The 46514-nt window shown below is 62.4% G+C and carries 49 protein-coding genes and 2 pseudogenes (1 of these 51 only partly in view); 25 read left to right on the top strand and 26 right to left on the bottom strand.

What is annotated here, in order from left to right:
- Window positions 1-245: 245 nt before the first annotated feature.
- Complete coding sequence (locus IFR23_RS17890) at window positions 246-1055, bottom strand: SirB1 family protein (protein WP_192977025.1); 810 nt, start codon at window positions 1053-1055, stop codon at window positions 246-248.
- A gap of 158 nt (window positions 1056-1213) precedes the next feature.
- Window positions 1214-1414, bottom strand: coding sequence for a DUF3606 domain-containing protein (locus IFR23_RS17885; protein ID WP_192239236.1), 201 nt, complete (start codon window positions 1412-1414; stop codon window positions 1214-1216).
- 477 nt (window positions 1415-1891) lie between these two features.
- On the opposite strand from IFR23_RS17885, the pseudogene IFR23_RS17880 reads away from it, so the two are divergent.
- The 4 genes and pseudogenes from IFR23_RS17880 to IFR23_RS17865 all read left to right on the top strand — a co-directional run bounded on the left by IFR23_RS17880 (window position 1892) and on the right by IFR23_RS17865 (window position 4064).
- Window positions 1892-2524, top strand: a pseudogene (locus tag IFR23_RS17880) (SOS response-associated peptidase family protein).
- A 93-nt stretch (window positions 2525-2617) separates the two neighbouring features.
- Window positions 2618-3109, top strand: a complete 492-nt coding sequence (locus tag IFR23_RS17875) for a nucleoside deaminase (protein WP_132742080.1) — start codon at window positions 2618-2620, stop codon at window positions 3107-3109.
- Window positions 3110-3216: 107 nt separating this feature from the next.
- Complete coding sequence (locus tag IFR23_RS17870) at window positions 3217-3732, top strand: YciE/YciF ferroxidase family protein (RefSeq protein ID WP_132742078.1); 516 nt, start codon at window positions 3217-3219, stop codon at window positions 3730-3732.
- Window positions 3733-3797: 65 nt separating this feature from the next.
- A complete protein-coding gene (locus IFR23_RS17865) occupies window positions 3798-4064 on the top strand; it encodes a hypothetical protein (protein ID WP_192239239.1) in 267 nt (88 codons plus the stop codon).
- 16 nt (window positions 4065-4080) lie between these two features.
- Here the strand turns inward: IFR23_RS17865 and IFR23_RS17860 are convergent, their stop codons facing one another.
- Complete coding sequence (locus IFR23_RS17860) at window positions 4081-4557, bottom strand: hypothetical protein (protein ID WP_244655773.1); 477 nt, start codon at window positions 4555-4557, stop codon at window positions 4081-4083.
- A gap of 359 nt (window positions 4558-4916) precedes the next feature.
- Between IFR23_RS17860 and IFR23_RS20350 the strand changes: the two are divergent.
- Window positions 4917-5236, top strand: a pseudogene (locus IFR23_RS20350) (integrase); the annotation flags it as partial.
- 22 nt (window positions 5237-5258) lie between these two features.
- On the opposite strand, the gene IFR23_RS17855 reads toward IFR23_RS20350, so the two are convergent.
- The 5 genes from IFR23_RS17855 to IFR23_RS17835 all read right to left on the bottom strand — a co-directional run bounded on the left by IFR23_RS17855 (window position 5259) and on the right by IFR23_RS17835 (window position 9533).
- Window positions 5259-5660 carry a hypothetical protein gene (locus tag IFR23_RS17855; protein WP_192977024.1) on the bottom strand — a complete coding sequence of 134 codons (402 nt, stop codon included), beginning with the start codon at window positions 5658-5660 and terminating at the stop codon, window positions 5259-5261.
- A gap of 264 nt (window positions 5661-5924) precedes the next feature.
- Window positions 5925-6242, bottom strand: coding sequence for a hypothetical protein (locus tag IFR23_RS17850; protein ID WP_192977023.1), 318 nt, complete (start codon window positions 6240-6242; stop codon window positions 5925-5927).
- Window positions 6243-6829: 587 nt separating this feature from the next.
- Window positions 6830-7852 carry a patatin-like phospholipase family protein gene (locus tag IFR23_RS20585; protein WP_192977022.1) on the bottom strand — a complete coding sequence of 341 codons (1023 nt, stop codon included), beginning with the start codon at window positions 7850-7852 and terminating at the stop codon, window positions 6830-6832.
- Window positions 7849-8862, bottom strand: a complete 1014-nt coding sequence (locus tag IFR23_RS17840) for an SDR family oxidoreductase (protein ID WP_192977021.1) — start codon at window positions 8860-8862, stop codon at window positions 7849-7851. Before IFR23_RS17840 ends, IFR23_RS20585 begins: the two co-directional genes overlap by 4 nt.
- 5 nt (window positions 8863-8867) lie before the next feature.
- Window positions 8868-9533, bottom strand: a complete 666-nt coding sequence (locus tag IFR23_RS17835) for an HAD family hydrolase (protein ID WP_192239245.1) — start codon at window positions 9531-9533, stop codon at window positions 8868-8870.
- A gap of 551 nt (window positions 9534-10084) precedes the next feature.
- Between IFR23_RS17835 and IFR23_RS17830 the strand changes: the two genes are divergently transcribed.
- The 5 genes from IFR23_RS17830 (at window position 10085) to IFR23_RS17810 (ending at window position 14656) form a co-directional block, all read left to right on the top strand.
- Entirely contained in the window at window positions 10085-10549 is a 465-nt protein-coding gene (locus IFR23_RS17830; RefSeq protein WP_192977020.1) for a hypothetical protein, read from the top strand.
- A gap of 93 nt (window positions 10550-10642) precedes the next feature.
- Window positions 10643-11929: a cation:proton antiporter gene (locus IFR23_RS17825; protein WP_244655772.1), complete on the top strand. Its 1287-nt coding sequence runs from the start codon at window positions 10643-10645 to the stop codon at window positions 11927-11929.
- A gap of 201 nt (window positions 11930-12130) precedes the next feature.
- Window positions 12131-12538 (top strand): hypothetical protein, encoded by a 408-nt coding sequence (locus IFR23_RS17820; RefSeq protein ID WP_192977019.1) that lies wholly within the window; start codon window positions 12131-12133, stop codon window positions 12536-12538.
- A 413-nt stretch (window positions 12539-12951) separates the two neighbouring features.
- Window positions 12952-13929: an SDR family oxidoreductase gene (locus IFR23_RS17815; RefSeq protein ID WP_192977018.1), complete on the top strand. Its 978-nt coding sequence runs from the start codon at window positions 12952-12954 to the stop codon at window positions 13927-13929.
- Between the two features lie 100 nt (window positions 13930-14029).
- Window positions 14030-14656, top strand: a complete 627-nt coding sequence (locus tag IFR23_RS17810; RefSeq protein WP_192239249.1) for a class I SAM-dependent methyltransferase — start codon at window positions 14030-14032, stop codon at window positions 14654-14656.
- 98 nt (window positions 14657-14754) lie between these two features.
- Here the strand turns inward: IFR23_RS17810 and IFR23_RS17805 are convergent, their stop codons facing one another.
- Window positions 14755-15120 carry a DUF4440 domain-containing protein gene (locus IFR23_RS17805; RefSeq protein WP_192239250.1) on the bottom strand — a complete coding sequence of 122 codons (366 nt, stop codon included), beginning with the start codon at window positions 15118-15120 and terminating at the stop codon, window positions 14755-14757.
- Between the two features lie 236 nt (window positions 15121-15356).
- Between IFR23_RS17805 and IFR23_RS17800 the strand changes: the two genes are divergently transcribed.
- Complete coding sequence (locus tag IFR23_RS17800; protein WP_192239251.1) at window positions 15357-15881, top strand: DUF937 domain-containing protein; 525 nt, start codon at window positions 15357-15359, stop codon at window positions 15879-15881.
- Between the two features lie 409 nt (window positions 15882-16290).
- Here the strand turns inward: IFR23_RS17800 and IFR23_RS17795 are convergent, their stop codons facing one another.
- A complete protein-coding gene (locus tag IFR23_RS17795) occupies window positions 16291-16701 on the bottom strand; it encodes a DUF3597 family protein (protein ID WP_192977017.1) in 411 nt (136 codons plus the stop codon).
- Window positions 16702-16854: 153 nt separating this feature from the next.
- Here IFR23_RS17795 and IFR23_RS17790 point away from each other — a divergent pair, with 153 nt between their 5' ends.
- On the top strand, window positions 16855-17445 hold the full coding sequence (locus IFR23_RS17790) for a DUF4142 domain-containing protein (RefSeq protein WP_192977016.1): 591 nt from the start codon (window positions 16855-16857) through the stop codon (window positions 17443-17445).
- Between the two features lie 286 nt (window positions 17446-17731).
- Here the strand turns inward: IFR23_RS17790 and IFR23_RS17785 are convergent, their stop codons facing one another.
- The 3 genes from IFR23_RS17785 to IFR23_RS17775 form a co-directional block, all read right to left on the bottom strand.
- The gene (locus IFR23_RS17785; protein WP_244655771.1) at window positions 17732-19222 is read right to left on the bottom strand and encodes a methyl-accepting chemotaxis protein; all 1491 of its coding nucleotides are present in this window, start codon (window positions 19220-19222) and stop codon (window positions 17732-17734) included.
- 140 nt (window positions 19223-19362) lie between these two features.
- The gene (locus IFR23_RS17780; protein WP_244655770.1) at window positions 19363-19677 is read right to left on the bottom strand and encodes a hypothetical protein; all 315 of its coding nucleotides are present in this window, start codon (window positions 19675-19677) and stop codon (window positions 19363-19365) included.
- 534 nt (window positions 19678-20211) lie between these two features.
- Window positions 20212-20670 carry a hypothetical protein gene (locus IFR23_RS17775; RefSeq protein WP_192977014.1) on the bottom strand — a complete coding sequence of 153 codons (459 nt, stop codon included), beginning with the start codon at window positions 20668-20670 and terminating at the stop codon, window positions 20212-20214.
- A gap of 44 nt (window positions 20671-20714) precedes the next feature.
- Between IFR23_RS17775 and IFR23_RS17770 the strand changes: the two genes are divergently transcribed.
- Together IFR23_RS17770 and IFR23_RS17765 are read left to right on the top strand one after the other, a co-directional pair.
- Window positions 20715-21761, top strand: a complete 1047-nt coding sequence (locus tag IFR23_RS17770; protein ID WP_244655769.1) for a type IV toxin-antitoxin system AbiEi family antitoxin — start codon at window positions 20715-20717, stop codon at window positions 21759-21761.
- Window positions 21761-22666, top strand: a complete 906-nt coding sequence (locus tag IFR23_RS17765; protein ID WP_192977012.1) for a nucleotidyl transferase AbiEii/AbiGii toxin family protein — start codon at window positions 21761-21763, stop codon at window positions 22664-22666. The genes IFR23_RS17770 and IFR23_RS17765 overlap by 1 nt, the downstream gene beginning before the upstream one ends.
- A gap of 705 nt (window positions 22667-23371) precedes the next feature.
- Here IFR23_RS17765 and IFR23_RS17760 read toward each other — a convergent pair.
- Together IFR23_RS17760 and IFR23_RS17755 are read right to left on the bottom strand one after the other, a co-directional pair.
- A complete protein-coding gene (locus IFR23_RS17760; RefSeq protein WP_197978529.1) occupies window positions 23372-23671 on the bottom strand; it encodes an I78 family peptidase inhibitor in 300 nt (99 codons plus the stop codon).
- Between the two features lie 249 nt (window positions 23672-23920).
- Complete coding sequence (locus IFR23_RS17755) at window positions 23921-24310, bottom strand: ribonuclease inhibitor (protein WP_192977011.1); 390 nt, start codon at window positions 24308-24310, stop codon at window positions 23921-23923.
- A gap of 232 nt (window positions 24311-24542) precedes the next feature.
- On the opposite strand from IFR23_RS17755, the gene IFR23_RS17750 reads away from it, so the two are divergent.
- The gene (locus IFR23_RS17750) at window positions 24543-25283 is read left to right on the top strand and encodes a hypothetical protein (RefSeq protein ID WP_244655768.1); all 741 of its coding nucleotides are present in this window, start codon (window positions 24543-24545) and stop codon (window positions 25281-25283) included.
- 18 nt (window positions 25284-25301) lie between these two features.
- Here the strand turns inward: IFR23_RS17750 and IFR23_RS17745 are convergent, their stop codons facing one another.
- The 3 genes from IFR23_RS17745 to IFR23_RS17735 form a co-directional block, all read right to left on the bottom strand.
- A complete protein-coding gene (locus IFR23_RS17745) occupies window positions 25302-26189 on the bottom strand; it encodes an amidohydrolase family protein (RefSeq protein ID WP_192977010.1) in 888 nt (295 codons plus the stop codon).
- Window positions 26189-27211, bottom strand: coding sequence for an amidohydrolase family protein (locus tag IFR23_RS17740; protein ID WP_192239260.1), 1023 nt, complete (start codon window positions 27209-27211; stop codon window positions 26189-26191). The genes IFR23_RS17745 and IFR23_RS17740 overlap by 1 nt, the downstream gene beginning before the upstream one ends.
- 80 nt (window positions 27212-27291) lie before the next feature.
- Window positions 27292-28542 (bottom strand): LysR family transcriptional regulator, encoded by a 1251-nt coding sequence (locus IFR23_RS17735; RefSeq protein WP_192977009.1) that lies wholly within the window; start codon window positions 28540-28542, stop codon window positions 27292-27294.
- Window positions 28543-28647: 105 nt separating this feature from the next.
- On the opposite strand from IFR23_RS17735, the gene IFR23_RS17730 reads away from it, so the two are divergent.
- The 4 genes from IFR23_RS17730 to IFR23_RS17715 all read left to right on the top strand — a co-directional run bounded on the left by IFR23_RS17730 (window position 28648) and on the right by IFR23_RS17715 (window position 33294).
- A complete protein-coding gene (locus IFR23_RS17730) occupies window positions 28648-29319 on the top strand; it encodes a 4-carboxy-4-hydroxy-2-oxoadipate aldolase/oxaloacetate decarboxylase (RefSeq protein ID WP_192239262.1) in 672 nt (223 codons plus the stop codon).
- A complete protein-coding gene (locus tag IFR23_RS17725; protein WP_192977008.1) occupies window positions 29312-30376 on the top strand; it encodes a 4-oxalomesaconate tautomerase in 1065 nt (354 codons plus the stop codon). Before IFR23_RS17730 ends, IFR23_RS17725 begins: the two co-directional genes overlap by 8 nt.
- 33 nt (window positions 30377-30409) lie before the next feature.
- On the top strand, window positions 30410-31726 hold the full coding sequence (dctA, locus tag IFR23_RS17720; RefSeq protein ID WP_192239264.1) for a C4-dicarboxylate transporter DctA: 1317 nt from the start codon (window positions 30410-30412) through the stop codon (window positions 31724-31726).
- 95 nt (window positions 31727-31821) lie between these two features.
- A complete protein-coding gene (locus tag IFR23_RS17715; RefSeq protein ID WP_192977007.1) occupies window positions 31822-33294 on the top strand; it encodes a carbohydrate porin in 1473 nt (490 codons plus the stop codon).
- A gap of 348 nt (window positions 33295-33642) precedes the next feature.
- On the opposite strand, the gene IFR23_RS17710 is transcribed toward IFR23_RS17715, so the two are convergent.
- Genes IFR23_RS17710 through IFR23_RS17690 form a run of 5 tightly spaced genes read right to left on the bottom strand, consistent with a single transcriptional unit; the run spans window position 33643 to window position 38246 of the window.
- Window positions 33643-34254, bottom strand: a complete 612-nt coding sequence (locus IFR23_RS17710; protein ID WP_192239266.1) for a VTT domain-containing protein — start codon at window positions 34252-34254, stop codon at window positions 33643-33645.
- The gene (locus IFR23_RS17705; RefSeq protein WP_192977006.1) at window positions 34251-34628 is read right to left on the bottom strand and encodes a hypothetical protein; all 378 of its coding nucleotides are present in this window, start codon (window positions 34626-34628) and stop codon (window positions 34251-34253) included. The genes IFR23_RS17710 and IFR23_RS17705 overlap by 4 nt, the downstream gene beginning before the upstream one ends.
- Window positions 34625-35875 (bottom strand): SLC13 family permease, encoded by a 1251-nt coding sequence (locus tag IFR23_RS17700; RefSeq protein WP_192239268.1) that lies wholly within the window; start codon window positions 35873-35875, stop codon window positions 34625-34627. Before IFR23_RS17700 ends, IFR23_RS17705 begins: the two co-directional genes overlap by 4 nt.
- Window positions 35872-36999: a metallophosphoesterase family protein gene (locus IFR23_RS17695; RefSeq protein ID WP_342345000.1), complete on the bottom strand. Its 1128-nt coding sequence runs from the start codon at window positions 36997-36999 to the stop codon at window positions 35872-35874. The genes IFR23_RS17700 and IFR23_RS17695 overlap by 4 nt, the downstream gene beginning before the upstream one ends.
- A complete protein-coding gene (locus IFR23_RS17690; protein ID WP_192977005.1) occupies window positions 36996-38246 on the bottom strand; it encodes an MFS transporter in 1251 nt (416 codons plus the stop codon). The genes IFR23_RS17695 and IFR23_RS17690 overlap by 4 nt, the downstream gene beginning before the upstream one ends.
- A 694-nt stretch (window positions 38247-38940) precedes the next feature.
- On the opposite strand from IFR23_RS17690, the gene IFR23_RS17685 reads away from it, so the two are divergent.
- Window positions 38941-39477, top strand: coding sequence for a J domain-containing protein (locus IFR23_RS17685; RefSeq protein ID WP_192239270.1), 537 nt, complete (start codon window positions 38941-38943; stop codon window positions 39475-39477).
- A gap of 187 nt (window positions 39478-39664) precedes the next feature.
- Here IFR23_RS17685 and IFR23_RS17680 read toward each other — a convergent pair whose 3' ends face one another.
- Complete coding sequence (locus IFR23_RS17680) at window positions 39665-40570, bottom strand: LysR family transcriptional regulator (RefSeq protein WP_192977004.1); 906 nt, start codon at window positions 40568-40570, stop codon at window positions 39665-39667.
- Window positions 40571-40687: 117 nt separating this feature from the next.
- On the opposite strand from IFR23_RS17680, the gene paoA reads away from it, so the two are divergent.
- From paoA to paoC, 3 genes are read left to right on the top strand one after another with little or no spacing between them, the layout of a single operon-like run.
- The gene (gene paoA, locus IFR23_RS17675) at window positions 40688-41320 is read left to right on the top strand and encodes an aldehyde dehydrogenase iron-sulfur subunit PaoA (protein ID WP_192977003.1); all 633 of its coding nucleotides are present in this window, start codon (window positions 40688-40690) and stop codon (window positions 41318-41320) included.
- A complete protein-coding gene (locus IFR23_RS17670; protein ID WP_192239273.1) occupies window positions 41317-42267 on the top strand; it encodes an FAD binding domain-containing protein in 951 nt (316 codons plus the stop codon). The genes paoA and IFR23_RS17670 overlap by 4 nt, the downstream gene beginning before the upstream one ends.
- Window positions 42264-44474, top strand: a complete 2211-nt coding sequence (gene paoC, locus IFR23_RS17665; protein WP_192977002.1) for an aldehyde oxidoreductase molybdenum-binding subunit PaoC — start codon at window positions 42264-42266, stop codon at window positions 44472-44474. The genes IFR23_RS17670 and paoC overlap by 4 nt, the downstream gene beginning before the upstream one ends.
- A gap of 214 nt (window positions 44475-44688) precedes the next feature.
- Here the strand turns inward: paoC and IFR23_RS20660 are convergent, their stop codons facing one another.
- Window positions 44689-44865, bottom strand: coding sequence for a peptidoglycan-binding domain-containing protein (locus IFR23_RS20660; protein WP_192977001.1), 177 nt, complete (start codon window positions 44863-44865; stop codon window positions 44689-44691).
- Window positions 44866-45074: 209 nt separating this feature from the next.
- Here IFR23_RS20660 and IFR23_RS17655 point away from each other — a divergent pair, with 209 nt between their 5' ends.
- Entirely contained in the window at window positions 45075-45464 is a 390-nt protein-coding gene (locus tag IFR23_RS17655; RefSeq protein ID WP_192977000.1) for a hypothetical protein, read from the top strand.
- A gap of 201 nt (window positions 45465-45665) precedes the next feature.
- Here the strand turns inward: IFR23_RS17655 and IFR23_RS17650 are convergent, their stop codons facing one another.
- A complete protein-coding gene (locus IFR23_RS17650) occupies window positions 45666-46307 on the bottom strand; it encodes a hypothetical protein (protein ID WP_192976999.1) in 642 nt (213 codons plus the stop codon).
- Between the two features lie 175 nt (window positions 46308-46482).
- Between IFR23_RS17650 and IFR23_RS17645 the strand changes: the two genes are divergently transcribed.
- Window positions 46483-46514, top strand: the 5' end (the start) of a protein-coding gene (locus IFR23_RS17645) for a bacteriorhodopsin (RefSeq protein ID WP_192976998.1). The gene runs 682 nt beyond the window's last position; the window shows 32 of its 714 coding nt (coding positions 1-32); the start codon lies at window positions 46483-46485; the stop codon falls past the right edge of the window.

Here is a 46514-nt window from a genome sequence, read left to right as displayed (position 1 = left end):
GCGGTTGGCACAGCGAACGCGTTCACCGGCTTCCCGGCAAAACCTATCATGTCGATGCCGCGCACATTCACCGGGTCGTCGAACTGCCGACGGGTGAATGCTGGACACTTGTTCGTGCAGGTCCCCACACGCGAGAAACCCGGTTCTGGCGTTTTGGGGACGCGGTTCAGTCCCGGGCCTGGCATGAGCGCCGATGGACGCGCTTAGGATAAGCCATCATGGCAAGCGCCAGCCCATCGCGACGTTCAAGACGGCGTTGGCCGGGGAAGGGCATCGAGCGCTGCGGATACCTGCAGGCGCAGACCGTCGTCCCGGGTGATTTCCAGCATGGCGCTGAGGCTGCTGCGAGCGCCGGCAACATCTCCTGCGACCAGCTGAAGTCTGGCTCGCTCCCACCAACCATGGGCATGCGTAGGCGCCACGATCGTCATGCGATCATACAAGACCAGCGCGCGCGCAGAATCACCAGCCTGGTCGGCACGAGTCGCTTGGTTGAGCAACAGGCGGACGAGCGCCGACCGGTTCGACAGGGGAAGCATCCCGTCGGAGAACCGGGCCTGGCCCGTCATCTGCTCCAGCAAGGCTTTCACCTGTTCAGGGGCAACGATGCGACCATCGTTGAAGGGATCGATGATCAGCGCAGCCGTTGCGTCGCCAAGGCGGACCAGGACGTGGCCGGGGGTATTGAGCGGCATTGCCGACCATCCCAGGCGGCGAGCCATCGCCACATAGATAATCGAGAGACTGATCGGCAGGCCAAGCCGACGATCGACAACCGCGATCAGGTCCGCATTCTGCGGATCGTCATAGTGTACGCGGTCGCCAGAGAACCCGAATTCTTCCACCATCACGCTGCTTAGGGCCTGGGCCTGAGCAACGCTGCCCACTGCGTCGCCGTCAGCAGCGCGCAGGGCTATTTCTATGTCGGTAAGCTCGTCGAGATATTCGTCGAGATCGACGCCGGGGTGATCGAGCGCTGCGAGTTCGAGGGCGGCCAGATCGAGCTCGATCTCTGTGTCTTCCATCAGCCCGAGATGAAGAATGCTATTGGTCATGAGCCGTTAGATGGGAGGCTGCTTCAATCGTTTCTATGGCGACACCAAAATACGGCACGCCTGGTCCATAACCGGTTTACGATACGGGAGCCCCGTTGTGCGGCACAGCCGGTCCGCCCCGTCTCTTGCCAAAAGAGAACCGGCGTCCGCGGTAGTATTCAGGCTTTGCCGCGCTCACCGTTGAGCTTGCCCGCGGCAGCATCAAGCTTCTCACGATCGTTGCCGACGTCGGCGATCAGGTCGCGCGCCTGCTGTGCGGTCAACCCGTGCTTCTCGGCGAAATACTCGACCTCATACGTCTCGCTACCCGAAACACGGTTGCGATCACGCCCATCGGTTTTGCTTTTGTCATCGGCCATTGTGGTTCTCCATCCAGTTGGACATGAACGCACCGCCCCGTGACCGTGTGCGTCCCAATGGCATGATGGCGATTAAGGTGTGCCACGTGGCACACCTTCCTAGATTGCTCGCATTCGCGCGACGCACGAGCATTGCATCTGTCCAATACTCTCGCCAACGACGGCAATCTGTTCGAAGCCAGCCGTGCGGCGGGGGCTACGCTGACGATCGGGAACTGCTTAGCCGCGAGAGGTTATAACCGATTCCGGCAAAGCGCGCTCTATCGCGGGACTGTGCAACCGACCGCATTGCCGGTTGGCTCATGCTCGGCATCGTAGCGCGATGGGTGAGCCAAACAGTGACTTCGAACAGGCGGCACAGATCGTCAAGGCGTTCTCGGAAAGCGAGACCGACGAACGCATTCTCGAACTGCTCACGCGGATCGCAGCCGCGATCCGCGATCCGCGATCAAGCAATAGACAACTAAGGCAGCGACCATGTGTAATCGCGCTCGCATGCTCGGTGAACCCGAAACCCATTGGGAGTCTGCCGCAAAGATCTTCAGCGAGCGACCGCGCGACAACCGGTTCGACCCGCGTGAGCTTCGCCCCAAGAGCCGAAATTATGTGGTGCGGGAACAGGACGGCGAGCGTGCCTGGGATGTGATGTCGTGGGACGTGCTAGGCGGAAAGGCCCCATGGCCGATGACCAACGTCCGTAACCTGGCCCTTCCACAGTGGCGCAAACTCGCGGAAAGGCCGGAAAACCGGTGCCTCGTGCCGTTGACCGAGATCTGCGAATTTACGCCCGACAAGCATGATCTGGGTGACGGCAAACCCCCGCTCAAAGGCGAAACGTGGCTCGGCGTGGACGATCAGCCGTGTTCGCAGCCGCCGGGTTTTGGCCGCATACCGCAGAAGGGAACGGGTTCACGATGGTAACGTGCGATCCCAACCCGCTGGTAGCGCCGATCCACCCGAAAGCCATAATCACGATCCTGGATCCTGCCGACATCGATGCCTGGCTGCGGGGAACCCACGACGATATCGTTGGTCTGCAGAAAACCCTATGACCCTGCCAAGATGACCGTCCGGGGGCCTGTCTTCCCGACCCGCAGCAAGGAGCGGTAGATGCCGGCTATCCTCAGCATTCGAGGACGACTGCGCCGAACGAATCCATTGTGTCCGCTACGCGTTGTGCGACCGTAACAGGGAGCCAAGACGATGACGCAGGATGACGAACGGTGGATGCGCGAAGCGATCGCGATCGCCCGGTCGAAGGGATCCGATCCCTCGACCTCGCCGCTGGGGTGCGTGATCGTACTCGATGGCAAGATTATCGCGGGCGAGCGCAACCAGACGAAGGAATTGCCGGACGCGACCGCGCATGCCGAGATGATGGCGATCCGGCGGGCGTGTGAAAACACCGGGGAATTGGAACTGCGCGGTGCGACGCTCTACTCTACGCTGCAGCCCTGCGGCATGTGCACGATGGCATCGATCTGGTCGAAGGTCGGCCGCGTCGTTTACGGGGCGGGCCGCGACGATGTCCACGAAATGTATTTCGAAGCGCAGCACGTCGACACGCTGACGTTCATCGGCGACGCCTACCGCGATGACATCGTCATCGAGGGAGGGTGCCTTCGCGACGACTGCGCCAAGCTCTATTATGGTCCGGACGCAGAGCTGCCGGTCGACAAGCAGGCAAATCTATAGCGCGCTGCGGCTGCGCGAAACCGAACGAAACTTACCCCAGAGTCGGCGCGTTGCGGCGGTGCCGAAGCAGTTTGCTTCGCGGTTATCCGCTCAGCGAGGACACTATCATGGGCCTGTTTTCCAAAGACATCGTGACGTTCGACGACCTGTTCCTGCATCAGCTGCAGGACGTTTATTACGCGGAAAACCAGATCACCAAGGCCTTGCCGAAGATGGCCGACAAGGCAACCGCGCCAGCGCTGAAGCAGGGTTTCGAAACCCATCTGCGTGAGACGGAAGGGCAGATCACGCGCCTCGAGAGCATCTTCGACCTGCTCGGCGAGAAGGCAAAGGCAGTGACCTGCCCGGCGATCGACGGCATCATCAAGGAAGCCAACGAAGTCGCCGGCGAGATCGAGGACAAGGCCGTGCTCGATGCCGCGCTGATCGCGTCGGCACAGGCTGTCGAGCATTACGAGATCACGCGGTACGGCACGTTAATCGCTTGGGCGAACCAGCTCGGCCGCGCCGATATCGCAGCGATCCTGAAAGAGACGCTCGACGAGGAATATGCGACCGACGACAAGCTGACGGCGATGGCAACGTCGAGCGTAAACGCCAAGGCGGAAGCGGTCACCGCATAAGCATTTCGGTGTCGGGGGGCCGATGCCCCCCGACCACTTTTCAGCTTCCATGAAAGGCACATTCGATGGCCGATGATATCGCATTCACGCTTCCCGAAGCCTTGCGTGCCCAAAAGCATATGCGCGATGCGCTAGGCCTGGGCGAAGAACGGTTCCCGGTGCCCGCCTTCATCAACATGGTGAGCGACGAGATCGAGCAGCTGCGCGACGCCGGCAGGACCGATGGCGAAATCGCCATGCTCGTCGAAGAATCGAGCGGTCATGCGCTCACCGAAGCGGATATCGCGCGCTACTATACGTCAGCCGAAGACCGGCACTCCAACGAGCATTAAAACCGTCTCTACCAGGTCAGCGGTTGCGCCCCTTGTCGGGGGCAGGGGGCACGGATTTACTCTCCTGAGCGTGACTGCCGACGTCCGCGTCGAGCGTCGAACCGGTTCTGATACTGTCTGCGATACGCTGGCGCGCAGCTTCCCCTTGTGCGGTAACGCTGAGCGCGCTGTCGCCACGGTCCCGCGCTAACTGCATTGCCGCATCGACGATCGTCTGTGCGGGTGCGAGGCGCGGATCGGCAAGATTTTTCTCGGGCGCGTTCTTGAGGAACAGGGCGGCAAGCCGCTCCTGCCCGGGGGAATGGCCCTGCGGCAAGATCGGTCGTTCGAGTAAGCGTACCGCGCGCTGCAGTTGCGAGGACTGCTGGGCGTTGATCTGGACGCCAAGCGCAGCGCCGATCTCGCGGACACGCTCGAGCGGCGTCTGCTTGGGACCGATGACGGCATCGACCTGCCGTATCCCGAGATAGGTCAAAAGGTGCGACTGATACACCGGGCCTTTGGGATGCCGGACATAGGCTAGCTCGGTGCGCGCATGCGCTATCGCTGCCGATGACGACGTGATCGCTGCTCGGCTGATAATAGGGTTGCGAACCGTGATGCTTGAGCGTGACAGCGACGCGACCAAAGAGCGTGTCCAGTTCTGCGTCCCGCTCGTCGGGATTGGTGGCAGCGATGATCGCTGCCGGGTCTAAATATTTCGCGCCGATGCCGTCGATCTGCTCGGCATTGAAGACCGTGTAGCGCTTGAGAAACGCGACCTGCTTTTTACCGTCCTCGCCCTGCTCTCGCCCCGGATCGGCCTTCTCATCGCGAACCTCGATCTTGTTGGCATAGAACACGATTGAACCGGCACGCACCGTCTACACCGTGGGGACCACGTCGCTGAGCCGGCAGGGCGTCAACGGGATCTATCGACGGGTGGCGCTCAGCGCCTTCGATCAAGGGCTGGTCGAGATGCCAATTGCGAGGTTGAGGAGGCTGCAAGGGCGCTATCGAGCCACTCGCTGCGGGTAGAGCTGACGCAGGATCTGTTTGCGGCCGGGGAGGACGGCGTTGGCATTGCACAGGCGCTGCGATGGTCTTCGCCGTCGACCGCGTTGCGCTACGGGCGCAAGCTCACCGCCAGAAGCAATGTTGCCGCACGCGTGTTGTCAAAGATCAGAGGCTGATAACCGCCTTACTCGGTGGTCCTTATGGCACGGACAGCGGTCCCGGCAGCTGCCGAGGGAACCAAGTCAGAAGGGCGTCCGACAGCGCCGTAGCGACAACAGAGGGGGCGCCCTTTCGTGTGCCGCTTGGGCGCACCGTGGTCGCCTGTCCTGTCCACACGACGTGACTATCGCGGCGCAGCGACACGGTTACCTTGAGACGGGTCACGATCAGGCCGTGCAACTGTTCCTTCCCCAAGGGCAAAGTCAGCGACATGCCCCCAAGTCCGGCCGCCATGCCCGGCCGATCCGATTGGTCGTTGCGCGACTGGACAACGCCGCGCTGGGTCTGCGACACCTCAACCTTGGCAAGGTAAAGGCTGTGGTTCGCGTCGGGCAGGGGCAGGAAAGGCGTTCGAAGGAGGGTTCGCTGAACGGCGTCCATGAACGTTTTCGTGATAGCGGGAGACGTGGGCGAGCTATCGGCAGCAACGATCGCTATCGTGCCAGGCTTCACGACGGAATCAGCAACTGGCGATTGCACTAGCGCTGCGGCCGCGGCGAAAAGGAGAACGTACATCTGACAGGCGCCGATCAATTACTGGGGCGAGGGGTGCTAACGGCATCGCGTCGACCCTCCGCGTTGGAGGTGGTGATGAACCGTGATCGAATGCCGGTCGTGATCGCGACCTGCCGTTCCGACAGCCCTCTACTCGAGCTTCTCGGCGTGTCGATCAGCCCATTCCTTCCCCTCATCGCCTCCCCATAGGAGCCAAGCGATGTAGCCCGCGGACGGATCAGTGTCCGATCCCCACTCATGCGTTTTCCCGTCTTTGTCGACCTTGTGACGCGCAAAGTAGCTGTGCATGGACTTTACATCGTCAGCGGTCACATCGTCCTGCGCTGCTAGTTGCCCGGCACGACGAACCCCAACGTCCGTACCGCCTCGACCTAAATCGTCGCGCAACTTTAGCCCCTTCTTCGCGTTGGCGGCCATTTTTGCAGTTGGTTTGAACGTATCGGGCATCATGCTCTCCCTGTGGCAATGTTCAAAACGCCTAGTTTTTGGAACATATCCGTGAGGGTGGATCTGCTAAATTTCCGTCTGCTCCCTCCAGGTAATGCTGGATGATTGGCGCATGGAAGGGCAACCGGGTTTGTTGGCATCGTCTCCGCGCAGCGAACAATCGGCAATAATGGACGGGATGGTTACGAGAGGCGGCAGATAGGGGATTTATGATACCGCTTTGCTGATGGGATCGACACTGCTGGCACGATTGCGAACTCGTCCAGCACATCATGGCCGCCGAGGCGGAGATGGGGCGCGATCTCGTGCGTGAACGAACAATTGAAGTCTTGACCGTTGCACGTTGGAAGGGGGGGCGGTGGCCATAAGATCGTGATGGCGCCTGAGCGAATTCAAGTTGCCCGACAGTTTTTGGCCTCAGGAATTAGGGCGCGGGGACATTGCGCCCGCGATTGGCGTGTCGATCGCTACGCTATATCGGTACGTTCCGGCCTCAGAGCGGGAAAGCCATTGGCGTATAGGCAAGCGCGCACGTAGCGCAAAATGTGTTCAATAACGTCTGAACTACCGAGGGACGTGGCTAGCGCTCAGAGTTGCACGACGTTGAAACCTAGGACCCCGATCGATACTGTCTCGGACTGCACACCTTCTACCGCCAGCATGCCGGCGCGATAGCCGGCCGACCAACGCTGTTCGACCGTAGGCCCTGAAAAATCCAGCGCTTTACCTGCGACTTCTTCATCCTGCTCGGAGTAGGCGAGGCGAACAAGCGACAGCGTAATGCCCTCACGCCCGGTATAGGCGGCCTTCCAACGGGCTATCGATCGGCGAGTCTGAGCGGCAAAGATCAGATCCTGCATACGACTGGCTGTTTCGCCTAACGTCGAGGGCTTGGTGCCGTTAAGCGGCAACAAGTCAACCGCGATGCATAGCGTCGCACGGGGCGGTGGGTCGCTAAGAACGGGATCAAGTGGAAGGTTCGCTGACAGGCCGCCATCAACCAGCCAGCGACCGTCGATCTCCACAGGTGGGAAGGCGACCGGCAGCGCGGCGCTGGCGCGAATGTGATCAGAGCGTATTTGAATAGCGGCACTGTCGAACACGACGTCGTCGCCGGTTTCGAGGTCGACCGCCGTGGCGGTGTAGCGGCATGGCCCGGCGTTGAGGCGATCGAAGTCGACCAGCGTTTCCAGCGTCGTAGCGAGCTGATTGGTTTCGAAGATCGACGGCTGGTTGTCGCTCCAAGGCGTCAAGGCGGATAGCATGGGTCCGAAGATACCGGGCCGACCCAGCGTTGCGGCCCAGCCTACCGCGCTCGTCCGTCGGCTGGTTTCGAGTGCACTCAGCCACGGGGGCGTCATGGCACCGGACGGGGCGGGTCGCCAGAACGTCCGCAATGTCTCTATCCGGCGATCAGGAGCGGACCCGGCGATCAGTGCTCCATTGATGGCACCGATCGATGCGCCGATGATCCAGTCGGGTTGAAGGCCGTGCTCGTGCAGCGCTTCGTAGACCCCGGCTTCGAACGCACCAAGCGCATTGCCGCCGCTGAGAACGAGAACGACATTGAAGGCACGGACAGTCTCCTCCTGATCGGGGGCTGGCGTCACTCACGGGTCTCCTTTGGCCGGCTAACCGCGATAGCGATACCGGCTCCAAGAACGCCGAGCACAAGAAAGGCCGGGTGAAGTTTCTGTGCCTGCAACACGGTGCTCGATTTGCGCGCGCGGACGTCCTGGCTTCCGCGCAACGCATCGACGCGCGGCGCATAGAGGTTGTCGCGGCGGGTCGGTTCGCCAGGATCTTCCGGCTTCTGCTGTGCGACCGTGCCGACCAGTTCCATGATCCTGTCGCTCAACCGCGGTGCGGCGCGCGAAAGGAGCGAGGACAACAGGCCCCCGCCACCTGCATACAGCGTTCGCCGCGGGGTCTCGCACGCGAACAGCACCGCGTCGGCGACGACTGAGGGCGCATAAAGTGGCGGTGGCAAGCGTGGTGGCTGGTCCATGAAGTTGCGCGCATGCTCTGGGAATGGCGTGTCGATCGCGCCGGGCTTGATCAGCGTAACCGAGATGCCGGCCTTCTCCTGCTCAAGCTCCATCCGCAGCGTATCGTTCAGCGCCTGGACTGCGTGCTTCGTCGCGCAATACGGCCCCTGCTCGACGATCGCGCGATCGCTGAGGATCGAACCGACGTTGATTATGGCCCCGCCGCGTCGGCGCAGATGCCGCGCGGCGACGAGCGATCCGTGCAGCACGCCAAAATAATTGACGTCGAAAACACGGCGGTGATCGGCGACGGGTACCTGCTCAAGCGTACCATACGTGCCCGTGCCGGCATTGTTGACCCAGCTGTCGAACCCACCGAACGCCTCGATCGCGACAGCGGCAATACGCTCGACTGCTGCCATGTCGCTTACGTCGGCAACGCAGATCGCGATGCGTCCGCCCTCGGCCGATAGGCGATCACGAAGTGCCTCCAGCGCTGCCTCGTTACGCGCGGTCGCAACGACGGCTGCACCACGTTGGACGGCCTCCTCGACGATAGCGAGGCCGTTACCGCTGGTTGCGCCGGTTACGACAATGATTTGGTCGCGCAGGGGTTTCAGTGTGATGGCCATGTCGTTCAGCGTCCCAGTGGTGAAGTTGAGTAGCCAGCGAGCAAGGCGGCTACGTCGTCATAGATCGCGATCGCGCCTGCCGCGTGCAGTTGGTCGTCCCTGAACTTGCCCGATCGCACCGCGACCGCCGATATCCCGCACTTGACCGCGGCCTCGATATCGTAGGGCGTGTCGCCGACCACGATCACCTCGGCGGGATCGGTTCCCGATAGCTTCTTCAGTGCGGTCGCGAAGATGTCTGGCGCGGGCTTGGTCTTCTCGACGTCGTCGCTGCTCGTTGTCGCAGCGATCAATGCGCGAGCGTCGAGCAGGTCGATATAGGCTTCCAGTTCTGCTTCGGAGGCCGACGATGCCAGTACGACCTGCTGCCCGAGGCCATGCGCGTGCGCCAACAGGTCGTGTGCCTGCGCGAACGGCTTGGCAGTCTCCAGGTACTTTGCCTTGAAGATCGCACCGTGCGTGTCGCCGAGCTTTTCCTGCTGAGCCTCGTCCGCGTCGGGCAGCAGCGTCGGAACCAGCATGTCGGTCCCCTTGCCGATCTGGTCGTGGATCATCTGTCGGTCGAATGACGCGCCGACGGTGGCGAACGCCTCCTCCCACGCCAGGACGTGCATGTCGTTGGTGTCGACCAGCGTACCGTCGATGTCGAAGAGAATGGCTTTGATTTGCATACTGTTTCCCCGGAACTGATCTCGTGCATACGCGTCCAAGCACTCACGTGCCGAAAAAGCCGCGATATTTGAGCGATTTTCGCGATGTGCGACAGGGGCCTAACGGTCCATCGTTCGGTTCGGGGCCGCATGCGACCAAATCTACCTTGCGACGAACTTGCAAACGGCGACCATTCGCAGAAATGGGCGGACAACCTGACGTAAAAACTCCGGAAGCGTAACGCCCATTACAAACGGACAAATCGGTAAGTCTCTGCGATATTGTGCATTATGGCCCCCGTGCAGGAAGTCACACTTGAGCCGTGAATTAACAGGCATCAATACAAAATATAAGCGCTTCGGGATCGTGCTCACGCAGGAACGATGTTGTTCCATGGATCGCTATGCTCTCACAAACAACGCAAGTTTAGGCCGAGGCAGTCAGGGAATATGATCGCTCCAAACAGCTTAGCAGTTTCATCAAGCACATGCCGAGGCCTGACCGTCCCTACCTGGTCTGATCCGATTGATCGATGGGTTGGGGATTCCGTCACATTCAAAAGGACATACTGATGAGTGACAAGGTTCAGACACCCGTTCCCGGCAACCCTGCGAGCAAGGGCGCCCCGGACGGCGTATCGGACTCGCCGCGCGGCAACGGTGGCGCCGAGGTCCACGGTCGCAGCGAGGGAGGCGAAAGTGGCGGTGGGGCCTATCCCAACCCGCATGCCGGCAAGACCGAGACGAACACAGGCTTTATGGCGCACGGTGGCCAGACTAACATTGCCTATCACGGCGGTGGGCAGGCGGGCGAAGACGGTGGAAATGCCGGTAACGGTGTTGCAGGCTCGGGCGGCGGTGACGGCACGACTATCGCTGCGGACCCTGATGCGGACCGCGTACCCCATGAAATCGCAGCCGAAGGTAGCAAGATCAACGTCGTCGAGACGTCGGGCATCGCCGAAGCCGAGGCTAGTGGGAAGATCGGTACCGATGCCGATTACGAGGAAGAGCAGAAGCAGCCCGGCGCCGGCTGAGGTTGGCCTATCGCTCACCGCCATTGCTTCTTCTTCGAACTAACATGCGTGCCTTCCTGCGACGAAGTCTCGTTCCCCCTGGATAGACCCGTCATGATCGCTGCATTGCCCGACCCCTACATCCTCATGCTCACCGGCTTCGGCCTGCTTACCGCGCTGGTCGTCTGGTTACCGCTGGCGCTTCGTAAGCTACCGCTATCGTTGCCGATCGTCTGTATCGCGCTTGGCGCTGCGTTGTTCTCGTTGCCGCAGGTCACGCTCAGGCCGCTGCCGCTTCTTTACCCTGAGATCACCGAACGCTTCACCGAGTTCGTCGTGATCATCGCGCTGATGGGGGCCGGCCTGAAGATCGACCGGATGTTCAGGTGGCGGGACTGGGCGGTTACCTGGCGGCTGTTGGCGATCACGATGCCGCTGGGCATTCTCGCTATCACGGCGGTGACGGCATGGGGAATGGGACTGCCATGGGCGATCGCTCTGCTGCTTGCTGCCAGCCTGGCACCAACGGATCCTGTTCTGGCGGCGGACATTCAGGTCGGGCCGCCCAAGAGCGAAGACGAAGACGAGGTACGGTTTGGGCTGACGTCCGAAGCCGGCCTCAATGATGGCTTCGCGTTTCCGTTCGTCCATCTTGCTATCATGCTGGCAGCCGCAACCGCAGCCGGGAGCAGCAAGCCGTGGCTGGGTGAGTGGCTGACGTACCGCGTCTTATGGGAAGTCGGCGCCGGCGTCGGCGCTGGCTGGCTGATTGGCCGCGCCTTTGGCTGGCTGACCTTCCATGTACCCGCGCAGACCAAGCTTGCGCAGACCGGTGACGGCCTGATTGCGCTTGCTGCGACGTGCATCTCCTACGGCGTTACGGAGATCATCCACTGCTACGGTTTCCTGGCCGTGTTCGTCACGGCACTGACATTTAGAGGGACGCACCGAACGCACGACTTTCATCACGACATGCACGATGTCACCGAGCAGATCGAACGGCTCGCAATGATGGTGTTGCTGCTGCTGTTTGGCGGCGCGTTGGTCAGCGGGCTCCTGAATTCGGTATCGTTGACGGACGCGCTAATTGCGCTGGTGATCCTGCTGATCATTCGCCCAATTACCGGCCTGATCGGCTTGGCCAGCCACCGGGCTGACCGCTCGGAAAAACTGACGCTCGCCTTCTTCGGCATCCGCGGCGTTGGATCGATCTATTACCTGGCCTATGGTTTGAACCACATTCACGTCGATGCGGCCGAACGCCTGTGGGGCCTTCTCGGTCTGGTCGTGCTGTTTTCGATCGTTCTGCACGGCTTCACCGTGACGCCAATCATGCGTTTGCTCGATCAGCAACACGGCCGGGATCCGGACAAGGATGCGCCGCCCGCCGTGGGGGCTTGAAGCAACTCCGTATCAGGGACCGTATCAAACTGGCGTGTAGCGTAAGAACGGTGATCGCAGGTCACATGCGGGAGTCGCGTAGACGGACAAAGGGCGATCGAGACGGACCGACCAAATCATACATAGTCAGTTGATCCCACGACATATTTTCTATGCCGTTTTTCTCTAAACGGGGAATGATGTTGTGTCCCAGCGTCGAACGTGAGCGTTATCAAGCCAACAGTAATCGCCATTGCAGCAGCCGGGGGTCCAGAGATGTTGGAAAATGATCGTTCGGCTTCCCTGACGGCCGCAATGTTGGAGTTTCGCCGCTCTCGGTTCAATGTACTGCCTGCAGAGTTGTTCTCCGAGCCTGAATGGGACCTGTTACTCGAACTGTATGTCGCAAATGCCGAGGGACGTCGCCTTACGGCCAGGCAGGTCTGCGAGCGGTCCAAGATTCCGCCAGTCGTAATGTGGCGATGGCTTCAACACTTGTCTCAGGCGGGGTTCGTGATCGGTGACGGTACTGGAGATATTGATGATATCCTCACTTTGTCCGCGGCGATGCTGGCAAGAATGGAAGAGTTGATGGACCATGCCGGAAAGCTGCAACTCGCTGTAAGCTGAAGATGGTCGCAGCAAAGCGCCTTTACCTTTAAGCGGCGTTACGGCCCTCAAGGCGAGCCCGAAGGCACTTGAGCGCCGTCGCGACATGCGCAGCAACCAAAGGCTCCTGATGCCGATCCAGCATTTCTAACAGGCCTGATAACTGGGCCTGGGCTTCGATCCACCCGCAAGGCGGTGGTGGTGACCCAACTCGCGAAGCGCAGCTCAGATCTTTGAACGATGGCCCCAAGGAGCCGCATACCAATCCGAACTGATCATCCTGGGATCACTTTCAAAGAACATCGCGCGGTCTCGGGGGACACCCCGGCGCTTCCGAGACGTTGAGTGTCTATGCATGATGATAGGAAAGTTCGGCTGACGCGACCGCGTTGTCTTCCCGTAAGTGTAGAGGCAGCCGCCTTGAGCATCGTCCGATGAGCGCTGATCGTAACCTGGCCGGGCGCCGCGTGGTAATCACCGGTGCATCGAGCGGTATCGGCGCGGCAACGGCGATGGCTTTCGCAAAAGCGGGAGCGCGGCTTGTCCTAGGGTCTCGCGGCAAGGACGGGCTGGACGACGTCGCGCAGCGCTGCGTCGAAGCTGGCGGCAGCGCAATCGTCCGACCGGTAGATTGCACCGACGCAGGCGCGGTGGCCGCATTCGCCGTTGAGGCGCGCGATCTGCTCGGTGGCATTGACCTGTGGTTCAGCTGTGAAGGCGTCGGTGTGCTTGGCCGGTACGAAGACGTCCCGATCGCAGATCACGCCCGTGTCGTCGATGCGAACCTCGTCGCCCACATGAACGACGTCCATGCCGTACTGCCGATCTTCCTCGCGCAGGATCACGGCACTTGGGTAAACATGATCTCAGCCGGCGGTTTTGTCGCTACGCCTTATGCCGCGGCGTATTCAGCGAGCAAGTTCGGGTTGCGCGGATTCAGTTCCGCATTGCGCGGTGAGGTGTCGAAGCGCCCGCATATCCACATATGCGACGTCTGCCCGACCTTCGTCGATACGCCCGGCGTGGACCATGCTGGTAACTATACCGGCGTCCGGCTTTCGCTTCCCCCCGGTTCGCTCGCACCGGAGACGGTGGCGAAGGCAGTCGTGCGGCTTGCCACGCACCCTCGTAACCTTACCGCCGTCGGCGCACCGGCAATCGCATTCAAACTTGGCGAGTTCGCGGCGCCGAACCTGCTGGCGGCGATCATGAGCGGTTTCCTCGACACCTGGTCAGCCCGCGCGCCCAACGGCGACGACAGCGATGGGGTATTGTTCGAACCTGGCGTCCCCGCCGGTCCGGATGGTGGCCGACGCGATCCCCACCGGGGGCGCAAGCTGGCAGCCGCGGCTGGCGGCATGGCCGTTCTCGGCCTTGCGGGGGTCGGTGTCTGGCTCGGCCGTCGCCGATGATTGAGGACGATCGCTATCTCGCGGTGCGCCCCTGGATACGGTTCCCACCGGACGCTGTGGGCGAGGATACTGGGGGCTTGGCATTGCAGGGGCTTACCGCATGACTGAAGCGATCGAATTGGGACTGCCGGCGCGAGCGTTCGACCGTCAGGATGATGGCGACGACCGTGGCTTCTACGCACCCCCGCGTTTAGTCACGCACATTGACGAGGCAGCTGTCGGCGCACTGACCAGCCTGTACCGCGATTCGATCCCCGCTGGCGGGCGGGTGCTCGACCTCATGTCGAGCTGGGTCAGCCACCTGCCGGACGACGTCGCCTATGCCGAAGTCGTCGGCCACGGCATGAACGCAGAGGAACTCGCGGCCAATCCGCGCCTCGATCGCTGGTTCGTCCAGAACCTGAACGATGTGCCTGACTTGTCCGAAGAGGACGCGCGCTACGATGCCGTACTGATCTGTGTCGGCGTTCAATATCTGCAACACCCCCTGGCGGTACTGCGCGAGGTTCGTCGTGTGCTGAAGCCGGGAGGCCGCGTCATCATAAGCTTCTCAAACCGCTGCTTCCCGACCAAGGCCGTGGCGGTCTGGCGCGCTCTCGACACGCAGGGCCACGCATCGCTTGTCCGCCATTATTTGGAAACAGCAGGGTTCCGCGATGCCACGGCTTCCCTACTCGCCGACGGTCGCCTGGGCGATCCATTGGTCGCGATAACCGGTCGCAGTTGACGCTGTCGGGATCACACCAGCAATGAGGGCGCTGACTCCCGGTTCAGCACCGTCGCGCCTGTTACAGGTATGTATCAGGCGCAACGGCAACCCAGCGGTCAGGCTTCGACGCTGGCGGTCAAGGGTGGTGTCTGCTGATGTTGGACGACCAGCCAATCGTCGTGTCCCCGCATCCGCAAAGTCGAGGTGCAATGTGCCTCGTACGTCTCGTCGCCGCTCGCGCAGCGCGCGGTGTACGCAACGACGATGAGGCCCTCTTGAGGTCGTGACACTCGTCGATCCGATAGCTCGACCGTATCCCAATCGGGCGTAGCTTTGACCGCATCCTTCGCTTCCTGCCCCTGGAAGACATAAGGCGGACGGGGCAAGACCATGACGATCTCCTCGTCGATCCGGTCCTGGTAATGCTCGTCGCTGGCATCCCATAGGCTGCCTTCGAATTCCCACACGCGCTGGTCGTCCATGCCGTCTCTCCTTCATGGCTCAAGCGCGAGAGTATGGGGGAGGGTTCCGGTGTCTCGGCACCATCGCGTCAAGATCTACCGACGGATAAGACGTTTTGGCGCCCGTACGCCCGAACTCCCTGACTAACATTGCGCAGACAGCGCATGCCTACCGATCCATTGTCGTAGTTCGATCGAAGTGCCCGGACCTATAGGTCGCAGCATCTGTTGGTACCCCTAACAACAAGGAAGCCGACATGAATCTCAATGACCTGCTGCCTGATGGTGGCATCGATGCACTCGCCGCCCAACTAGGCATACCGCGTGAGCAAGCCCAGCGCGGCGCCGAGGCGCTGCTGCCGTCGGTTCTGGGCGGCATGGGGAATAACACGACGCAGTTAGACGCCCATGTGAACACGCTTGGCGGCGCAGACCTTGCTGCGAACGTGTTGGGCAACGAGCCGACGCAGATCGATCGCGGTAATCAAATCCTCGGCGGTATCTTCGGGTCGAAGGACGGCAGTCGTGAGGTCGCCGACAACGCGGCGCAGAGCAGCGGCCTGGCGCCCGAGCTTCTGAAGCAGATGCTGCCGATCCTGGTCATGCTGGTGGCAGGCCATCTGACAGGGCGCTCAGGCGGGCAGCAGGGTGGCCTTGGCGGGATCCTTGGATCTGTACTCGGCAGCCTGGGTGGCGCTGGAGTCGCAGGCGCTGCGCCCGGGGGCGGTCTTGGCAGCGGACTGGGGGGCATTCTTGGTTCGGTCTTCGGCGAGCGGCGATAGAGCCGTCCGGACATAAGATCGTCCTGCTCGATCAAACCGGTCGACTTGAGGTCCACGAACATCCCGTCGCCACGCGGCTACGGCACGGCGATACCATCGATGGCATGACTGGGGAGCGCATGTGATGCGGAGACGAGGAAACAAGCGAGCCGGTCCTGTGGCAATTGTCATCTTCGTGATGATCGTGGCACTCGTCGTCACGATCTGCTGGCTCGCCGCGCGTGGCTTTCAGAAAGAGCCGAACGGACCACCACGTGGTAGTCAGACGCTGCCAGCTCAGGCAGCGCAGGGGACCATATCTGCGACGCCTCCGAACGCTAGTCCGGCTCGCTAAATTGAGGACGGTTAAGCCAACAATCCGAGGCCGGAGGAGACCGCATAAGGTGTGGTCTCCTCCGGATCAGGCGCGTTAGTTGCGCAAGCTATCTGGAACGATACCGCCGTTATCAGCGAGCTTCTGCATCACAGCTTTGTGAAGGGCGATGTTCTGTTCGGCCGAGCCGTCGGCTGCGGCATGGACATTCAGCTCGGCAGCAAGTTCCTTGCGAGCGGTCAAACTGGAATCCAGGTCCAGTAGCTTCAGAAGATCGACGATCGAGCTCTGGTAGTTGCCCCCGCCATCTTTCATCGATGCCATCTCGTTGAGGACCGCACCGACATCAACGGACTGTTGAGCCGCTGCGGGGGCGGGCTGGGCGGTAGCGGTCGGCGCGGCCTGTGGCGCAGCTTGGGGCGTAGCGGCGGGAGCTTGAGCCGGTGCCGTGGCTGGTGAGGCTTTGTGGTGGAAAACCTTGTTCATGATCGTGCTGAAGATGCTCATAGCCGTGTCCCGATAAGGCCGGCAGCTGTGCCGGCAGACGGCTAGAACGAACTCGGTTCAGGATCGGTCCGAAGCTCGTTACTCGTGCGGAACGGTCCTCAGGACGCACGCGTTGAGCAGGCAGCGGTAATATGCGAGCAGATGGAGAGTATGATGAACTTCAAGACCCTGGCACTGGTGTCGGTAGCGGCCCTGTCATTGGCCGCATGCGGCAAGAAGGCCGACGATACGACCGGCGTTGATAACAGCACCTACGCCAACACGACTGCCACGGACGTGAATGCAGCCGGTTCCAATGATGCCATGGCAGCACCGGCCTCAGGTGGGCAGGCTTTCGTCAACATGGCGGCTGCAAGCGATGCGTTCGAGATCGAGACCTCGAAGCTGGCCGCAACCAACGGCGCATCTACTGCGGTAAAGAAGTTCGCTGGCCAGATGATCACCGCACATGAGGGGTCGACTGCAAAGCTGAAGGCGTTGACGGCAACGCTGTCGCCAGCTTTGACGCCCAACCCAGCGCTGAGTGCTGAGCAGCAGCAGAAGCTTGCTGATCTGAAAACCAAGCAGGGCACTGATTTCGACACCGCGTACGCAGCGGCCCAGGTCGCCGGGCATCAGCAGACGCTCGATATGCTCAAGGGATATGCTGCGACCGGCGACGTGCCGCAGTTGAAGACGTTTGCGTCGGGATTGGCACCGACGGTTGCAGCGCATCTGAACATGGCGAAATCGCTCAAGTCCTGAAGTCGGGTCTCAGACGCTGAAGTATGAAGTCGAGAGGTGCACCAGATGTACTTCTCGGCTTTCCAGGAACGTCACATTGCCGATCGGCGTGGGAGGCTCGGTTTGAAGATGTTGGCCAGATCGAGCCGATCGTTATTGGCAAGGTCCGTTATGGACGTCTCGACCGTGGCAAGGTGTTCAATTGCGCGATTACCACGAGGACCCGCTTCATTCTGTCCTTAGTATACATCCTCCTATCATCGTCGCTGTAATGCGGCCCCCCAAGGAGATAAGACCGACTTGGCTCCTAAGCTGTTGCCGCATCGTCCGATTGAAGGAACGAGACGAATAGATCGGTCGACGATCGTAAATGCCGCGCGCTGGCTGCCAGATCGCTGGCGCTGCCCCGTACCGACGCCGACAAGAGCGCGGCAGATCCTGCCGCTTCCGCCACGCCGTCAATCCGGGTGCCGATCTCGTCCGCCGCGCCGACCGCGCGCGCTGCACCCGCATCTACCTCCTGTGCCGTGAAGCGCTGCTCGCCGACTGCGGTTGCGATCCCCGATGCCGCGACCGAAACCTGACCGATCGCAGTATTGACGCTACGCAGTTTCTCGCCCGTGTCCGCGACGCCCTCGCGAATGCCGGCAAGCAGTGTGCTGATCCGGTCGCTCGCACGCTTGGTGTCCGCCGACAGGACCTTCACTTCGCCCGCGACTACCGCGAACCCGCGCCCCGCGTCGCCCGCCCGCGCTGCCTCGATCGTAGCGTTCAGGGCGAGGAGATTGGTCTTGTTCGCCAGGTCACGGATGTCGTCTAGAAAGACTTCGATCTGGACCGCATGATCCTCAAGCATCGCTACCGTCTGCACGCTGCGTTGCGCTTCCAGGCTCGCCACTACGGTCAACTCCGATTGCCGGTCGGCCGCGATCGCGATCGTTCGGATCGATTCGGACAGGTCGCGGATCGACGACGCGACATGCGCTATGTCGCGTGCTGCTCGACCCGCGCCCGATGCCGCCTCAACCGCATCTTGGGTCGCGCCGCCGGTGACATCTTCGAGCCGCACTGCTGCATGCTCCAGTCGTTCGGTCGCCTGGCCGATGCTCTTCACCACGGACGTCACCGAATGATCGAACTCGTTCGCCAGGACCACCAGCTCGCCGCGCCGCTCGCTCGCGATCCGCGCCGCTTGCTCCTCGCGCTGTTGGCGTTCGCGCGCCGCCGCTGCCTCCGCTGCACGCGCCTGAAGCATTGCCTCCTCGGTTCGCCGCTGGCCGTCCTCTGCCAACTCGGTCAACTCGCGAGACCGCCGCAACGCTGCACTCTGCGATTGGAACAACCGCTCGAGCTGGATCGTCAGCACCGTTAATGCGCCGAATTGCAAGCCGACCGCCACGACATGAAAGATCACCCGGCCGAGATTGCCGGTGCCGGTAAAGACGAATTCCGGGGCCCACCATTCGAGGGCAAGATGATGGATTGCGGTCAGCACCGTTGCTAGCGCAATCGGCCGCCAGTCCGCCAACATTACCAGCGCCGCCATTCCGACGAAGAAGTACATGTGTGCATCCATCTGCCACGGATGCCCCTTGAGCAGGAAGACGAGCATTGCCGGTATCACCGCCGCAAGCGATCCCATCAGGGTCCGGGCCTCGATATCGTAGCGACCGCGGAGCGCCATCACGGTCGGCCCCGCCGTGATGGTGGTGCCGATTACCAGCAGCGGAACGCCTGCGCCCGCATCCAGTACGGCGTTACCTATCAGCAGCCCCCCCAACGAGGTCCAGCCGATCAACGCCCACGCTTGGACGGCGCGACGCCGTAGCCGGTCAAGCGGGTTAAGTCCGGCATCATCCCCGACTTTGCCGGTAGCTCCAAGCTTTACTCCGAAACCCAACCGGGAAAACGCTGGCTTCAGCAGCGAGATGGTTCGGTTCATGCTCGCTTTCCAGCACCGCCATCAACGCCGCACCCCGCGGGCGGAGCGGCCATGATGACGACATTCCACGCGACCCGGGGGGCGATGCGGGCACGATCGCCAACGACGACCAGCGATCCCGGAAATGGCCCGGTCCCAAGCAATGCCGCACCGCCCGCCAGCGCACCCTGCACTGCTGCTCCGCCATCCTGACCGAGTGGCACCACCAGCATCGAACCCGATGCTGGTGGCCACATCGTCAACACCACGAGCCCAAACGTCGCAGTAGCGATCTGGGCAGGGATCAGCATCCAGCTTGGCAGGAATTTCATATGCTTACCTACGCACCGCCTGGTTAATGCAAAGTAAGTTCGCCATCCATGATCGCCCCCGATCTGGCCTCGACAAGATCCAAATTGGTGGCCCAAGCAGGGGGTATCGCAGAGGATCGAGCTGTTTGATCCGAGACTAACAGCGGACAGGTTGGTTTGCGGTCGGACAGTTTCAGCTAACAACGACACCGCGTGGATTTAAGCCTTGGTGGGGTTTTAGATTTCCCGGTGTCGGTTAAGGGTTGCGTTATGAACCTTTCACAGACCGAGGCATACCGTAGCGCTGCAGCCCACGAACGTTCGGAAGCGGAGCGGTCCGTACTTCCCCTTGTTCGAGAACGTCATTTGCGATCGGCAGAAGCTTGGGATGCGATGGCCACTCAGGGTGAAATGACTGAGCGCTTGGCGCAGGCGAATGCCGAGAACCGGATCAAACAACCTTATCAGCGACGGTCGTCAACTGAAGGTACGTAGGCCAGGCTTGTCGTATCGTCACCGGCACGGCTCCCCGCATCGGCACCGCTGCGTTATCAGCTAGCCGGCCTCTTCCAGCGCCTCGATCAGCGTGGCGAGGCGATCGATGCCAGCCTCCCCGATGCGATATTCTTCCAGCGCATCAATGAAAACGGTGGTGCCCTGCGGACGGTGGCGGCCACCACTGACGAACTGGCGGGCCGTGACCGGCTGGATGCCGGCCGCTTCTGCTTCGCGCTGGAACGCCGTGGACTTGCCGCTGCCTGGCTCCCCGAGCAGAACGTAGCGCGGCCGATCACGCAGGTCGCTCAAGCGAAAGCGTTGTGGCGTGTTCGATTCTCTTTCAAGAACCTGCCGGTCGATGTCGGCCTTGGGTTTCGGCTTTCGGCTTTCGGCTTTCGGTTCACTCGCTTTCGCTCGTATTGCTGTAAATGATATGCCTGCTAGGCGATTATCGCTGTACAGCGAATATATACAATCCAGCGAATATTTGCTACGGATGCCATATTCACTGGACATCGAATATGACGGCTGAGGCGAACGAAGAAGAACTGCTGGAGCGCTTGATCGACGCGATCCGCGCCGTGCCCTATGCTCGTGCTCGGCTCACGCACCGTCAAATGCCGCTCGACCAACGCCGGCGTATCGACGGGATCGTCGAAGCAGAGATCGGCGGACGTCCGATCGAACTGATTGTCGAGGCCAAGCGCCACGCCTTCCCGCGCGATGTGCGCGAGACGATTTACCAGCTTCGCAACTATCTCGCCCACTACTCGTCAGGCCCGACCGAGGTGATCCCCTTTTTCGTGGCCCGCGCTATCTCGCCGGGTGCGCGCGAGCTGCTGCGCCATGAGGAGATCGGCTTCTACGATCTCGGTGGCACGCTCTACATTCCCGCCAAGCACGCTTTCGTCCACATCGACCGGCCCGCTCCGCGCAAGAAGAGCAAGAGCTTCGACTCGATCTTCCAGGGTCAGAAAGCGCGGGTCATGCTCTATGTGTTCGAGAACCGCCGCGATTGGCTGAGCGTTAAGCGCATCGCCGAAGAGGCCGAGGTTTCGGCGGCGACCGCGTCCGAAACGCTGAGCGAGATGGAGCGGCGCGAGTGGGTAGAGGCGGAAGGTGCAGGGCCTGTCAAGACGCGCCGGCTGCGTGAGCCCAAAGGCCTGGTCGATGCTTGGGCGCACTATGTAGCGAACCAGAAGGCGCGGGGAATCGAGCGCTTCTACGTCAACTCGGCCGACGTGAACGATCTCATGCACAAGCTTGATCACGCGTGCGGCGAGGCGGACGCGGCCTATGCGGTGACCGGCGAGGCTGCCGCGCAGGTCTACGCGCCCTATCTTTCAACGATTTCGCAGGTCCGGTGCCGTATCATCCCCGGCCCGCGCCGCAACGACGCGCTCGACCGCTTGCGGGCTCGCCCCGTCAGCGAGGGCTGGAACCTAGCGCTAGTTGAGACCAACGCGCGTGGCGACGTCACCGTCGGCGAGCGGATCGACGACGTCAGCTTCGCTCCACCTCTTCAGGTCTACCTCGACCTGCTGCAGGGCTCGGGCCGTGCCAAGGAGATGGCCGCCCACCTTCGCAGCGAGAGGCTTGAGAACTGATGGCTAAGCCGCAAACTATCGACGGCTATGAAGCCGCGGTGACCGAGGCCTGCGAGCGCGTTCTCGTCACGCTGCTGCGCGGCCTCGGGCCATGGAAGGACTCTGTCTACCTCGTCGGCGGGCTGGCGCCGCGTTACCTGATCACGGCACGGCCGCCGAAGGTTCCGCCTCACGCGGGCACCGGGGATGTCGACGTAGTGGTCGACATAGCCATTCTCACCGACACAGAAGCCTATCGCACGCTCGAAGAAAATCTAAAAGCGATGCGCTTCGAGCGTGCGGAAAATGACGCGGGCAAGAAGCAATCGTGGCGCTGGAAAGCCGAAGTCGAGCGCGGCACGACCATGGTGCTCGAGTTCCTCGCTGATGCGCCCGAACTCAGCGGTGGCCGCGTCACCGAGCTGCCAACCGAAGGCAATGTCACCGCGATCAACATTCCGCATGCCTCAATGGTTTTCGACCTGCATGGGACGACCGAGATCACGGCGGAGCTTTTGAGCGAGCGCGGACGCGCGACAGAGCTAGTCCGCTATGCTGACATCGTGAGCTTCACCTGCCTTAAGGCCTTCGCCTACGATCAGCGGTCCGAGCCAAAGGACGCACATGATCTGGTCTACTGCGTGGAGCATTATGAGGGTGGCCTCGATGCGGTCCACGCGGCGTTCCGGGCGGCACTCGATGGCAAACATGCCGATGTCATCCGCTTGGCGCTAACACGGCTTGCCGCCCGCTTCATCGATCCCAAACCGGAGGAGAGCTATCGGCGCGACGGTCCCGTCGCTTACGCCCTATTTGAGGGTGCGGCCGGCAGCGACGATGATGAGGAACTTCGCAACGCTCGCATCCTGCGCCAGCGCCGCGCGGCGGACCTTATGAGCTCGTTCCTCCTGCCGCTAGTGGGCTGAGTTGACGCCACTGAGATCAGGGACCTGATAAACTCGGATCGAGGTTGCGTGTTCATCAGCGGCTGCAACGTCATACCGCAAAGCGCGAACTACGCGATTGGCTGTTAGGCCATCGCATCGCGCGGGTGAACGCATTCTACTGCTTCACACACCCGACACTTGAAAGCTGCCGTTCCGCTAACGATCCGGTTCCAGCCGTCCTAGCAGCACATGAACCAACGACCGGTTTCGGGGAACGTTCAAGTCGTCGTGAACGTCGGCTTCTGGGTCGTGATCGCTCGCAAACCGATCAGTGGCCAGGATGCATCTTTCACGGACGATCAACGCCCGCCCTGAAATTTGAACGTAAAGCGGTAGGGAAAGGGCTTGTTGTTCCATCGGGCTAATCATCCGGGCGGCGTCGCCGCCACAAGTGTAAGAGTGCCATCGGCGACTTTGACGGGAATGGCGAGCGTCAGGTCGAGCTGTCTGGACCACCCCCCTCCCAGCACAGTTGCCCGCACGATCAAGCGCCCTGCCCAAACGCAATCTGCGTCGATGGAACAGCGACTGTCTTCAATGACCTTGTCCGTCCGGATCCTCGGGCCGTTGACGGAGCCGACCTGTCCCAACCGCACCGGACCCTCGACCGGAAGGTTCGGTCCGCAGCCTGCGAGTAGCGGTAGGACCGCCGCGAGAAAGGGCGCTTTCATCCTGGTTCAGCGCTCAACCACAGGACGCGGAGACCACCCGTCCCTCGGCGACCGTCAAGGTGACGCGCTCAACGCGGAAGTCCCTGGTCGTCGGGTCGCCGGGTGCGATTCGCCGGACGATCGTACCGCCGGTTTTGCTAAGGACGGTGGCGTCGTCAGGTGCGACCTGGCCCACGAGCGCCGCGGCAGCATCGGCGCTGCAGGTCGCGGCTCCGGCGCGATTACCTGCCACGGTGGAGGCGCAGGCGCCGAGCCCCAGAAACACGCTCAGCAGGCTTATCCTGATCATCCTCATCGCCGTATCTCCGTTCATAACGACTGACCTCGCGGATAGCAGGCCGAACCTGAACGATAGACGATATCGGCGGCGCATAGCCTTGATCACGCGGCGAAGGTCGCAATGTTCCAGCGGGAGAACCGGCGCTTGCCGATCAATTTGGCAATCGACAGCGATTTTGGCGCGTCGCGCACGCCTCGGCTAGGGCACAGTGCTCATCGCGATCACAGCCATAAGCGAACGCCAAGTGACCTGATCCGCTCCACCTCATTCGAACGCTCTCCATCAAGCGGCCACAAGTTCGATGTTTTGATGATCGCCGATGATTCTAATGACGATCTCGAAATAGGTTTGTCCCGTGCCGCGGTCGAGTGCGTGCAGCTGGCGGCCAATCGCGTCCACGTTAAAGAGGTCTGGCCGCTGCAACTTCTCAGCTAGGAACGCCCGGGTCGTTCCGACGCCAAGAGCGGACCTACTTGCTGCAATGTCATGCCAGACGATACGGACCGGCTCCCGCCCCTTGATCGCGCCGTAGCCGCCATAAAGCAGGTCGTTCAACGCATCGAGGCTGTCGGCCAATCGCCAGTCTTCTTCCGCCATGAAGACCCGGTTGATCTCGGCGTAGAAGGTCGAAATATCGTCGATATTCCGACCGATCAGGCTCAACGTTTTCATCACTGCAGATCTTTAGGCGGAGGTGGTGGGCCAATTCTAGTGCCGCGCGACAGAGGGACGCTGATCGTCGCTCGCACGTGACTTGAACGGCCCAGGATGAGATGAACAGGCGACCGCTTCCGGGAATGGCCATAGGCCGCTGGACGACCGGATTTGGGTCCTCGGTCAGGCAGTTGGAACGAATTTGGTGTTACGACCTGAAATTTCGATAACCTCGATTTTGGTACGTTGAATGGCCGCCATGGGCACAGAAGGAGTCAACGTTTTGCGCAATCTGGACTTCAGCTCTTGGCAGAGCCTTCTCGCAACGTTGTTCGGCATCATCTTGGTCACGCTACTCGGTGTCGGCATTCGTCTGCTAACGCAGATGACGTTCCAGCAGCGCCGTGAGCGGATGAACCGTCAGATTAATGAGCGTCTGCGCACCCTGATCGCGGCGTACAAGGTCTTGGGTGGATCATTCACAGGCGATCTCACCGTCGATCCGACACACAAGCGGGACCTAAGAGGCTTAGATTCTCCTACACCCGCCGAGCCGATGGCGCAGCTCGACCTTACTGCGGAGACAGCCTTGAAATCAGACCGAACGCGGAGAATACGTGACGCGGTGGAAGCCGCACTTTCCGACATCATTCTTCTTGGTACGGAAGAACAGGTGAGACTTGCCGACAAGGCAGTTCGGGAACTGGTAGCCGGGCATCCAGTGCACACCCATGATCTCGTAGTATCGCTCCGCAATTTTGTGCGCGAGGCCCTCGACCTCGATCCCATACCCACAGACCTAAAGATACCGATGCAGGGCCCAACACGGCCAGCGTCATCGGGAGGAGGGGCTAAACACGCTGGCGGAAGAGGCGAAGGCGCCAAAACGGGTGGCGGCGGCGGCGGCGGTGGGATGGGCGCGGGAGGATCAGGTGATCCGAGTATCGGAAGTCTAGAAACGTCCCACGCCGACCCACATCATCAGGCCTGACCCAATCCTGCCGTCAGGCTATGCCCAGTAGAGTCGCATCGGATTGTCGATCAACAGCTTGTGTTGGAGCGCGGGGGTCGTTGCGATACGCGGTATGATGTCCACCAGCGCACCATCGTCAGGGGCGTGCGTGGTCATGTTGGGATGCGGCCAGTCGGTGCCCCACAGGACGCGATCGGGGAAGCGCTCGACCAGCGTCCGCGCGAAGGGCACGACGTCGTCATAGTCAGGCGGACCGACCTTCGACAGGCGTTCGGGACAACTCACCTTGGTCCAGACGTTCTCGTGGCTGTCCATCAGGCGGATGAAACGCCCGAACTCGGGGCCATCGACGGGTTGCGTCACGTCTGGGCGCCCCATGTGGTCGACGACGACGATCGTCGGCAACGACGTGAAGAAGTCCCAGCGCTCTTCGAGATCCGCGGCTTCGAAATAGATCACGACGTGCCAGCCGAGCAAAGCGATCCGGTCGATGATCGCGCGGTAATAGGCGTCGAGCTTCGGATCGACGAGGCGACGGACGAAGTTGAAGCGTACGCCGCGCACGCCGGCCGCGTGAAGGTCGGACAGTTCCGCATCGCTCACCGTATCGCGTACGGTCGCGACGCCGCGAGCGCGGTCGCCGGCGGTCCGCAGGGCATCGACCAACGCGCGGTTGTCCGCACCGTGACAGGTCGCCTGGACGATGACGTTACGGGTAAAGCCGAGATGGTCTCGTAGCGCGAACAGCTCGTCCTTGCCGGCATCGCACGGCGTGTATTTCCGTTCCGGCGCGTAGGGGAACACATCGCCCGGCCCGAACACGTGGCAATGCGCATCGACCGCGCCCGCGGGCACGGTGAAGGCGGGCTTGCTGGGAGCGGGGTGGTAGCAGATCCAGGCAGGATCCATCGTGAACTCGGGCATCACAGCCCCCGTGCGGCGAGTTGCGCGTCGAGGCGTGGGTAGACGCGGCGGGCGTTGCCCTCGAATACCTTGCGCTTGTCAGCATCCGGGATGTCCAGCGCGTCGACATAGCGCTTGGTATCGTCGAAATACTGGCCGGTCTCCGGATCGATGCCGCGCACCGCGCCGACCATCTCGGACCCGAACAGGATGTTGTCGACGTCGATCACCTTGAACAGGAGGTCGATGCCCGGCTGGTGATAGACGCAGGTATCGAAGAACACGTTCTTCATGACGTGCTCGGCAAGGGGCGGGCGCTTCAGCATGTCGGCGAGGCCGCGATAGCGTCCCCAGTGATAGGGCACCGCGCCGCCGCCATGGGGAATGATGAAGCGCAGGTCCGGGAAATCCCGGAAGAGGTCGCCTTCGAGAAACTGCATGAACGCGATCGTATCGGCCGCAAGGTAGTAGGCGCCGGTCGCATGCATCGCCGGGTTGCAGCTGCCCGAGACGTGGATCATCGCAGGAACGTCGAGCTCGACCATCTTCTCGAAGAACGGATACCATGCGCGATCGGTCATCGGCGGGGAATCGAACTTGCCGCCCGACGGGTCGGGGTTGAGGTTGCAGCCGATGAAACCGAGGTCCGTCACGCAACGCTCGAGCTCGTCGATCGAATGCGCGATCGAGATGCCGGGGGATTGTGGCAACTGGCATACGCCGGCGAAGGTTTCGGGGTATAGGTCGATGACCCGCTTGATCAGGTCGTTCGAGCGCCGGGCCCAGATGTGCGCGACCGCCGCGCTCCCGACATGCGGCGCCATCGCCGAGGCGCGCGGTGAGAAGATCGTCATGTCCGCCCCGCGTTCGCGTAGCAGGCGCAGCTGGTTCGCCTCGATCGTCTCGCGGATCTCGTCGTCGGATATGGCGGGGTAGGCCGGGTCTATGTCGCCGCCGGTACCGATCGCCGCGACCTGCGCGTCGCGCCACGCATTGTGGCTGGCGGGAGCGGTTGTGTAGTGGCCGTGGCAGTCGATGATCATGGCTGCGTTCCCAGAATGGCGAGGGTTGGCGTTCGCCTTGTCGGCGACGTGATGCGGGGTATCTAAGCGCGCCAAGCCTGTCAGGCGTATCGAAACGGCTGTCCGTCCATTGCTTTTCCTGAAGTCCATTCGGCGCAGGTGGATCGGAAGATGCTCAGGAATTCACGCTGAAGTTGGGTGGGTCGCCAATCCTGGCGGGTCGTCATCCCGATCTGCCGGCGCAGCGACGAGCCGGCTCCGGCGATCTCGCTTAGCAGTCCGGCGCGGTCCTCGAGCAGGAACTGGTCGCGTGACATGAGCGTCAGCCAGTCGTCCTCGAGCATCAGCCCGCGCACCACCATCACCGACCCGCACTCGATCCGCGGGCGTGGCGGTTCGAGCCCATGTTCCTGGAACATCTGTTCCCACCGGCGCCGTACGGGAGCCCCCGGTGCGGCGATAACCCACGGAAAATCCAATAGACGTTGGAAGACGAAGCCCGGTTCGCCCAGCAGGGGGTGGCCCTTGCGTCCCACGATGACGGGGTCGTCGTCGAACAAGGGTTCCTGCACGACGTCGGCCACGGGCAGCGGATCGCGCATCGCCCCGACGACCACGTCGATGCCGCCTTCGCGCAGCGCCGAAAGCACCTCGATATAGGGTCCTTCGACGACATCGACGGAGGCCACCGGGTAGAGGCGAGCAAAGCGTGCCAGCGCCTGCGGGAGCAGGATCGCGCGCGCCAGAGGCATGACGCCGACCGTTATCCGCCCCGCGCCTTCCGAATGCAGCGCCGCGAGTTCGTCGAAGCCCGATTCCAGTTCCGCGTGTGCCAGTCGAGCAAATCTCAGCAAACGTATCGCCGCCGCGGTCGGCTGGACGGTTCGTCCCTGCCGGGCGAGCAGAGGTACTTCGAGCAGTTGTTCGAGATCGCGCGCTCCGCGGTGAACGGCGGGCTCCGATAATCCGGTATGCCTGGCAGCCAGCGCAAAGCTACCCGCGTGGTCGACCGCCATCAGTGCAAGCAATTGGCCAAGCGTGATCCGCCGTTCGACGTTGGGCAGGGGCGGCAGGCGCGCCCCCCGCCGCACGCTCCGCCCGCCTTGCGCGACATACGCCAGCGCATGCTCGATCCGGCCGGTCATCAGGCGTCCGGCCTCGGTCACGACCACGCCACCGGGTTGCCGATCCAGCAGCCTGTGCCCAAGCACCGTCTCGACCTTGGCAACGGCCTGCGTGAGCGCAGGCTGCGACAGGTTCATCGCGTGAGATGCCGCGCTGATGCTTCCCAGGCGTGCCGCGGTGGCGACCGCATCGAGATGGCGCAGGTTGAGTTTGCGAAGGCTTGGCATGGTTCGGACCTCAGCACAGCTTATGGCATGTGCGCAAATCCGTTTTGCCTTTGGATCGTCGTCGGTTCCTAGGGAGAGTAACGAAAAAAGGATCGAGGATCAGAGATGCCCAGCGTCGTCACTCATATCGAACGTGCTGAACCGTCGGTCATCGACGGCCTCGCCAAGGTCGGCGTCGCGACCGTGCACGAGGCACAGGGCCGGATCGGCCTGCTCGGCAGTCGCCTTCGTCCGATCTATGCAGGTGCGCGGATCGCCGGGTCTGCGGTCACCGTCTCGGTTCCGCCAGGCGACAACTGGATGATGCACGTCGCCATTGAACAAGTGAAGGATGGCGACCTCCTCGTGGTTGCGCCGACATCGCCCTGTGACGACGGCTATTTCGGCGACCTGCTTGCCACGTCGGCGATATCGCGGGGCTGCCGCGGGCTTATCATCGACGCCGGCGTTCGCGACGTCCGCGATCTCACCGAAATGCGGTTTCCGGTCTGGTCGAAGGCGATCTTCGCGCAGGGCACCGTCAAGGAGACGCTGGGTTCGGTCAACGTGACCCTGGTGTGTGCGGGCGAACGGATCGAGCCGGGCGACGTGATCGTGGCCGACGACGACGGCGTCTGCGTCGTGCGCCGCGCGGACGCGGCAGCGGTGCTTGCGGAGGCGCAGGCACGCGAGGCGCGCGAGACGGAAAAGCGCGACCAGATGGCCAGTGGCGAACTCGGGCTCGACATCTATGCGATGCGCGAGCGGCTCGAGGCCAAGGGGCTGAAATATGTCTGAGCGCCCGAACGCCATCCGCGCGATGTGGATGCGTGGCGGCACGTCCAAGGGCGGGTTCTTCCTTGCCGCCGACCTTCCTGCCGATCCGGCCGCACGCGACGCGTTCCTGCTGCGCGCGTTCGGTTCGCCCGATCCGCGCCAGATTGACGGGATGGGGGGCGCCGATCCGCTGACGTCGAAGGTCGCGATCGTGTCGCGCTCGACCGAAGTCGGCGCCGATGTCGATTATCTGTTCCTCCAGGTCGTCGTCGACCAGGCGATCGTCAGCGACGCGCAGAATTGCGGGAACATGCTGGCCGGGGTCGGCCCGTTCGCGATCGAACGCGGCCTGGTCGAGGCAAGGGACGAGAAGACGAAGGTTTCGATCTTCATGGTCAACACGGGCAAGCTCGCCACCGCGACGGTTGATACCCCGCACGGCGTCGTCACCTACGAAGGCGATGCGCGGATCGACGGGGTTCCCGGTACGGCCGCGCCTGTTCCGCTTGCCTTCGCCTATATCGCCGGCTCGAGCTGCGGGGCGTTGCTGCCGACGGGTAACGCCGTCGATGTCATCGACGGCGTCGACGCGACGCTGATCGACAATGGCATGCCCTGCGTCGTGCTGCGCGCGGCCGATGTCGGTATCACCGGGTACGAAGACCGCGCGACGCTCGATGCGGACGAAACGCTGAAGGCTAAGATCGAGGCGATCCGGCTGAAGGCCGGGCCGCTGATGAACCTCGGCAACGTCACCGAACAGTCGGTACCCAAACTGATGCTGGTCGCCGCGCCGCGTAACGGCGGTGCGATTAGCGTGCGATCGTTCATTCCGCATCGCTGCCACGCCTCGATCGGCGTGCTGGGCGCGGTCAGCGTCGCGACCGCCTGCCTGATCGACGGGTCGCCGGCGCATGGCCTCGCGGTCGTGCCGGACGGGCAATCGAAATCGCTCGACGTCGAGCATCCCAGCGGTGCGACCGGCTGCGTGATTGATCTGGACGAGAACGGCAACGTCGTCGGTGCGGCCATGCTGCGCACCGCGAGAAAGCTGTTCGACGGATATCTATTCGGCTGAGACCGCCGACACGTCACAACGAAAGAAAAATCGATGACGGACCTAGGAGAGACTACCAAGCAGGCGAGCCGGTTCGGCGTATTCGGCCAGCTCTGGTTCCAGGTGCTGGCGGCGACGGTGCTCGGCATCCTGCTCGGCCATTTCGCGCCTGCGACCGGCGTGGCGATGAAACCGTTCGGCGACGCCTTCATTAAGCTCATTCGCATGATGATCGGGCCGGTGATCTTCGTCACCGTCGTCCACGGCATCGCCGGCATGAACGACATGAAGAGCGTCGGCCGGGTCGCGCTGAAATCGATCCTGTATTTCGAGGCGGTCACGATCCTCGCGCTGATCTTCGGGCTGGTCATGGTCGATCTCTGGCAACCGGGCGCGGGCATGAACATCGACGTCGCGGCGATCGATACGGCCTCGATCAAGACCTATGTCGCGACCGCGCACGACCAGTCGATCACCGGCTATTTCATGGGGATCATTCCCGACACGTTCGCCAGCGCGCTGACCGAAGGCCATGTCCTCCAGGTGCTGTTCGTGTCGGTACTGTTCGGCATTGCGATCGCGGCGCTCGGCGAGCGCGGCAAGCCCGTCTACACGCTGATCGATAGCGCCTCGCAGGGGTTCTTCCGGATCATCGGTTACATCATGTACTTTGCGCCGCTCGGGGCGTTCGGCGCGATCGCCTTCACGGTCGGCCAGTTCGGCACGGCGTCGCTCTGGTCGCTGGGCGAACTGATCATCGAGTTCTTCGTGGTCTGCGGGCTGTTCACCGCGGTGGTGCTGGGCGGGATCGCGCATTGGTGCGGGGTCAGCCTGTGGCGGCTGCTCGGCTATCTGTGGGACGAGATCGTGATCGTCGCCGCAACCACCTCGACCGAGACGGTCCTGCCGCGTCTCATCCAGAAGATGCGCAAGGTCGGTTGCGAGGAGAGCGTCGTCGGCTTCGTCATCCCGGCGGGCTATTCGTTCAACCTCGACGGCACCTGCCTGTACCTGACTACCGTGGCGGTGTTTCTGGCGCAGGCGACCAATACGCATCTGACGCTGTGGCACGAACTCGGGTTGATCGCGGTGCTGTTGCTGACGTCCAAGGGGGCGGCGGGTGTTGCCGGCGCGGCGTTCGTGGTGCTCGCGGCGACGCTCAACACGACGGGTACTATCCCGGTCGCCAGCATCGCACTCATCCTCGGCATCCACCGTATTCTCGCCGAGGGCCTGACGTTCGTGAACCTGATCGGCAACGCCCTCGCCACCGTCGTGATCGCCAAGTGGGAAGGCAAGCTCGACGAGCGCACGCTCGCAGCGATGATCGGGAATGCGCGGCTGCGAGCAAAGTATCCGGTAGCCGCCTGAAGCTGCGCGGCGATCGCCGAGTGTGATCGCCGCGACACTTACCGTCCCACGACAACAGCCCGCTGCGCCCGTGCGCGGCTGGGCAGGAGACCGTCATGTCCATCGCCATCGCCATCGCGCTGACCGCAGCGGCGCAATCCGAGCCGCCCCAGGCTCAACCGTCTCGGGCGGTCACTGCTCCTACCGATGCGGCCGTGCCGACGGCGGACACGGACGACGGCGTAGCGCGAGCCCTCCCCGACAAGCGACATCCGCAAGTCTTCTACCCCAATACCAAGCAGGGTACCGCGGACGAGCCAGCACCTTCCGGCATCGCGCGTTTCCAACGCGACAATCCGATCGGCAAGGAACTGCGCGGGCTCAAGGCCGCAGGGGTCGACCTGGTGTTCGATTTCGTCGGCAATTTCGCCGCCAACCCGATCGGCGGTATCCGTCAGGGCAGTGCGGAATCGCACTGGGTATCGACCGCGGCGGACATCGATCTGGAAAAGCTGATCGGACTGTCCGATACCAAAATACACATTCAAGGTGCATGGTTTAGCGGAGACAGCCTAGGTCGAGATTCGATCGGCAATTCGATCAGCTTTCAGCAAACCTGGCGGCCGGTAGCCGGACCACGCCTGACGCAGTTCAACATCGAGCATGATTTCGGCAAGCTCAACATCCTCGTCGGCCGTGCCGCGGTAAACAGCTACTTCAACAATTCGCCGTTCAACTGCGTGTTCATGAGCAACACCAGCTGCCTGACGGCGTATGGCGGCATCAGCGACATCGGCATCACCGCGTTTCCCAACTCGTCGTGGACCGCGAAGGCGCGGTACGCGATCGATAAGCGTTGGTATGTCCAGACCGGCATGTTCGAATACGACAATGACCTCAACCTGAAGGGCAAGGGCGGTCTGGACTTCTCGCTGGGTAAGGGCACGGGCGTGCTTATCGCCAACGAAGTGGGCTATCAGACGACGTTCGCGGACGAACGGCTGCCGCGCCGTTACAAGGCGGGTGTCTATATCAACACCGACGGCGGCCAGAGCCCGTATTACGATCGCAACGGCGCCTCGGCCGTGGTGTCCGGACTCCCGCGGGTCGCACAGGAAGGCAACCGCGTCGGTCTCTATGCGATGGCAGACCAGACGATTCAGCGCGCCGCCGGCAAGAGTACGCGCAACCTCGCGCTGTTCGGGCGGGTGTTCTACAATGTCGGCAACGTCGCCCAGCTCGACTGGTTTGCCTCTGCCGGTTTCGTCAAAACCGGCACGTTCAAAAACCGCGACGCGGACACGATAGGCTTCCTGGTCAGCAACACGCATTTCAGCAATCAGCAGATAAATTATCTCCGCGATCTGCGTGCGAAGGCTGGTGGGACAGGATCGCCGAAATCGAACGAGATCATCGGCGAGATTAATTATGGATTTGCAGCCATGCCCGGGGTGAGGATATTGCCCAATATTCAATACGTCATCAATCCAGATCCGATATTCGCACCGACCCGGAAAACTGACATTCCGTCCGCAATCGTTCTAGGGCTGCGTTTGGATGTACGTTTTGCTCAGGTATTCGGAGGGTGATGACCGAAGTCAGCAAATAATCAGCTGATGTCAGATGTGCCTATCGCGGAATTCTGGACAGTATCGCTGTGATCTCGCATCAAATCGTCGAGAGGCGCCCGCCGGCTTCACTAATTTACTTTGACATGGCAGCGTGTGAACCCCCTAGGTATTATGCAACCTAAGAAGCATCGCGAAGATCGGGTTGCATCCCAACAAGTGGCCCTTCCAATCACCCCTTCTACTGTCGTGGCGACAGATTAACCAATGACCGGTGTCGGGAACGGAGAAAGGATCTGCGAACGGCAGCTTATGGGTCGCCTGACGTTTTTCGCCGAGCCGTTTAGACCGACCGGGTATAATCGGTCTTCAAACCGTTACTTCCGAAGTTACTTCTGCTTTTCTTTTCCCGAACAGCTTCCATCCCAGAAATCCTGCAGCAAGAAGGCCTACGACGACCCAGGTGAGATTGCCGAGTAAGCTCGCCACGGTCTGAACCTGATCGCTAAATTGGCGTCCCAGCGAGACGTATATGAGAAGCCAGAGCAGTTCGCCGGCAACGTCGAGCAGGATGAACCATCCCCAGGGGTATTGCGTGAGGCCGCTTGTCACGTTGATCCAGGGTCCGAGCGGGCCGATCAGCCAGCGGCTGAAGAAGATACCCCAGCCTGCCCATTTGCGCGAATAGGTCTCCGCTTGCGCCACCTTGTCAGCGCCCCCGATCCGCGTCGTCACGGCAGCAAGAAGCGGGCGGCCCCCGTAACGACCAAATGCATAGCCGATCTGGTCGCCGAGCACGGCGCCGCCCGCACCGGAAAGCACGACCGGCCAAAAGCTCAGTTCGCCCTGCGCAACGAACGATCCCATTGCGATGAGGGTCAACGAACTGGGGAAAGGAAGCCCCGCAGCCGCTAGCACCATCGCGCCAAAGAGGGCAGGTAGGCCGTAGGTCGTCAGCAGTTCGAGCAGCTGGTCGGTCACGGCTTCGAACTCGTCGGCGGGGAAGACCGTGAAGGCGGGGCGGGGGGCGGGTAGGGCGGTCGGGCATGGACGATCGCGTAGGTGAGCTTGCCGTCGATCTGCGTCATTGTTTGTCCGGTGTCCTGCGCGATGCGGCCGAGCGGACGGCGATCGGGTGCCGGGGCCAGGTTCAGCGCGCGGTGCAGGACGTGGGGTGGCACATGGTACGAATGCGCGACGTACCCGATCGTCATCCAGCGCTCGATCGGTTCGTCGCGGTGCGCGTTCCAGTAGATCGCGTCGCTGACGGTGCGCGCCGTATGGTAGCCGGTGAACGCCACCACAGCGACGAACATTGCGATCAGCAAGCGACGCCACATCCGATCGCGCGTCATCCGAGGGCAATCCTGACACCAAGGGCAGCGATCAGCGCCAGCGGCATCGCCACCGCGCCGACCTTCAGGAACCGCCAGAACCCGATGTCCTCACCCTCCCGCCGGATCGCCTGCAACCACAATATCGTCGCCAGGCTGCCGGTGATGGACAGATTGGGGCCAAGGTCGACGCCGATCAGCAAGCCGTCGACGACCAGCTTGGGCGGCTGGGCCTGTGCAACCGCGGTGCTGGCAACCAGGCCTGCGGGCAGGTTGTTCATCAGGTTCGATCCGAACGCCAGGATCGTCCCCGATACCGCCGACGCCTGCGCCGGATCGGCCGACGCGGTGCGGATCGCGTGCGCGACCCACGCGATCACGCCGGTCAGGTCAAGCGCCTCGACCAGGACGAACAGTCCCGCGACCAGCGGCAGCACGCTCCACGAGATATCGCGCAGCAGCGCGACCGGCGACGACCGGGCGATCGTGCAGACCGCCAGCGTCGTGACGACACCGGCGATCGCGGTCGGCAGACCGAGTTCGATATCGAGCGCGGATACGGTGAGCAGCACGATTGCGGTGGCGACGATCCCGACGAACGCAGCCTTGCCGCCCGCGGTCAGTGGCGTGCGCTCGACCGCGCTGGTGCAGCTACCTGCCAGCCGCGTGCGCTCTAGCCAGCGCAGCACGGCGAAGGTGACGACGATCGACGCCAGTGATGGCAGCGCGAACGAGGCAAACCACTGGCCGAGCGGCGGCATCTTGCCACCGTAGAGGACGAGGTTGGCGGGGTTGGAGATCGGCAGGACGAAACTTGCCGCATTGGCGATCAGCGCGCAGGCGAACAGCAGCGGCAGGGGATCGGCCTTCGCCTTCTTTGCCGCGGCATAGACCGCCGGGGTCAGCACCACCGCGGTTGCGTCGTTCGACAGGAAGGTCGTCGTGACGATCCCGGTAACGTAGACCAGCGCGAACAGCCGTGCGGTCGATCCCTTTGCGTGGATCGCTGCGGTCGCCGCGACCCAGTCGAACAGCCCTTGGGCGCGCGCCACCTCGCTCAGCAGCATCATGCCGATCAGGAACAGATAGACGTCCATACCCTTTCCGACGGCATGGAGCGCTGCGGGGAAGGGCATCAGCCCGAACAGCAGCAGCAACGCTGCCCCTGCCACCGCCCAGATCGCTTCCGGCCAGCGGAACGGTCGTGCGATCACCGCAGCGGTCGAGGCAGCGCAGATACCCCAGGTGGCACCGGTCGCGAAAATCACCAGTGCTTCCCGTTCTTGTTCGGGCCGAGTTGCGTGCCGGCGATGCCGTGCTCGGGCCACTCGCCGATGCTGTGGAGATCGCGACCCGGCGCGATCGGCATGCCACGTCGCGGGATATCCGCTTCGCCGCGGACCAGGATATCGACCGTGTCGCGGTCGGTGCCGACGCTGGCCGCAACGCGGTGGAGCCCGGCGTCGAGCGTGATGCGCAACGACCAGAGCGCCGTGCCCGACACGGCGAGCATCGGCTGGGCAATGCCGTCGTCGACCGACAGCATCACCGGCTGTGTCGTGCCGCCGAACAGCCTGGTGACAATCTCGACCTCGCCCGGCCGCGGGACCTGCGTGGCATCGGCGGGGCGGGTCACCAGCCGGATGTCGGCAGGCGCGACGATCTGGACGAACGGCCAGTCGCCGCCGGTCTCCTTGAACCGCCAGCTTGGCACGCGGCCGTGTACCGTGACAATCGAGAAACCGGGCTTGCCGCCGCCCTCCTCGATCTCGCCGGTCGAACGCGTTGCGCCGTAGACGACCCGTCCGTCGTTGAGCAGTTCGTTGTAATGCGTATGCCCGGTATCGACGAAGGCGACACGGGCGTCGGCGAAGATGCGGGCAATATCCTCGCCATCCGCGGAGAGGTCGCCGGGATAGGCATGCATGAACACGACCGGCGTCTGCCGCTCCGCCTCGGCGCGCGCGAGTTCCTCCAGCAGGCGGTTGCGGTGGTGCATCGTCAGCCGAAAATCGGGGCCGCCCGCACCCGCCGAGACGATATCGAGGAAGATGCAGCGATGCCCGGCGATGACCTCGACCTCGGGCCGGTTCGCTTCGGCAAAAGCGGCATCGTAATGCGCGAGATCGCCGAGTTCGAAATCGTGATCGCCGGGGATGACCCGGTAGGGCAGGCGCAGCGGGGCGAGCGTATCGGTGATGACCCGGTATTGTTCGGCCGTCGCGTGATTGGCATTGTCGCCGGGCAGGTAGACGAAGTCCGCAGCGTCGCCGATATGCGCATTGATCTCCGCGACAATCGCGGCAAGCCGGTCGCGGCTCTGCCAGCCGTTCGCCTCGTCCATGTGCAGATCGCCGATGTGCACCCACGTGATGGAGGAAGGGTAAGTCACTTGTGTGTCTCCGGCATGGCGGTGAGGTACAGCACGAACCCCGCCGCCGCGATTCCGGCTAGCGTCAGGAAGCTTGCACTGTATCCGGCCCAGACGATGATCGATCCGGCCAGCGTCGCCGACAATGCCGCCCCCAGGCCGAACACGCTCGACACGACGCCCTGGCTGACGTTGAACCGGCCGGATCCCTTGGTCAGGTCGGCAACGATCACCGGGAACAGGGCGCCGAAGATTCCCGCGCCGATCCCGTCGAGCGCCTGCACGCTGACCAGCCACCACGGATCGTTCGACACAGTGTAGAGCGCGCCGCGCGCGGCGAGGAAGGCGAACGCGACCAGGAAGATCGGCTTAGTGCCCCAGCGCTCGGTGTTGCGCCCGACGACGATCGCGACCGGCACCATCACGAGCTGCGCCGCGACGATGCACGCGGCGGTCAGCGACGTCGCCTTGTCGGTGCCGACGGTACGACCTAGCAGCTGGCTGACCGAGGTCAGCATCGCCGCATTGGCGAGATGGAAAGTGAACGCGGCTGCCGCGAAGATCATCAGCGGACGGTTTTCGATCAACGTCTTCCAGCCGCTCGGCTCCTCGCAGCCTTCCTCCGGCTCGCAGTCGAGGCCGCGCGCGACCGCATTGTCGATGTCGTCGTTCTTCAGCCGCCCCGCGACGATAACGCTGGCGACCGTTAGCCCCGCCATCAGCCAGAAGACGACGACCGGACCGAACGACCAGGCAAGGACGCCGGCAAGCGCTGCCGACACGGCATTGCCGGCGTGGTTGAACGCCTCGTTGCGACCGACCCGCTTGGCGAACAGCTTCGGCCCGACCAGCCCCAGCGTGATCGCCGAGATGGCCGGCGCAAAGATCGCGCCCGCCGCAGCCGCGATCGACTGGGTAATCGTTACCATCGTGAAGCCCGAGACGATCGGCAGTGACAGGCTGCTCATCGTCACCAGCAGGGCGCCGGCGATGACGATGCGCGGCTTGTTCTTCGCCCGGTCGATCAACCCGCCCGCCGGCGTCTGCGACAACAGGCCGACGATCCCGGCGATGGTCAGCACGAGGCCGACCGTCGCCTCGTTCCAGCCATGCGAAGGCCCACGTACGACCAGCAGGTAGATTGCGAGATACGGCCCGAGCCCGTCGCGGACGTCGGCCAGGAAGAAGTTGAGCGCGTCGAGCGTACCGGTAGGCACGCTGCGCTGCGCCGGGTCTTTCGTATCGGGCATGGCTGTCGCAGAGGCCATCGGGTGTCTCCAGATTTCGCGTAAAGAAAGGTGAACCGCGCAGTAAAGCGCTTCAGAGGCGGCAGCCTGAACGGTGCCGTTCAGGTTGGATTTACAATGGCTTGAGGCATACCGGATTAGCTGCGCAATATCGTTTCGGAGCTCATACAAGTTCCGAAGTGGACCGATATTCGTAAGAAATGACTATACATGACAGTATGTTAAAGCTTCTATGAATCGGATTTCACAGTTTGGTAGAGTGCGTTGACGATGGGGCGCGTTCCACGAAACGTTGATTGGCATGCCTTTGGATCGGCAAGCTATCATTCGAGAGAAATCCGAAGGAATGTCCCGAGTCTGACGAGTATGGGCAAAGTGTCGAAGTGATCTGTTGTTGCGGAAAGCGACAGTTTTGCAGCCGACGAACGGACCCGGCGCGGTGCGCCTGATGCCGGGGGCACGCAAGGCGGTCATGGTGCCGAGATGAATGGATGTCCGAAGTTTGGGAGCGGGCGAGGCCGCCTATGCATACGGATGTAGGTTAGCGCCCGGGGGGCGGCGTCGTGTCATCGAAAGCAGGAAGTTGCGGATGTGAATGGTAGCCATCTAGCTGTTGGCGCCTGAAGCCGCCCTTTGGATCACCCAGAAGGCCAGGTTAAGATCAAGGGCCAGGCGGACTTTCCTTTTTCGCGTTTTAGCCGCAAGTAACAGCTAGATGGCGCTCTCACCCGACTATTATTCTGTTTTAGGGGTGCCCTCGACGGCAAGTCGCGACACTATCCACGCCGCGTGGAAAGCGCTGCTCCGTCAATATCACCCCGATGCCAACCATGGTGTGGATGTCTCTGCTCGTGCGAAAGAGATCAACGAGGCGTATTCCGTTTTGGGAAAGAAGGAATCGCGCGCCGCCTATGATCAGTCGCAAATCCGGCCGTCTGCTTACCGAGCGACAGCGGACCGCCCGTTTCACCCCAGGAAAGCCGGCAAGCGCCCGATGCGACCTAGCCCGTCGATGCAGCCCAGCGGTAGCTTCTCGCAGCCGCTACAGCCCAACGAATGGCTGATGGGTCTTTTCCTGCTGATCCTCACCGCCGCACCGATCGCTACAATTCTCGTTCTGTGGAATGAGGAATCCGGATTGGCACCTACGGTTCGACGTAGCGTCACCGCTAATCCCGTACCTCAGACCCCCGCAAAAGCCGTCCGCAGCTCATCGGGCACAAAACTCGGACTTGGACAGCCTGCTTCCTAAACTAACACCCAGTCGCGACGTTCGAGTTCGCAGGGTCGGGCGCCAAAAGCGGTCGCATTGCGGAGATGAACGAGCGGCTGAAGTTGGGAAGCTGGGAAGGGGGCGGGGACGTCTGCTTCTGGGTCGTCGCTTCGTTATTAAAGGCCGGGTTTCAGACGCCCTGAATGCTTGGTGTTGAACAGACGCGTCAGCCAAGTGGTTTTAGTTCACCTGCAATCGTCAGCAGCGCGCGCAAACCCGCGGGTAACTGTCGCCGTCCGGAATAGTAAAGGTAGAAGCCCGGCCCGGTCGTCACCCACTCGGTTAGCACAAGGCGCAGGGTGCCGTCTGCGACATACTTGGCGAACAGGGCTTCAAGACCGAACGTCAGCCCCGCGCCGTTCAAAGCCATTGCCAGCGTTGATCGGCTATCGTCGGCAGTCATCGCGCTTTTGATAGGCATATCAAAGTCCCCGTCAGGCCCCTCGAATTCCCACCGGTAGATACTGTCGTCCCCAAGACGCACTCCAAGACACCGGTGATGCTTCAGCTCGTTTGGGTGCGTTGGTGTGCCATGTTCTTCGAGGTAACGGGGAGAAGCTGCGACAACCCATCGGAGGTCAGTTGAAAGTCGCTGCGCGATCATGTCTTCGGGGACGGTGCCGCCATACCGAACGCCTGCGTCGAATCCCTCGCCAACGACATCGACGATGCGATTGCTCGATACCAGATCGACCTCAATATCAGGGTGACGGCGAGACAGTTCGGCAAGCACAGGACCAAGCACCAGCGTTACCGCATCGACCACGGCGTTGATGCGGATTTTTCCGCCAGGAGAGGCGCGGAGCTGATCTAGGTTCTCCAACGCGGAGCCGATGTCAGCAAATGACCCGGAGACCGACTGCTCCAGCGCCTTTCCAGCCGACGTCAAGGTTACGGATCGGTTGGTCCGGTTGATCAGTCGGACACCCGCGCGCTCTTCGAAACTTTTGAGAGCATGGCTGACCGCGGAGGCAGACACGCCAAGCTCGAGGCCGGCCCGACGAAGATTGCGATGCCGCGCGATCGCTAGGAAATAGGCAAGGTCGGTAAGGTTGGTGCGGGTAACAAGCATTCCCGATGTTGAACCAGATTCAGTATCGCATCAAGCTGCTGACGGGTAACCTACTCCTGTCGAAAGCGTTTAATGGTCCTGACCGGCGCCTGTTGGCGCGCCCATGAAGGATCGCCGATGGCCAGTGAGACTTTTCAATTGTCCCGAAGGGAGATGCTGATGAGCAGCGCCACTACTGCGGCAGTATCCGCCATCGTGAGCGAAACAGCCGACGCCGCGCCGCCCGCGCAAGCCCTGCCGACATACAGGGTCGCCATGAGCGTGAACGGAACAGCCCAAGCGCTGACGCTCGATCCGCGTACGACCCTGCTCGATGCGCTGCGCGAACAGCTACATCTCACCGGCACCAAGAAGGGCTGTGACCACGGGCAGTGCGGAGCGTGCACGGTCATCGTCAACGGTGAGCGTATCAACGCCTGTCTCAGCCTCGCCGTCCAGCATGAGGGCGATGCCGTAACAACTATCGAAGGGCTCGGCACACCCGAGCGTCTGCATCCGATGCAAGCCGCTTTCGTGAAGCATGACGGATATCAGTGCGGTTACTGCACCCCGGGGCAGATTTGCTCTGCCGTCTCCGTTCTCGAAGAAATTAAACGAGGCATTCCCAGCCATGCGCAGGCCGATCTTATGGCGGCCCCGCAGCCTACCGGCGCCGAAATGCGGGAGCGGATGAGCGGCAACATCTGCCGCTGCGGTGCCTATTCCAACATCGCTGAGGCGATGGCCGATGTCGCAGGAGCACGCGCGTGAAGAGCTTTACCTACGAGCGGGCAACGACGCCTGCAGACGCGGCTCGGATCGTTGCGCGCAATCCTGGCGCGCGATTCCTGGCCGGCGGTACCAACCTGCTCGATCTGATGAAGCTCGAGGTCGAGACGCCGACCCATCTGGTCGACGTGCAGGACCTCAAGCTCGACCGGATCGAACCGACCGACGCTGGCGGGCTGCGGATCGGTGCGTTCGTCAGCAACACCGCGCTGGCGAGCGACGAGCGGGTGCGGCGTGACTATGGCGTCCTCAGCCGCGCTATCGTTGCCGGCGCCTCGGGCCAGCTGCGGAACAAGGCGACGACCGCTGGCAATCTGCTCCAGCGGACGCGGTGCCCGTATTTCTACGACACCAACCAGCCCTGCAACAAGCGCAAGCCCGGCTCGGGTTGCGCTGCGATCGGTGGCTATTCGCGCCAGCTTGCCGTCATCGGGTCGAGCGAGTCGTGCATTGCGACCCATCCGGGCGACATGGCGGTCGCGATGCGCGTGCTCGATGCGACAGTCGAGACGGTGAAGGCGGACGGGAAGACACGATCCATACCGATCGGCACCTTCCATACGCTGCCGGGTAGCACGCCTGAGCAGGATAATGTGCTCGATCACGGCGAACTCATCACCGCGGTCACCTTGCCGCGCCCGATCGGTGGTGCGCATGTCTACCGCAAGGTGCGCGACCGCGCGTCCTACGCGTTTGCCCTCGTTTCGGTCGCTGCCATCGTCCAGCGCGACGGGAGCGGCCGCGTAGCATTCGGTGGTGTCGCCCATCGGCCTTGGCGCGTGGAGGCTGCGGAGGCAGCGATGCCCCGCGGCGCGGCCAATATGGCGAAAGCGGTCTTTGCCGACGCACGGCCGACCGACGACAACGCATTCAAGATCCCACTCGCGACGCGCACCCTCGCGGCGGTGATTGCAGAGGTGAAGCCATGATCTTCGACACACCCGCAGGCGCCAACCCGACCGACCGGATGAAGGTGCTCGGCAAGCCACTCGATCGCTACGAAGGGCATTTGAAGACCACCGGCACCGCGACCTATGCTTATGAATGGCAGGATGTCGCGCCAGGGTTTGCGTACGGCTACATTCTCGGCGCCGCGATCGCCAAGGGCCGGATCATGACGATCGATACCCGCGATGCCGAACGCGCGCCCGGAGTGGTCGGGGTCGTCACATATCTGAATGCCGGTAAACCCGGGGTCGGCAAGTTCTACGTCCAGAAGATGCTCGCCGCGCCTGAGGTGGACCATTACCATCAGCCGGTCGCCGTCGTTGTTGCAGAGACGTTTGAGCAGGCTCGTGCGGCTGCGGCGCTGGTGCGGGTCGACTATCAGCGGACGGCAGGCCGGTTCGATCTGGCCGCGCAGAACGCCAGCGCGCCGGTCCCACCAGAGGGCGAGTTTGGCGGCCCCAACGAGAAGCAGGTCGGCGATTTCGCCAAGGCGTTCGCCGCGGCCCCGGTCAAGGTCGACGAGACCTACACCGTGCCCGACCAAGCGCACGCGATGATGGAGCCGCACGCCTCGATCGCGAAATGGGACGGAGACCGCGTGACGTGCTGGACGTCGATTCAGCAGATGAATTGGGGAACGCGGGACCTCGGGCTGATCCTCGGGATCCCCAAGCAGAACGTCCACCTGATCTCGCCCTATATCGGTGGCGGTTTCGGCGGGAAGGGGACCGTGCAGATCGATCTGGCGCTGGCGGCGATCGCGGCGCGCGTGGTCAAGCGTCCGGTGAAGATCGCGCTACAGCGTCCGATCATGTTCAACACCACGATCCACCGGCCCAAAACGATCCAGCGTGTGCAACTGGGGGCGGGACGTGACGGGCGGCTGACGGCCATCGGTCATGACAGCCTATCGGGTAACCTCGTCGGTGGGCGTACCGAACCGACCGTGACCTCGACGCGGACGCTGTATGGGGGCGCGAACCGGCTGACCCGGATGCGGCTGGCCACGCTCGATCTAGCTGAAGGCAACGCGATGCGTGCGCCCGGTGAAGCACCCGGCCTGATGGCACTAGAGGTCGCGATGGACGAACTCGCGGAAAAGCTGAAGATGGATCCGATCGAGCTTCGCATCGTGAACGATACGCAGGTCGATCCCGAAAATCCGAACAAGCCATTCTCGACCCGAGCGTTCGTCCGTTGCCTGCGGGAGGGCGCAGAACGCTTCGGCTGGGACAAGCGGCAGAGCAAGCCCGGTGCGGTCCGCGAAGGGCAATGGCTGATTGGTATGGGGATGGCGGGGGCGATCCGTGGCGGCAAGATCGCCAAGGCTGGCGCACGCGCCCGGCTTGATCGGCACGGCGTTGTGACGATCGAGACCGACATGACGGATATCGGCACCGGCAGCTACACCGTCGTCCAGCAGACCGCGGCCGAGATGATGGGCGTCGCGCCCGACCGCATTGTGGTGAAGCTCGGCGACTCCACCTTCCCGGAAACGCCGGGATCGGGCGGGCAGCAGGGCGCGCCTTCCGTGACCGCCGGCGTCTATGCGGCGTGCATGAAGCTGCGCGAAACCGTCGCTCAGCGGCTCGGCTTCAACACCGCCGACGTCGACTTTGCCGATGGCCAGGTGCGCAGCGGCAACCGTTCGGTGAAGCTTGCCGACGCGGCAAAGGATGGCGAGATCGTGGTCGAGGATCTGATGGAGTTCGCCAAGCTCGCGGATCAATTCCAGCAGCAGACCTTCGGAGCGCATTTCGTCGAGGTCGCGGTCGACGTCTATACCGGTGAGGTCCGGGTGCGGCGCATGCTCGCCGTCTGCGCGGCGGGACGCATCCTCAACGCCAAGACCGCGCGCAGCCAGGTAATCGGCGGGATGGTGATGGGCGTCGGTGCGGCGCTGATGGAGGAAATGGCGATCGACAAGCGTTTCGGCTTCTTCGTGAACCACGATCTCGCCGGCTACGAGGTGCCGGTGCACGCCGACATCCCGCATCTCGACGCTTTTTTCATCGACGAGGTCGATCCGACGATTTCGCCGGTAAAGGCCAAGGGTGTTGGCGAGCTGGGTCTGACCGGGGTCGCTCCTGCGGTCGCCAACGCGATCTACAACGCGACCGGCGTGCGCGTGCGCGAATATCCGATCACGCTCGAAAAGCACCTCGACGCGCTGCCAGCACTGACGTGATGGGGGTGGTTTTGCCGAGCGCTTGAACGGCGAAGATGAACGAGCGTCTGAAGTTGGGAAGCGAGGGAACGGGCGGTAGCGGCCGATTATGGGTCAGGCGCGCGACTCCATAAAGGGCGTTAGGCCTTTCATGCCGCTCTTACGATTACGCATCAAGGACTTGCAGAGGCAACGACGTGTCTCGTTTTTGACGCCGCCACACAACTATTGAACCTCACCCGCTGGAAACCATCAACGCGTCGAGGGTTGGCGACGTGATGGTGCCGGTAACGTCGAGACCGCGAGCCTTCTGGAACTTTCGTAGGGCCGAGCGCAGCGCCGGCCGGACCACTCCATCAACTGCTCCCGAGTAGAGATCCTGGGCTTTCAGGGCGATCTGGACCCGGCGCACAATCGACGTGAAGCGCTTCGTTCTTCCTGACAGTGCCGGTAGCCCGTCCGGGGGCAGTGCCGCTGCTCTGGTTTCGCGTGCAAACAGAGGCTGCACAGATGGTGTGGGCTCTGCCGGAGCTGACGGCGTGGGAGCTGGCGCGACGTACGGCGCTGAATAGGTCGGTGTGCTGTCGTAGCTCGGGCTGTACCGCCACCGGATGACGAGCGATGACTGGTATGGCTGTAATGACCGCCGCCGCCACCGCCCGACCGGTGACTCGAATGGCTGGAATGACTGCGATGCTGGGCAAGCGTGATCGCGTGATCTTGCGAGAATCGACGCAGGAGGGCAACCCCCTGTGGATCATCAATAACCCGCATCGTGGCTTTCGAGAATGCCTGCGCCAGTGCGTCCTGTTGGCCAGAGAAGCCAGCCGCGAGGAGGCTCGACACAAGGAACTTAGTTCGTTTCACAACGGTCTCACGGTCACGCGTGCCTCCTCATCGGGATGCCATTCGAAGAAGCCGGAGCATTTCGTCTGCTCCCGGCAATCGCTGCACGCTGGCGCGAACTTGCGCTTCCAGTCGGAGATCGAAGCGATCGCAAGGCTGCGATAGGCGGCGGGAACCGTGCAGCGAGGAAAGTTGAAAAGCTGCGCTCTCACGCCGTGTAGCAGAGCCCGATCCAGCGCTTCCGCGATCGGCCCGAACCGCCTGCTGTGGTCGAAGAAGAGGGCGGGCCACCTGGTTTTCGCGAAGCCGACATGTTCCAGCTACATGATCGACCAGGCTTCGACAAAAGCGAAGCCTTGACGATACCTAGCCCGCGAGCACCGGTAAGCCACCGACATTGTCGTTCATCACGACCGTTCTCAGTTCGATCCGCGCCCCAGCCATCGCGAGGTTGGAAAGGCCCCCTGCGAGTTGTGCAAAGGCGCCGTCCTTGCCGACCAGAAGGTCGTGAAGGGCAAGTTCGGTGGAATAGAGCGGGATCCCCCAGCCGACGCGCCGGTACTCGGGAGCACCAAGCCGCTGGATGTCAGCCGCCGTCAAATGCTGACCATTGGTCAGAACGTGAAAGCTCGGATCCGCGCGAATGGAAAGCGTCCGCTCCATCAAAGTGAGAAGGCGCTCCTTGTACAGCATGGGCTCACCCCCTGAAATGCCGATGAGCATGTCTTCTGGGGCTAGCAAACACGCCCGCTCGAGTAGATCGAAACGGTCGACGTGCGTCTTCTTCGGTGGCTGAGAGCACATGACGCACAGCTGATCGCAGCGCTCGGTCACCAACAGCGTGTTCGTCGTCGACTCGGCTCGGAGCAAACGTTCGATGCGGCGGCGGGCCGGATTTACCAGCACCACCTCACCTTCAAGCTGCCCAGGGGGTATGCCCTCAATAGCAACTATGCCGAACGCGCCGCTGAACAAGCCTCCTTCGGCGTCGCTGACGCTGAGTGACAATGCGCCAGGGCTTCGTACGGCTGTGCACTTTCCGAAGGCGTAAGCATCAGTCTGTCGTGACGTCGCCAAACATGACGCATTCATGAACTTATCGCGAGCCAGGACCCAAAACATGTGAGCAATGTTAGGGGCTTAAGGTCGGCGCCGGGTCGTCCTCATGATAGGGGGCTCCCTCGTGGATCAAACCGCTTTTCTGATCGGCTTCAG

Origin of the sequence: Sphingomonas sp. CFBP 13603 (genome assembly GCF_014892665.1) — a bacterium.
Classification (GTDB): domain Bacteria; phylum Pseudomonadota; class Alphaproteobacteria; order Sphingomonadales; family Sphingomonadaceae; genus Sphingomonas.
This window is presented reverse-complemented; position numbering and strand designations above follow the sequence as displayed.

Coding starts and splice junctions, on each gene's coding strand:
- IFR23_RS17890 (WP_192977025.1), bottom strand. CDS start 1,055: ATGACCAATAGCATTCTTCATCTCGGGCTGATGGAAGACACAGAGATC.
- IFR23_RS17885 (WP_192239236.1), bottom strand. CDS start 1,414: ATGGCCGATGACAAAAGCAAAACCGATGGGCGTGATCGCAACCGTGTT.
- IFR23_RS17875 (WP_132742080.1), top strand. CDS start 2,618: ATGACGCAGGATGACGAACGGTGGATGCGCGAAGCGATCGCGATCGCC.
- IFR23_RS17870 (WP_132742078.1), top strand. CDS start 3,217: ATGGGCCTGTTTTCCAAAGACATCGTGACGTTCGACGACCTGTTCCTG.
- IFR23_RS17865 (WP_192239239.1), top strand. CDS start 3,798: ATGGCCGATGATATCGCATTCACGCTTCCCGAAGCCTTGCGTGCCCAA.
- IFR23_RS17855 (WP_192977024.1), bottom strand. CDS start 5,660: ATGGACGCCGTTCAGCGAACCCTCCTTCGAACGCCTTTCCTGCCCCTG.
- IFR23_RS17850 (WP_192977023.1), bottom strand. CDS start 6,242: ATGCCCGATACGTTCAAACCAACTGCAAAAATGGCCGCCAACGCGAAG.
- IFR23_RS17840 (WP_192977021.1), bottom strand. CDS start 8,862: ATGGCCATCACACTGAAACCCCTGCGCGACCAAATCATTGTCGTAACC.
- IFR23_RS17835 (WP_192239245.1), bottom strand. CDS start 9,533: ATGCAAATCAAAGCCATTCTCTTCGACATCGACGGTACGCTGGTCGAC.
- IFR23_RS17830 (WP_192977020.1), top strand. CDS start 10,085: ATGAGTGACAAGGTTCAGACACCCGTTCCCGGCAACCCTGCGAGCAAG.
- IFR23_RS17825 (WP_244655772.1), top strand. CDS start 10,643: ATGATCGCTGCATTGCCCGACCCCTACATCCTCATGCTCACCGGCTTC.
- IFR23_RS17815 (WP_192977018.1), top strand. CDS start 12,952: ATGAGCGCTGATCGTAACCTGGCCGGGCGCCGCGTGGTAATCACCGGT.
- IFR23_RS17810 (WP_192239249.1), top strand. CDS start 14,030: ATGACTGAAGCGATCGAATTGGGACTGCCGGCGCGAGCGTTCGACCGT.
- IFR23_RS17805 (WP_192239250.1), bottom strand. CDS start 15,120: ATGGACGACCAGCGCGTGTGGGAATTCGAAGGCAGCCTATGGGATGCC.
- IFR23_RS17800 (WP_192239251.1), top strand. CDS start 15,357: ATGAATCTCAATGACCTGCTGCCTGATGGTGGCATCGATGCACTCGCC.
- IFR23_RS17795 (WP_192977017.1), bottom strand. CDS start 16,701: ATGAGCATCTTCAGCACGATCATGAACAAGGTTTTCCACCACAAAGCC.
- IFR23_RS17790 (WP_192977016.1), top strand. CDS start 16,855: ATGAACTTCAAGACCCTGGCACTGGTGTCGGTAGCGGCCCTGTCATTG.
- IFR23_RS17780 (WP_244655770.1), bottom strand. CDS start 19,677: ATGAAATTCCTGCCAAGCTGGATGCTGATCCCTGCCCAGATCGCTACT.
- IFR23_RS17775 (WP_192977014.1), bottom strand. CDS start 20,670: ATGTCCAGTGAATATGGCATCCGTAGCAAATATTCGCTGGATTGTATA.
- IFR23_RS17765 (WP_192977012.1), top strand. CDS start 21,761: ATGGCTAAGCCGCAAACTATCGACGGCTATGAAGCCGCGGTGACCGAG.
- IFR23_RS17760 (WP_197978529.1), bottom strand. CDS start 23,671: ATGAACGGAGATACGGCGATGAGGATGATCAGGATAAGCCTGCTGAGC.
- IFR23_RS17755 (WP_192977011.1), bottom strand. CDS start 24,310: ATGAAAACGTTGAGCCTGATCGGTCGGAATATCGACGATATTTCGACC.
- IFR23_RS17750 (WP_244655768.1), top strand. CDS start 24,543: ATGGCCGCCATGGGCACAGAAGGAGTCAACGTTTTGCGCAATCTGGAC.
- IFR23_RS17745 (WP_192977010.1), bottom strand. CDS start 26,189: ATGCCCGAGTTCACGATGGATCCTGCCTGGATCTGCTACCACCCCGCT.
- IFR23_RS17740 (WP_192239260.1), bottom strand. CDS start 27,211: ATGATCATCGACTGCCACGGCCACTACACAACCGCTCCCGCCAGCCAC.
- IFR23_RS17735 (WP_192977009.1), bottom strand. CDS start 28,542: ATGCCAAGCCTTCGCAAACTCAACCTGCGCCATCTCGATGCGGTCGCC.
- IFR23_RS17730 (WP_192239262.1), top strand. CDS start 28,648: ATGCCCAGCGTCGTCACTCATATCGAACGTGCTGAACCGTCGGTCATC.
- IFR23_RS17725 (WP_192977008.1), top strand. CDS start 29,312: ATGTCTGAGCGCCCGAACGCCATCCGCGCGATGTGGATGCGTGGCGGC.
- dctA (WP_192239264.1), top strand. CDS start 30,410: ATGACGGACCTAGGAGAGACTACCAAGCAGGCGAGCCGGTTCGGCGTA.
- IFR23_RS17715 (WP_192977007.1), top strand. CDS start 31,822: ATGTCCATCGCCATCGCCATCGCGCTGACCGCAGCGGCGCAATCCGAG.
- IFR23_RS17705 (WP_192977006.1), bottom strand. CDS start 34,628: ATGACGCGCGATCGGATGTGGCGTCGCTTGCTGATCGCAATGTTCGTC.
- IFR23_RS17690 (WP_192977005.1), bottom strand. CDS start 38,246: ATGGCCTCTGCGACAGCCATGCCCGATACGAAAGACCCGGCGCAGCGC.
- IFR23_RS17685 (WP_192239270.1), top strand. CDS start 38,941: ATGGCGCTCTCACCCGACTATTATTCTGTTTTAGGGGTGCCCTCGACG.
- IFR23_RS17680 (WP_192977004.1), bottom strand. CDS start 40,570: ATGCTTGTTACCCGCACCAACCTTACCGACCTTGCCTATTTCCTAGCG.
- paoA (WP_192977003.1), top strand. CDS start 40,688: ATGGCCAGTGAGACTTTTCAATTGTCCCGAAGGGAGATGCTGATGAGC.
- paoC (WP_192977002.1), top strand. CDS start 42,264: ATGATCTTCGACACACCCGCAGGCGCCAACCCGACCGACCGGATGAAG.
- IFR23_RS17655 (WP_192977000.1), top strand. CDS start 45,075: ATGACTGGTATGGCTGTAATGACCGCCGCCGCCACCGCCCGACCGGTG.